Here is a 57234-nt window from a genome sequence, read left to right as displayed (position 1 = left end):
GGGGAGCAGGGGAGCAGGGGAGCAGGGGAGCAGTAAGTTATTCCCCTCTGCCCCTCTGCCCCTCTGCCCCTCTGCCTCTTGTGCCCTATACCCCATTCCCTCTTATAGCTTGCTTCATCTCGCGGACTGCCCTTTCCATACCTACTAATGCTGCCCGACTGATGATGGTATGACCAATGTTCAGTTCTTCCATGCCTGGAAGCGCAGCCACTGGATAGACGTTCCAGTAGGTGAGTCCATGACCAGCGTTGACTCGTAATCCGGCTTGAATTGCTTGTTCACAACCTTTAGCTAATATGGCTAATTCTCGGTGGCGATTTGTTTCATCTTTAGCCTCAGCATATTGTCCGGTGTGCAATTCAATAAACTGCGCCTGTGTCTTGACAGATGCTTCAATTTGTGCTGGTTCGGCATCGATAAATAAACTAACTGGAATGCTAGCGCTTTGCAATTTATCGACGATTTTACCTATTCTAGCAATTTGGAGGGCAATATCTAGTCCGCCTTCTGTTGTCACTTCTTCGCGCTTTTCGGGGACTAAAGTCACGTAATCTGGTTTGATATCGAGAGCGATCGCGAGCATTTCATCTGTAGCGGCCATTTCTAAATTAAGATGCGATCGCACTGTTTGCCGCAATATCCGCACATCCCGATCTTGGATATGTCGCCGATCTTCACGCAGATGCACCGTAATTCCATCTGCACCTGCTAATTCTGCCAGTACCGCCGCCGCTACTGGGTCTGGTTCCACTGTCCGCCGGGCTTGCCGGATAGTGGCGATGTGGTCAATGTTAACGCCAAGTGTAGGCACCCCAAGTTTCTCCCAAATCCACAGTCTTTAGAACTTGATTTTACCGGAAATAGCGGTAGTTTTGCTTAATAAGCTACAGACAGATTACACACGTAAAATGCGATGCCGACAACGGGCTTTTCGGTGTCGCCCAAAAGAAAACTGAGTTAGCAAAAGCTTATCCTTGGGCAAACTACTTTAAATAAGTAGCTGATTTCACAAGAGTTGATGAAGTATGAATACAGCAGTTGAGCCGATGGACAAGCTTTTGAACTATCAAATTAGCGAACAACTTTATGCAGGCTCTAGAACCTTAGTTTACCGTGCTATTCGAGAGGCGGATCGACTTCCGGTTGTGATTAAACTGCTCCAGGAAGAGTATCCTACCTTCAATGAACTGCTGCTGTTCCGTAATCAGTACACTATTGCTAAAAATCTTGACCTACCCGGTATTGTTCGTCCCTACAGCCTGGAACCTTACCGCAACAGCTATGCTTTGGTGATGGAGGATTTTGGTGGCATTTCCCTCAGAGATTGGCTCAATCAAAAAATGGCGAGCAAATATACTTTGACAGAGTTCTTGGATATTGCGATCGCTCTGAGCAATATTCTTGACGGACTCTATCGCCATCGGGTTATCCATAAAGATATTAAGCCTGCTAACATCCTTATCAACCCGGAAACTAAGCAAGTCAAGTTGATTGACTTTAGTATTGCCTCGCTTTTACCTAGAGAAACCCGCGAAATTCACAGTCCCAACGTCTTAGAAGGTACTCTCGCTTACCTTTCGCCCGAACAAACCGGACGGATGAATCGCGGAATTGACTATCGCAGTGATTACTATTCCCTCGGCGCTACCTTCTATGAATTGCTGGCTGGACATCTACCCTTTGAGTCTAACGATCCGATGGAGTTGGTTCACTGTCATATTGCCAAGCAACCAGAGCAATTAGGAGCCAGGAGGGAAGAAGAAATTCCCGAAGCTCTTTGTCAGATTGTGATGAAGTTGATGGCGAAAAATGCTGAAGACCGCTATCAGAGTGCATTAGGGCTGAAATTTGATTTAGAAAAATGTTTGTCTCAATTACACGAAATTGGCTCAATTAAATCTTTTCAATTAGGTGAACGAGATATTTGCGATCGCTTTATCATTCCAGAAAAACTTTACGGTCGCCAAGCTGAAGTTGAAAGCTTGCTGGATGCCTTTGAGAGAGTCAGCCAAGGAAGCAGCGAAATTATGTTGGTAGCAGGCTTCTCTGGTATTGGCAAAACTGCTGTGGTGAACGAAGTCCACAAGCCAATTGTGCGACAACGGGGTTATTTCATTAAAGGTAAATTTGACCAGTTCCAGCGCAACATTCCTTTCTCTGCCTTTGTGCAAGCTTTTCGAGACTTAATCGGGCAACTGCTGAGTGAAACTGACGCCCAATTCGAGCAATGGAAGCGCAAAATTCTTTCTGCTTTGGGTGAGAACGGACAAGTGATGATTGAGGTGATTCCAGAACTGGAAAGTATGATTGGTAAACAGCCTGCTGCGCCAGAACTCTCTGGTAGTGCGGCACAAAATCGCTTCAATTCGCTGTTTTTGAAATTCACTCAAGTCTTCACTGCATCAGAACATCCATTGGCGATCTTTATTGACGATCTGCAATGGGCAGATTCTGCTTCTTTAAAATTAATGCACTTGTTAATGAGCGAAGCTGACATCCGCTATCTACTGTTAATTGGTGCTTATCGAGATAATGAAGTCAACTCAGTACATCCGCTGATGCTGACTTTGGAAGAGATTCAGAAATTAGATGCCACAGTCAATACAATTACCTTATTACCTCTCGATCGGGTTTCTATCAATCATTTGGTTGCAGATACATTGAGTTGCTCTTTAGCTTTAGCCACACCTTTAACAGAATTAGTATTGAGCAAAACTAAAGGGAATCCTTTCTTCAGCACCCAGTTTCTCAAAGTGCTACATCAAGATCAACTAATTACATTTAATTTTAATGGTAGTTATTGGGAATGTGACATTGCTCAGGTGCGATCGCTCGCTCTTACCGATGATGTAGTAGAGTTCATGGCAATTCAACTTCAGAAGTTGTCAATAGAAACTCAAGAAGTTTTGAAGTTAGCAGCTTGTGTAGGAAACCAATTTGATTTAGAGACATTAGCGATCGTCCATGAAAAATCTCAGTTGGAAACAGCCACAAATTTTTGGAAAGCTGTACAAGATGGGTTGATTATTCCCACAAATGAGGTTTATAAGTTCTACCATGATAAGTCTGAATTTATAATTCAGAATTCCGAATTTCAGCAATATAATTCTCCTGAATCTTGCTCTTACAGATTTCTTCATGACCGTGTTCAACAAGCGGCCTATTCTCTTATCCCTGAATCTCAACGAAAAGCTACTCATTTCAAGATTGGGCAATTACTGTTAAACAATACATCACCTGAAGCGCTTGAAACCAGTATTTTTGACATTGTTAATCAGCTAAATGAGGGAATTGACATAATTGATGAACAATCCCAAAGAGATGAACTTGCTCAACTAAATCTAATTGCTGGTAAAAAAGCAAAAGCTTCTACTGCTTATAGAGCAGCCCTAAAATATTTCACTTTAGGCAGAGGATTGTTAATAGAGGAAAGCTGGATAAATAATTATAAAATTACCTTTGAGTTACATCGAGAATCCGCCGAATGTGAATATCTTACTGGCAGCTTTGACCAAGCTGAAAAAATATTTGATATAGCGTTAGCTCAAAGCCAAGATAGGTTTGAACAAGTAGATATTTATAGGATTCAGATGTATCTGAAAATGACTCAGGGTGAAAATATAGCAGCTAGTATTGAAGCTGGGGTAAAAGGTTTGAGCATTATGGGGATGCATCTGCCAGTCACTTCTGAAGAACAGCAAGCAGCGATCGAAACTGAACTTCAAGAATTAAAAGCTAAACTGCAAACGGTTCGTATATCAGATTTATTCGATCTGCCTGAGATGACAGATCGAGATCAAAAGGTTTGTATGGGTATTTTAGCTGATCTTTGGGCAGCAGCTTATATGGGAGGAGATCAATACCTTAGTTGCTTGGCTCCTCCATTAATGATCGGTTTATCGTTGAAATATGGCAATGCAGAAAGCTCTGGTTTTGCTTACTGTTTATATGGGATGAGCCTGGCAAATCAAGGCAATTATCAAACGGCTTATGAGTTCGGTACATTAGCACTAAAGCTTGATCGTCACTTCAATAGTAGCCAATTTATTTTTAAGACTAATAATATCTTTGCACATACCACAAATCCCTACAATCAGCATTTAAAAACGAATTTGTCACTTTCTCAAGAATCATTCCAAATATGTCAAGAAAATGGAAATTTGGTGTTTGGTGTTTGGGCGGTTTCATTTTTGATTTGGGCAATGTTAATTAAGGGCGATCGCCTCTCAGATGTTTACGCGGAAACTGAAAAATATCTGAGTTATGTCCAACAGGTTAATGATGTCAATATGCTGTATGCATTTACTTTACAGAGGCAGTTCTTATTGAATTTGCAAGATATATCTAAAAACACCGATTTATTAGATGATCGCAATAACGAAGATATTCCTTATATCGAAGTGTGGAGACAGAAGAATAACTTTGAACATGGAATTAATTGGTACTGCTTTCTCAAAATCCAGTTATCATACCTTTATGGTCGCTACGCAGATGCTGTGCAAGCAGCAGCAGAAGCTGAAAAAACGCTTGCTTGTAACTCTGGTTTCTTCCCAATTATTCAGTATCATTTCTATTATCCACTCAGCTTGATAGCTCTCTATCCCAATGTGACATTAGAGAAGAAAAAGCAGTATTGGGACATTATTCAAGAGCATCAACAAATTCAGAAAAATTGGGCGAATAGTTGTCCAGACAACTTTCTACATCGATATCTCTTGTTATCTGCCGAAATAGCAAGAATTTCTGGCAAGTATATGGATGCAATCGAATCATACGATCGCGCCATTGCTAAAGCTAAAGAAAATGAATACGTAAACGAAGAAGCTCTCGCCAACGAACTTGCAGCCAAGTTCTATTTAGAATGGGGCAAAGAACGCATTGCTCAAGAGTATTTGATTAATGCTTACTATTGCTACACTCGCTGGGATGCTAAAGCCAAAGTCGATGACTTAGAACAGCGTTATCCACAACTGCTTGCCCCGATTTTACAACAGAAGCGTTCACTACTCACACCCAATGAGACGTTCGCAAATATTGACAGTATTGCTACCTTCCACCCAAGTATTCATAAATCAGTAACCTCTAGCAGCAACACATCAGTAATGCTAGATTTGGCAACAGTTTTAAAAGCCTCTCAGACTCTCTCCAGTGAAATTGAACTTGATAAATTACTTACGAAGCTGCTGCAAGTGGTGATTGAAAATGCTGGGGCAGATAAGTGTGCGTTACTACTACTTAAAGAAGGTAGATTGGTAGTTGAGGCGACTACTCAAGTTGGGCAGCAATCAACGGTGTTACAGTCCATTTTTGTGGAAGATAGTGCAGACGTTCCTCATAGCCTAATTTACGCCGTCAAACGCAGCCTGGAACCTACTGTTATCTTTGATATAGCATTGCATCCGGCGCTAATAGCCGATCCCTATATTATTCGTCAGCAACCCAAAAGCTTGCTGTGTACACCAATTTTTTATCAAGGGAAACTCTTAGGGATTTTATATTTAGAAAACAATCTGATGGCTGGAGCGTTTACTAGCGATCGCGTCGAAATTCTCAATCTATTATGCACTCAAGCTGCAATCTCCCTAGAAAATGCCCGACTTTATCAGCAAGCACAAAATACTCTAGAAAACCTGGGACAGACTGAACAATTTTTGCGGTTAATTATCGAAAATATTCCCCAGTCTGTTTTCTGGAAAGACTGCAATAGTGTTTATTTAGGCTGTAACCATAACTTTACGCAAACTTGGGGTTTAGGAGTGCCAGAAAATGTTATTGGTAAAACAGATTACGACCTTCCCTGGACTAGTGAGCAATCAGATTTTTTTGTAGCGCGCGATCGCCGCATCATTGAGTCTGGGGAAGCGGAACTCAACATTATCGAAACTGTGCAGCAAGCAGATGGAAAACAAAAGTGGTCTAATACAAATAAAATTCCTCTAAAAGATAGAGAAGGAAACGTTTTTGGCATCCTTAGCACATCTGAAGACATCACCGAACGCCAGCAAGCACAACAATTGCTACAACAGCAAAAACAACAATTAGAAGAAGCATTGCAAGAACTCCAAACGATGCAATTGCAATTAGTTCAAGGTGAAAAAATGTCTGCCCTTGGTAATTTGGTAGCAGGTGTTGCCCATGAAATAAACAATCCTGTGGGCTTTATTGCTGGTAATATTGAACCAGCCAAAGATTATGTTAAAGATTTGTTTGGACTAATTAATCTTTATCAACAAAAGTTTCCCAATCCCGATTTAGATATTCAAGACGAAATTGATGCCATCGACTTGAATTATTTACGCGAAGATTTGCCTAAGTTGCTGGACTCGATGAAATTGGGTGTTCACCGTATCCGCAGTATCAGTAACAGTTTGCGAACCTTCTCCAGAGCAGACAAGGATTATAAAGTTCCTTTTGATATTCACGAAGGCATTGACAGCACTATTCTGATTCTCAGACACCGTTTAAAAGCTAATGAAAACCGTCCAGGAATTGAGGTAGTAAAGAATTATGGCAAGCTACCACTAGTGGAATGCTTTGCTGGACAACTTAATCAGGTGTTTATGAACTTGTTAGCAAATGCCATTGATGCACTTGAACAATATAATACAGAACGGAGTTTGGAAGCGATTCTTGCTAACCCCAATTGCATCACCATTCAAACTTGTGTAGGAGACTCAGGTCAGAATATTTTGATTAAGATTGCTGATAATGGCGTGGGGATGTCACCAGAGATCAAACAAAAAGTATTTGACCATTTGTTCACCACCAAACCTGTCGGAAAAGGTACTGGATTAGGATTAGCGATCGCTCGTCAAATTGTGGTAGAAGCACATGGTGGTTCACTCTCTTGCACTTCCGAACTTGGAAAAGGTACAGAGTTTGTCATTGAAATCTCTACTCAACAACAATAATTAGTGCTGAGTGCTAAGTGCTAAGTGCTGAGTAATTTCTACTTTACTCGGCACTTTTCCTTTTTGCTTTTTAAATTTTAGGTTGGAGGAAAGCGACGATGATGCTTAAATTGCGGAAACTCTGGTTGAAAATAAATCCTCGATGGAGTACCAAAATAAACAAAAAATACTACTCATTTAAATGGCGATCGCGAAACTTAGTATTATTATCAATTGTGGTGATTTTATCTATTAGCATTAGCGCCACAGCTATCACTAGTTACAAAATTGTTAAGGGATTGCTGCTCGATAGTCTTAAGGAGCAAGCACTGCTAAAAACACTGCAAGGTGAGGATGATATTGATAACTGGTTAGCCATTCGTAAGACAGAAATTAAGACTTTGGCAAATTCTGCTGTGGTGCGATCGCTAGATTGGTCTGTGATGGAACCTTACTTGCAATCTGAGGTGAAGCGGCTGCAAACGTTTTTGCTCATGGCATTAAGCATACCAGATGGTACATTAATCAATACTCACCAAGATCATCTCAATGTTAAAGACCGAGAATTTTTTCAGCGGAGTATGGCGGGTGAAACAGTAGCAGCCGATCCAATTATTGGACGCACAACTAAACAGTTACAGATTCAAATTAGTACTCCGATTCCTGCCGAAACAGGCATAAAGCCAGCAGGTGTATTAATGGGAGGAATTCCAATTAATCGGGTAGTTGAAGTTATTAGCAATTTACATCAAGGTAAGGGTAGCTATGCCTTTGCCCTGAATTCTCAAGGAGTTCCCATTGCTCATCGCAATACAGAACTAATTGGTACACCCGAAAAAGCTGCCAAGAGTTTCCTCAACTCACGCAATCCCAGATTAGTTGAAATTACTCAAAAAATGGTAGCTAAACGCACAAATATTGAATTGGTTCAACTAAATGGTAAATGGAGCTATGTTGCTTACGCTCCTCTGAGAGAGGCAAATTGGTCAGTAGCGTTAATAGTGCCACAAGAAAATATTGAATCGCCATTACAGGCGTTGAACCTGTTGGCTACAGTTTTGGGAGGATTGCTATTGGTTGGGTTGATTAGTGCATGGCGACAAGTGCAACTATATGAACAGATTCGCGATCGCGCCTTGATTTCTAGCCAGCAGGCGCAACAACTCAGCAAAACCCTGAAAGAATTGCAAAATACCCAAGCTCAACTTATCCACACCGAAAAAATGTCTAGCTTGGGACAACTAGTGGCTGGAGTGGCACACGAAATCAATAATCCTGCCAATTTTATCCATGCCAATCTCAACCATGCAAGCGTTTACAGCCAAGACATCCTCGATTTGCTCAAGCTTTATCAACAAACCTACCCAAATCCTACGCCAGAAATTAGCGATCGCGTCCAAGACCTTGATATTGAGTTTCTAGCAGAAGATTTACCTAAATTAATGGCATCAATGCAAGTGGGAACCAAACGCATTCGTCAGATTGTATTGTCGCTGCGTAATTTTTCACGGCTTGATGAAGCAGAAATGAAATTTGTAGATATTAATGAAGGATTAGACAACACTCTGATGATTCTGAATCATCGCCTGACAGCCACACCTAATCAACCAGAAATTCAGATCGTTAAAAAGTACGGTGATTTACCCTTAGTAGAATGCTATGCAGGGCAACTAAATCAGGTGTTTATGAATGTTCTAGTGAATGCAATTGATGCTGTAGAAGAGTCATTGTTAGTAAACAATGAAGGACAAATTGACATTCAGACTGAACTCACTGATGAAAAACAAGTGATTATTCAGATTTCCGATAATGGTATTGGGATGTCAGAAGAAGTGAAACAACGAGTATTTGACTATATGTTTACTACTAAACCTGTGGGTAAAGGAATCGGATTAGGAATGGCGATCGCTTATCAAATTGTCGTAGATAAACATCGAGGAACTATTAAAGTTGATTCAATCCCAGGATATGGAGCAGAGTTTACCATCCGTATTCCTTTAACAAGTAAAAAGTAAAAATTACTGATAATATCTAAGAGCGCCATCCATTTGTTCACGACTGTAATAGGCAGCTTGGAGATTTTTCACTGAGTTTTAAATCAAAGCTTCTAAAGCCGGAATATCCTTGCCAGAAGCTTTACGAATAATGAGTTGCATTGGGATTATATGTATTTTCCATTACATTGATTTTTTTAGATAATATCTACACTCATGCTCAGGGGCGATATACTTTAAGAAAGCTGATTTGTAAATTCTATCGGCTACATAAATTACTACATCAACTCTCTGAGGTGATATGCTTTTAAAACTGCAACAGATTATTGTTAAAGCTGGGCAACAAATGTTGCTTAAAGATATTAGTTGGCAGCAGTTAGAAAATATTTTAGAAGAAATGGGAGAAAGTCCTGCTGCACGTATTTCTTATAGTCATGGTTGGTTAGAAATTATGGTTCCCCTACCAGAACACGAAAAAGATAAAGAACTGATTGGTGATTTAGTCAAAATTTTGTTAGAAATACTCCAAATTGATTTTGAGCCTTTTGGTTCCACAACACTTAAAAATGAGCGAATGCTGCAAGCAGTAGAACCAGATACCAGTTTTTATATTCAAAATCAAGCTGCTGTAATTGGGAAAAATCGCATTGATTTAAATATAGACCCACCACCAGATTTAGCAATCGAAATTGATATTACTTCTCGGACTCGATTTGAGAATTATGAAATTTTGGGAGTTTCTGAACTTTGGCGATATACACAGCAAGGTTTAGAAATTTATTTGCTAAAAGAAGGTAAGTATATAAAATCTGAATCTAGTCCTAATTTTCCTGATATCCCAATTGTTGAATTAGTCAATGAATATGTTCAGCAGTGTTTAACAATTGGCAGAAGTCAAGCTATGCGTAATTTTCGAGATTGGGTCAAAAATAATTTATAGTTGATGATTTATGAGATAATTAATACTAATTTGAAAAATGATTACAATGAATAAATTAATATAACTACTGCGATCGCATAGCTTCTAGCTTCCAATATTCTGCACTTTCTATGAATTAGGAAGCCTACACCGACCTGATGATACAGTGTAGGTGCTTCAAATAATGTCAGGTTAACTAAAACAAGTCCAAATCTGTTACAGCACCAATACTGCTAGAAGATACCAATTTGGCATATTTCGCCAACACGCCTTTAGTGTAACGCGGAGCCGGAGGTTGCCAGTTGGCACGACGACGGGCCAGTTCTTCTTCAGATATATTCAACTGCAATAAACGAGCGGGTGCATCAATAGTAATACTATCGCCTTCTTCTACAAGCGCGATCGCCCCACCAACTGCCGCTTCTGGAGCAACGTGACCAACCACCATGCCGTAAGTACCGCCAGAAAAACGTCCGTCGGTAATTAATCCCACCGCATCACCCAAACCAGCTCCGATAATTGCCGAAGTGGGAGCCAACATTTCTCGCATTCCAGGGCCACCTTTAGGCCCTTCATAGCGGATTATGAGAATATCACCAGCTTGAATCTTACCAGCCAAAATTGCATCTAAAGAGGCTTCTTCTGATTCAAATACTCGTGCAGGCCCGGTAATTACTGGTTTTTTCACCCCAGTAATTTTGGCAACAGCCCCTTCCGTTGCCAAATTACCTCTGAGGATAGCTAAATGTCCTTGAGGATACATCGGGTTATTCCAAGTCCGAATCACATCTTGATTGGCAGATGGTTCTTCTGGGATATCTGCTAATATCTCTGCAATGGTTTGACCGCTGATGGTGAGGCTATCACCGTGTAATAAATCATGCACAAGTAGCATTTTCATTACTTGCGGAATGCCACCAGCTTTGTGCAAATCTGTAGCGACATATTTACCACTTGGTTTCAAATCACACAAAACGGGAACGCGGGCGCGGATAGTTTCAAAGTCGTCTATGGTTAACTCTACATCAGCGGCGCGAGCGATCGCTAAAAAGTGCAGCACTGCATTGGTGGAACCACCCACGGCCATAATCACAGAGATGGCATTCTCTATAGATTTGCGGGTGATAATTTGACGAGGCAAGATTTGTTTACGAATGGCTTCGACTAACACAAATGCTGATTTTTCCGTGCTGTCGGCTTTTTCGGCATCTTCCGCCGCCATTGTCGAGGAATAGGGCAAACTCATCCCCAGCGCTTCAAATGCTGAAGACATGGTGTTAGCTGTGAACATTCCCCCACAGGAACCAGCACCCGGACAAGCCCGACCTTCAACTTCTAATAATTCTTTTTCGTCTATTTTTCCAGCACTGTATTGACCAACAGCTTCAAAAGAACTGACAACAGTTAAATCGCGTCCGTTGTAATGACCGGGTTTAATTGTGCCACCGTAAACAAAGATAGCCGGGATATTCATCCGGGCCATTGCAATCATTGCTCCTGGCATATTTTTATCACAACCGCCAATCGCCAGCACACCATCCATACTTTGTCCAGTACAGGCGGTTTCAATGGAATCAGCAATCACTTCCCGCGACACTAAGGAATATTTCATCCCTTCAGTTCCCATCGAAATCCCATCGCTAATGGTAATGGTGCCGAACACTTGCGGCATCGCCCCGGCAGTTTTAATACCAACTTCTGCCCTTTGTGCCAGTTGATTGATTCCCATATTACAGGGAGTGATCGTACTATAGCCATTGGCAATACCGACAATGGCTTTGTTGAAATCTTCATCTTTAAAACCAACTGCACGCAGCATAGCTCGATTAGGCGATCGCTGCACTCCTTGCGTCACTACTTGGCTTCTCAAATTCTCCGACATCTTTTTTCCTTCTGTGCCATCATCGCAACTGTTGCGATTGTATTACCTGATGATTTTCTCATGCCTGGGCGGTGCGATCGAATATGAGTAATTCTCTATGTTTCACCGTGTCTTTTGGTCAGCCCTAATTAGAATAAATCTTCATCTAAACGTTTGTGTAAAATAGGGATGATTTTTGTATGTTAGACATCTAGAGTGCCGGAAATAAATACTAGTATAGAATTGCGTAAAAAAACATACCATTTCAAATAGCGCAAGAGCTTGGAATATAATTCTTTTGACTTTTGACTTCTGCTTTGCGGTACTACGGATAGCGATATGGATTTAAATATGAAAAAAAGTCATTGCCCCAAGCTGAGGCTCTGACTTTCCAACGTTTATAGCTTAGTATATTGATATTGATTCCGGTGCAAAGTTGAAGACACTCTAACTTTGCACTAGAGTTATTCTTCAAAATTATATCTGCCTTGAAAATAGTGACTAGGGACTGAGGACTGGGAAAAAGATATTTTCATTCTCTAGTGCCTTCTGCCTTCTCCCAAGGGGAGACGCCAAAAGCGATCTGCCTGCTGCCTTATTTTCAAGGCAGGAATATTAAATTAAAGAATGAGGTCAGTTGACACTACTTGTGGTGATCCTATAAGCCGAATTTGAAACTCAGCCGACCGATCCCCATCAATGCTACCTTCGAGAATACCTCCTGAATAACGGATTTGGCCGGGTGCGGAGAATTGGGCACTCCCAATGAAAGTGAAAGCTTGGTTGCCCCCAATAGTGGAGTTGGCATCGATAGTAAATAGATCAATTCGATCGCCTGCCAAGGTACCATTTCCACGAAAGTCAGCGATTATGTCGCGTGACGAAAGTGGACTATCAGAAATTGAGTTGTACTTGAAAATATCATTACCCGATCCTCCAGTGAGAGTATCCTTTCCACTACCGCCGGTCAGGACATCATTTCCATCACCGCCGATAAGATTATCACTCCCAGTACCGCCAGTGAGGATATCGTTGCCAGTACCCCCATTCAGCCTATCGTTGCCACCACCACCGTTAAGAGTATCGTTACCTGCATTACCAAAGAGGCTATCATTGCCATTACCAGCGTTAAGTAAACTGTTGCCACTACCACCTATAAGGGTACCGTTGCCACCACTAACATTAACGTTATCGGTCTGACCATTATTGCTACTACTGCTACTGCTACTAGAGCTGGCTCTAACACTGCCGCTACCGGAAGAAATTGATATTGAAGTTGCCATTGATGAGTTTCTCCTAAACTTAGAGGCGGAAAAAATTACGTCTTTACTTCCCCATTATAAAACGGCATTGCTGATTAAGAGTATGAATTTGATTTCCTTCAAATGCATAAAGTAAACAATTTCAAACATGGAATTTGGGGATTTTATACTTTCATTCAGTAATGTTGACAAAACTAGGTCAAAAGATCAAGAGTCCGAATATATTCTTGAATAAAGCTGATTGGAACAGGTCTTTAGTATTAAGTTTGAATATTTGAGAATATTTGAGAATATTTAAGAAGTACTAGATGTATTTTATGAGGTTTACATCAATATCTTACAAAAAATCATCTGATGTCCTTGTACCTTATGTTTTCAGTTGTTGCAGTTGGGAAATACTAAGGAATAAGTAGATTTTTTATCTACGTAATTATATAGGCTTTAGAATCTTATTACTGTATTTATAATAACAATACATAGTAGCATCATCCAGCCGACTTTTTTATAAATAGAAAAATGAGTAATTAACTTTTTTATTCTCTGGTCAAAATAAAATCGTAACCCTTTATAGAGATAGAGTTAGTTTTGCATATTGATGTTTGTTTAGCGGTTTCTGTAGTTATATATAACAAATAATTGCCAATAAGTTAAAAGCTTTGTTAGACGAATGACACAAAGAAAAGCCTAAAAATTTATGTAACTTGAATTCGTTCCCAGTCTTAAGACGGGAAATGTATTTCGAGAGGGCTGCTGTCTCTGGTAAAGTCACTGGAGGCAGAGCCTCCCCAGATTGGGACTGTATTTTAACTTAGTGCCATTCTCTTGTTAGACCAGTGCGTAGGCGTAGCCCGCACTTCGACTTGGCTCAGCGACCATCGTAGACATCGCTGCCTTCCTAGCGTTACATTTTGCTATTGTGGCATCATCACAACTGTTGCGATTGCATTAACAGATTTTCTCATGCATACGCGGCACGATCAAACCTTGGCAAGCATTGGTAATTTTCTATTTTTAGATGTGCTTCTGTTAGGTGCAGTTGATATAAGCAACTTTGTTAGTATTTAGATGTTTGACAGGTTAAAGCTTAGTGAATTTTCTCACAGTTGGAGTATGTTTGGGTTTGCACCTAAATTATTCTTCAATATTAGACTTCTTGTATAAATCATAAATAAGAACCCCACTCCTAAGCGCTTGCTCTTAGAAGTAGGGTGTTGAGCGCTTTTGCAAGAGGTTTATTAGATTAGAGGATAATGTCGTTTGCCACTAGTGATGGTGCTCCTGTCAGTCCAATCTCAAACTCAGCTGACAGATCCCCATCTGTGTTAGCTTGAAGAATACCTGCTGAATAACGAACCTGACGGGCTGCTGAGAATGCGGTAGAACCTATAAAAAGGAAGGCTTGGTTGCCCGCTACACTGGAGTTAGCATCAATGTTAGATAGATTGATTTGATCGCCTGTAAAGATACCGTTTCCAGCGAAGTCAGCGATAACATCTCGTGACAAACCAGTAGGGCTATCTGAAACTGAATTGAAATCGAAAATATCGTTGCCAGCACCGCCAGTAAGAGAATCAGTCCCAGCACCGCCAGTGAGGATATCGCCGCCAGCACCCCCATTTAGGGTATCGTTGCCAGCATTACCGTTCAGGATATCACTGCCAGCATTACCGTTCAGGATATCACTGCCAGCATTACCGTTAAGGGTATCGCTGCCAGCATTACCGTTAAGGATATCGCTGCCAGCACCCCCATCTAGACTATCGTCGCCGGCATTGCCGTTAAGGATATCGCTGCCAGCACCCCCATTTAAGATATCGTCGCCGACGTTCCCGTTAAGGATATCGCTGCCAGCACCCCCATTTAGGGCAGGGCGAAAGATTAGTGGGGAACCGTTGATGGTATTGTTGTCATTAAAATTGGTACCGTTGATAATTGCCATTAGTAAGGTTCTCCTGAACTTAGTGGGTAAAAAATAACCTCGTCACTTTCCTATCAGAAAACGGTGTTGCTGATTAAGAGTATGAATTTGGTTTCCCCCAAAGGTGTAAAGGAAACAGTTTTAAATATTGAATTTTGAAATTTCACGCTTTCATTCAGCAACACCAAGAAAACAACGCAAAGAAATAACGAGTGCAAAGAGATAACTCAACCGCACCTGATTGGAACAGGTCTTTGCTGTTAAGTTTGAAGATTTAGCAAGCACTAGATGTATTGATGATCTGGCATCAAAATTATGCCAAGAGTAATCTGATGTCCTTATATCTTTACTAGTTGTAGTAGTAGGCTGCTATGAAACAAGCAAATTTCCTCCTACAGAAGCGCATAGTTTTTATAACGTTCTGATTTTATTCAGAATCACAAGACTATACTATTACTTTCAACCCTAGTTTTTTCTATCTATAAGAAAGAGTGATTAGTGTTATTTTATTCCTCTCACTAAAACAAAATCTGAAACCTTTGTTCAGATAGGGTTGGTTTTGCTTTTTGAGATTTATTTGGTGATTTATTTAGTTATGTATAAGAAATTAATTGCCAATAACTTAAAAACCTTGTTAACCAGTGCGTAGGCGTAGCCCGCACTTCGACTTGGCTCAGTGACCATCGTAGACATCGCTACATCCCTTGCGTTACAATCTGCCTTCTCAAATTCTCTGATATCTTTTTCATTAGGTGGCATCATCGGAACTGTTGCAATTGTATTACCTGATTTTCTGATCTATAGGCGTCGCAATTTAATAACTATAAACTATCAGACAGACAAGCTCAACTTATCTCTAATTAGTGACTATTCAATTATTAAAATTCTGCATTCTGGCTTATTTTAAAGGCAGATAATATTAAATTAAAGGATAATGTCGCTTTCCACTAGTTGTGACGCTCCTGCAAGCCTAATTTCAAACTCAGCCGACAGATCCCCATCATTGCTACCTTGGAGAATACCTCCTGAATAACGGATTTGACTAATTGGAGAGAAGGCGCGACTCCCAATGAAAGTGAAAGATCGTATTGTTGCTATCACCGATGTTAATCGTATTGCTTCCCTTTTCACCAGTAATTGTATCGTCACCAGATCCGGCATTAACCGTGTCCTTCCCCACGGCGGCTTGAATCCTATCGTTGCCAGCTCCGTTTTATAAATCAAAAAAGTGGCATTCATTTATAAGCACTGAATACCACTTTGTATTTATCAAAACTCCTGATGACGGAGATATTTTAACGAGGTAGAGGTATTTCCATAACGGCCACTGCTCCAGCGATCGCACTGGCGCAAAGGGAAGTAATTGCTGTCCCAAATATCCACCACGCAGCATTTGCAACGGTTTTCTTGGTTTCTTCGGCTTGCTTTTTAGCTTGCTCTTGAATCGCTTTCAAGCGTTTTTGAGTTTCTTTCTGGATGCGTTCGGCTCGTTGCAATACGCCATCCCGCGCCGCTTCGATTTGGTTAATAATGCGGTTAGCGTCCGCCTCGGAAATATCTTCACGAGAACTCAATACAGCAACTAAGGTGTCACGATCGAATTGACTGAGGCGATCGCGCAATGCTTCAAATCCAGCTTGGGGATCGTCGAACACTTTCGTGAAGTCTTGCTTAATCCCTTCATAGTCGAGTTCGGAACGATTCAGGGAGTTGAGATAGTTGCGAACTTTGGCAAAAACTCCATCTAGCACTGATTGCACTCTCTGCTGAATCTGTTGGAATTGTTCAACAATCGAGCTGCGAACAGAATCAATTTGATCGACAATTCGGTTAGCTTCCTCTTCTGAGATATCCTCACGTTGGGATAATAGCGCCACAATTGTCGAACGGTCAAATTTCGCGGCGCGATCGCTTAAATTGCCAATTCCAGCACGGGGAGAAGACAGCAACAATTGTAAATCGCGTTTGATTCCTTCAGGGTTGAGTTCTTCTTTGTTGGTATTACGCAGATATTCTTCGAGATTGGCTTCAAAATCTAAAGCTTGTTGAGTGGTACGCTTCGCTAAACGTCGTGGCGCTCTCAGGATATCACCAATGGCATCTTGAGCGCGATCAATAATCTGATTAACCTGCTCTTGGCTCAAGTCGCCGCGTTGACTCACGAGTTTAACCAAAGTTTCTCGATCGACATTAGACAAGCGATCGCGCAGTGCTAAGGCTCCAGCTTGAGGATCGTCGAGTAATTTTTCCAAATCGGCTCTGATACCTTCTGGATTAAGTTCTTCCAAGTTGGTATTGCGGAGATATTCGGCGATCGCTTTTGTAGTTTTTTCGTACTGTTCTTTCGCCTGTTGTGGTACTTGCAAAATACTATCTCGGACTGCTTCGAGCTGATCGAGAGTTTGGTTTATCTGTTCTTCGCTCAAATCTTGACGCTGACTGAGCAATTGTACTAGTGTATCGCGGTCAAATTGCGACAAGCGCGATCGTAATAGGCTGATTCCGGCTTGGGGATCGTCTAGTAAAATTCTAAACTCACGTTTGATAGCTTCAGGATTAAGTTCGTCTTTGTTAGTATTTTGCAGATATTCTTCAACTCTTTGGCGCAGTTCATCGGCTTTCGCTTTTGCTTGCTCTTGCAATTCTCTAGTACGATTCAAGAAATTATCGCGGTTGCGTTCGAGTTGACTAACAATATTATTAGCTTCCTCTTCGCTGATATCTTGACGCTGTTGAAGCAGTTGTACATAAGTATCGCGGTCAAATTGCCCGAAGCGGCTACTTAAATCTTCAAACCCAGTTTCTGGATCTTCCACCAATCTTGAAAAATCTCGTTCAATACCTTCAGGATTGAGTTCTTCTTTACCCGTTGAACGCAGATAATCTTCGATGCGGCTGCGGAAATCTTGCCCTTGTTCTCGTGCTTGGGCCTGTTTGACAGTTTCTAGAACTTCCAGGCGATCGCTTTCCATTTGTTCGGAAATCTCTTTCACCCTGGCTTCACTAAGATCGTCTCGCTGCTTCAGCAAATTAGTGAAAAATTCTTGATTGATTTCTTCCAACTCTCGTCTTACAGTTGTCGGATCTGCATTCACGTCATAGATGACTTCTTTAAATTCATCTACTAACGTAATTCGGTTAAAGTGCCAAGGAAACGAATGTAATATGTAGTCTTCTACATCTGTCTTAATCGTGTTTTCCTGTGATATTGGCAATTTAGCAGATACTTGCTCAGTTGCTTCCTCTCTAAACTTTTGAAGTTGTTCTGTGATTTGCTCGACATCGACATCTTGAACTTTTTCTTTCAACTTTTGCAACTGAGTTGTAATTTTGTTCACATCGATATTAGAAAGGTTTACCCGTTCCATAACTACTGGTGCAGCGGCACTCAAGCCATACCTAATAGCTTGCTTGATTACACCATTGCCATTACCGCCTCCGATTGTAACCAGTTCTTGAAGCCGTTCACCCAATTGCTCAGAATTAAGTTCTTCAGGAGTAGCAGACTTGAGTAAATTAATTACTTGCTCTGTGGGATTTTTGCGATTTAAAGCTTGTTGCCATGCACCTTCAAATTGGTCAGCAATGTTATTGATATCTTCTTTAGATAAATTGCCACTGCTGCTGATTAAATCAACAAATGTTTGGCGGTTAATGTTTTGCAATAGGTCGCTGTTAGCAACAGATTGTAAATCTGTATCTTTAAGCAACTGGTCAAATTGACTCCGAATTTCTTTAATATCCAGCCTTGGGAATTGTAGAGAACCTAAAGAACTTTGAAGCGTATTTCTAATCCCTTCCGAATCAAAACCTGAAGTTAATTCTCGCCGGACTGCGGCTGTAATATCTTCAGCAGTAGAAACTAACTGTTTTTTCGCAGTATTAGCACCGATACCAGCAGTTGCCGTGCCCATCAGAGCTTGAAAACCAGAAGTCACAGTATTAGATATAGAACCAATTAAAGAACCTACTGCTGATGAACCCAACCAAATTACTAGTGAAAAATAGGTAGACCAAATGACTACACCAATAATTGATCCTAAAAATGCGCTTTCGATTAAGCTAAGTTTTACTGCTAAAAAACAAGCAATAAATAACGCGATGCTAACGGTTATTAATGCCCAAGCACCAATCTTAGCTTGACCTTTACGAATTGTCTTACCCAAACCTTCAGACTCATCATCAGAATCTGAGCCAATTTCCCAAGATGAAATTCCGACAGCAACTGAAAAGTTTGTCAATAATAATTGAAAGGCAAATGCCATCAAAACCCCAGCTAGCAGTGCTACCAACAACTTAGGCCCAGAAAAAACAACTGACGCTTCTTCTGGAGTTAGTACTTCTTGGGCTAAAGTTATTGGTTCTAATCCAAAAAGTAGCCGATTCCATCCCAAAATAGTTAAAACACCTTGAAACATAGGATTTCCTCACTTCTATTCAATTAAATATCCATTTATAAAATGGTCTATTTATCAGATTAATTATTATTTATGTAAGCTGGCACTTTCTCAGGTAATAGGTTGAGTTACCAAAAGTCGTATTTAAAAAAGTAAAATAAAGTAAATATTCTTCTCAATTTTTACTGAAATAAAGTAATGTATTGTTTATGATTTATTTAAGGTTTTTTTAAAGAAAATTAGGTTATTTTAGTCAAAACTTTCCTTAAAAGTAAATCTGCTAAAAATGTATCTACCGATATAGCTAGTTTCGACCAGGTGAGTTACAGTAGCCAACGTTAAAAACTAATATTTATCTAGTATCAATTTTTATTAGGATATTTGAAAAAGTTGAATAATTTTTATATAAACTTTAGAAAATAAAATATATTTTCTAGTTGAGATTTAGTTATTAACTTTAGATAAAACCACCTATGTCTAATGATAGAGGTAAAAATTCTTCCAAGCGATTGATGAAAACTAAATAAAAAAATGTATTAATAAAGCTTATTAGGAGCTATGAATTAGTGAATAATTGATTTGGCTGAGGAGAAAGAATAATGGTAGTAGGTCTACATAAACGTGCTGTAGGTGTATTTTCTCATCGTCGAGATGTTGAACATGCTCTACATGAATTAAAAAAAGTCGGCTTTGACATGAATAGAGTTTCTGTCATTACCCAAGATGGAGATAGAGATGATATCGCTGGTGCAGATGTGAGCGATCGCGTAGGCGATCAATCTGACGAAGGTGCTAAAGTTGGAGCAGCTACAGGCGGTGCTTTGGGCGGATTGGCTGGCTTATTAGTCGGTCTTGGCACTTTAGCAATTCCTGGAATCGGGCCAATTATGTTGGCTGGAGCCGCAGCAACTACCCTAGCTACAACTCTCGCTGGCGCTGGTATTGGTGCAGTAGCTGGTAGTTTGCTTGGTGCATTAATTGGTTTAGGAATTCCTGAAGAACGAGCCAAAGTTTACGACGAACGTGTTAAACGAGGACATTATTTAGTCATTCTCGATGGTACAGAGGCAGAAATACTTAGAGCAGAAGCAATTTTAAATCATCAGGGTGTGGAAGAGTTTGGCATTTACGACCACCCAGATGCGACAAATGCAACCACTGGTTATGTGACTCCAACTTCTACTGCTGGTCATAGTGGTGTTGCAAAACGCGCGATCGGGGTATATTCTCATCGTCGAGATGCTGAAGTAGCAATTACAGATTTACGAGATGCAGGTTTTTCCTTGAATCAAGTCTCCATTATTGCCAAAGATGCGAACGGTCATGGGATCGGTGGTGTAGATGTAGACAAAAATGTTGGTAGTGGTAATAAAGCAGATGATGGTGCAAAAACTGGAGCCGCGACAGGTGGTGTTTTAGGCGGCTTGACTGGCTTACTAGTTGGGCTGGGGAGTTTAGCAATTCCAGGAATTGGGCCCGTGATTGCCGGTGGCGCAGTTGCAACAGCTTTGGCGACGACATTAGCTGGTGGTGCGATCGGTGCAGCAGCTGGTAGTATCGTTGGCGCACTCGTTGGCTTAGGAATTCCCGAAGACAAGGCACGAGTATATAGCGATCGCTTCCAAAGAGGCGACTACTTAGTAATTATTGATGGCACGGAAGCTGAAATCCGCCAAGCTGAAGCGATTCTCAAACATCGAGGTATTGAAGAATTTGCAATCTATGATGCCACTGAAATCAGTGAACATCGCCCAGGTTCCGACCGGGTAACGCATCATGACGCAGCAGTAGTCGATCCCATTCGCCCCAATTACTCAACAGAGCCTCATAGAAACGATCCTGCTGTAGTTATTGTTGATCGTCGTGATGAAGTACTTTAACCTAAAGTAATTTTCACTCACATCAATTAGACAAAATTGCAGGAGCAATAATTTGAAAACTTTGCTCCTGACTAAAAAACCTTGCTCTTCACTTTTGCCGAAAGTATCAACAAATTTCACTTTCTGATTCAGATTTAAACCAATGAAAAAACTAACCCCCTTCGTAATTAGTTGCCTTTTAGTTTTTGGTGTTGCTGCTTGTGATAACGCTTCTAAAACAAGTGAATCTGCACCCAATAATCCTAATGAGGCTCCCCAAGCACCGAGTGCAAAAACTACAGAAGCTTCCCAAAAAGACGCACAAAGTGAAGTTCGTAGAAGACAACTCAATGAGGATATTCGCGCCCGCGAACAGCGTAATAATGTCACTGGTGGGGATACAAAAAGAGATCCAAGTGACTTAGCAAGTCAAGTTCGCTCCAAGTTAGAGGCTAATATCCCCAAAGGTCAGCTAACAGTTAATGCCGCCGACGGTGGTGTTGTAACTGTCGCCGGAACTGTCACTAATCAGCAAGAGTTAGGTAAAATTGAAAGATTAGCTAAGGAAATTAAAGGTGTTAACAGTGTAGTTGTAAAAGCAACTGTTTCCACAGTAACTAACTAAAGCAGTTAACAACATCAAGTGAGTAGGTAGGCGTAAAGAGATGTAAAGACATTTAAATGCTCCTGCTCGGTCTTAGTGGTCAGTAATAAGTTTAACTGACCACTAATAATTGACAACTGACAACCTTAATAACTATATTTATTGATGCTCAGTTCAGTTATACAAAGTCTTGTAGTTACCAAACATAAAAACTATGGAAACCGAACAACAGCAACGTGAATCCATCAATGCTTCCTTATCACAAGGTACGCTAGCACTTGAAGGTACTGATACTGCAAACTTGCCAAAGTTACCGCCAGCACCTGAACCTGAATCTCAATGGCAGCAAATTAGCAGGCAAATTTCTCAATTTTTAGAGCAACTGCCGCAATACTTAAGTGACTTTTTTCGGGACTATAAGCAGCCTTTAATAACCGTTGCTTTAATTTTGGCAGCGATTGTTACAGTTAGAATAGTACTAACGGTACTAGCTGCAATCAATGATATTCCCCTACTCTCACCACTTTTTGAGTTAGTTGGAATTAGTTACACCAGTTGGTTTGTTTTCCGTTATTTACTGAAGGCTTCAACTCGCCAAGAATTAGCCGATGAAATTCAATCACTGAAAAACCAATTCGTGGGTGAGTAAATTTACTAAGCATTAAACTAGGATTTACACGGGCAAATAGAATTCACAGCTACACATACTCACGTCTGTCTCTACGGGCTGGGGACAGCCTTGTATAGTTGCAGATTCTAATTGCCCTTTTAATTTTAAGTTGACTTTAATAAAATCCTTATTTTACCAACAAATGTAAAATAACGGTATTTAATCGAATTTTATTTTAGTCTTTTGGATACATCAAAAGATAGAGAACATAACATTATTTTAATTTTAAGTCACTTCTCAAGATAGTAGGCCAGCGATAAAAAACAGCCTAATCTAGTTTTTGTAAGTTATTTAATACATTCTTTAACGAGGACATAAATTATGGCTAATGAAGCAGTTAAGAGAGATACAGATTCATCCGATAGAGCGGAAGTCGATACATACGATCGCGGCATTATCCCTGCTGAAACCGCCGCTAGAATGGAAAGAGAAGGAGATCGTTACAAAACCCGCCCCACAGAAGAACGGGAAGCAGATGCACCTACCGATGATCAAACCGATTCAGGAAGTGTCCGCACCACTGATGGCTATACCGTGGACAAAGAAGGTTTGTTAAATAACTATGCAGTTGAACCAGAAATGTACTACGAAGAACCCGGTGATGCGCGCCAGCAAGCGGCAGAAGATACGGAAGAACGTATTGAAGAACTTGGAGAAATTAATCAGGACGAGGAAGGCAAGTTGACAGATAAGGGTGATAGGCGCGGTAGAGGCCCAGGAGTAGTTTAATTAACAACTTCCTCTTGCTGGGTGCAATTACACGTAAAAAGGCTAAATAGGTGGTTTCTAGAGACGCAATTATTGCGTCTCTAATTTTATGGGCGAATAAAGCCCAACCTGACATATCAGAATTTTTTAGCTTTTGATACATTGGGCTTGTAATAACTTGTGGTAGCCCATGTTAGAAGAAAAGCCCTTAGTTATCACTAAAGAAGATGATTTATTCCCGCTATTCCCACGTTTACCAATTCTCACAAGTCTTGAAGCAGGTTGGCACGGTGCTTCATTTGGATATATGTGTCAACCTGCTTATGAATTTCCTGAAGTTTGCACTCCCTTGTGGCACTCTCTTGTCATTTTCACTCATGGAGCGCGGGTAATTCACGCTGAACGGAAAATGGATGGACGCAAGCGCCATGACGCTGTAGTTGGAGGGGATATTATGATTACTCCCGTTAACGTCGGGCATCAGGCGACTTGGGATGCTGAAGGGGACTTTATTTTACTTGCTATTGAACCACAGATTTTTGCTTGTGCAGTTGACGAAACAACAGATGCTAAACAGATTCAGCTTTTGCCGCACTTTGCCACACCCGATCCCCTAATTTATCAAATAGGGCTAGCACTAAAAGGCATTTTGGAAAGTGATCCTCTAGGGAGCCGTCTTTACGCAGAGACGATGGTAAATGCCTTATCAGTACATCTGATGCAACACTATTGCACGCGCAAACCGATATTAAAAACATATAAAAATGGTTTACCACGTCGTCAATTACAGCAAGTTATAGACTACATTCACGAACATCTTGACCAAAATTTAGGTTTAGCAGAGTTGGCGGCGTTACTACCAATGAGTTCCCATTATTTTTCCCAGCTTTTCAAACAATCTACGGGGATGACTCCTCATAAATATATAATTTACTGTCGCGTGAAACGTGCCCAGGAACTATTACTGAAGGGGAAAATGACAATAGCTGAAATTGCAAATTCAGTTGGTTTTACTAGCCAAAGCCATCTAAATTTTCACTGTAAGCGACTAACGGGTGTAACTCCTAAAGCTATTCAACAAAGATAGGATAAATCTGCAAAAAATCGGACGATTTTGCAAGACTCTAGCCCGTAAATTCTCTAAAATTTTCAAAAACAGTATCTTGTTCCGAAATATTAGAGATTAGGGAAACTTTTTACTTATGGGCAGAATTGAAACCAAGACTGAGCCAATGGTGATTAACTTTGGCCCCCATCATCCTTCTATGCATGGGTGCTTTCGGATTGTTGTCACCTTGGATGGCGAAGATGTGATGGACTGTGAACCTGTCATCGGCTACCTGCACCGAGGTATGGAAAAAATTGCTGAAAACCGTACCAATATTATGTATGTACCTTACGTGAGCCGATGGGATTACTATGGCGGGATGTTTAATGAAGCTGTGACGGTGAATGCTGTCGAGAAACTGGCAAATGTTTCTATCCCCAAACGTGCTAGCTATATTCGGGTAATCATGCTGGAGTTAGCCAGAATTGTCAACCATTTGCTGTGGTTGGGGCCTTTTGTGGGAGACACTGGCGCACAAACTCCCATATTTTACACTTTGCGCGATCGCGAAATGATTCTCGATTTATTTGAAGCTGCTACAGGCTACCGAATGGTCAACAATAATTATTTTCGCATCGGCGGTGTTGCTGTTGACCTTCCTTACGGCTGGGTGGATAAATGCGAAGAATTTTGTAACTACTTTGCACCAAAGATTGATGAGTATGAAAGACTAATTACCAATAATCCCATTTTTCGCCGACGAGTTGAGGGTGTAGGTGTTTTAAGTCGCGAAGATGCGATTAATTGGGGAATTTCTGGCCCGATGCTACGCGCTTCTGGGGTAAAGTGGGATTTACGAAAGGTTGACCACTACGAATGCTACGACGATTTTAACTGGGAAATACAATGGAATACAGCAGGAGATTGTTTTGCCAGGTATATCGTCAGAATTGGAGAAATGCGTGAGTCAGTCAAGATTATTCAACAAGCACTGAAGGGATTACCTGGTGGTGCATACGAAAATTTAGAAGCTCAACGTATGGTAGCAGGTTATAAATCTGAGTGGAACGGGTTTGATTACCAATTCATTGCCAAAAAAGTTGCACCCACATTTAAAATTCCTCAAGGTGAAAATTATGTCCGTGTAGAGTCAGGAAGAGGAGAATTAGGAGTCTATATTATTGGAGACGATCGCATTTTTCCTTGGCGTTGGAAAATTCGTCCAGCCGATTTCAATAATTTACAAGTTTTACCTCAGTTAATCAAAGGTCAAAAAGTAGCAGATATTTTCGTCATCTTGGGAAGTATTGATGTTGTGATGGGATCGGTAGATCGGTGAGTGGGGAGTGGGGAGTGGGGAGCAGGGGAGCAGGGGAGCAGGGGAGACAAGGGGAGAAGTAGTAAGTCTTTCCTCTCTGCCCCTTTTGCCCAATGCCCATTCCTTAAATGATTAGTGGTTCAAGTTCACGATTATGCCATTGCCGCTGATACCATTCGGTAACTAAAGGACGAACAATAAACTTGGGCTGTTTATCGCCTTTAACGTCAATACGTAAACCTGAATAAGGTCGCCGTTTCTGAGAACCTTGACCGTCGCGACCGATGAAAAGGTGCGATCGCGCTACTAATCTATTTTCATTCCCAAAAGTCTCCATTAAATCTGCTCCCTCTATTCGCTGGCGTCGCAAACTAAACCCGCTACCGCCACAAACAATCCAGTGGATATGAGAATCAGCGTGTCCCGTATCCATCGTTTCTAGGTGTTCCAAGCAGTGTGCGTGACCGTTTATTACCAAATCCACCAAAGGACGACCCTGATTTAAGGAACCGATTTCTTTAGCTACCGCATCCAGCACGTTACGCAAGCGATCGCGAACGATTAGAGTTTGTGCTTGTTGCCACTTCGTCGCCTCAGTTACATAAGGAGGATGATGGAAATAAATTATCCTTCCCCGAACTTCAGAATTATTCCAAGATTCAATTAATCTGTGCTTGAGCCAATCGAGTTGTTCAGTGTCAGTCAGTGTTGTTTTATTAGTAGCTAGTTGCTTGTCAATATCAACAATAATTTCTTCAATTTGTGACAGCTTGGCATGGAAGTCGTCTAATTGATCGGCTTCATTAGGGTTTTCCGGGCGAAGTTTGGCTGAGGTTTCAATAATTTGCTGCTTTTCTTGCTCTAAATCTTCACGGCGTTTTTCTAAGAGTTTGCGATCGGCATCACCTTTTCTTGTTTTCGGCAGCGGTGGTGGATCGTTGAATGTATTAGAATCCAAAGCAAAGAAATCAATACCGCCATAACGAAAAGTGTAATAGCGATTGGGAAGGCGGGTAAAGTGCCCAGGTTGATATGAAAGACAACGACCTGTATCTGTCTTGGCTGTATAATACTGATCTAAGTGACTGGCTAACTCTCCTGGAAGCTGAAACGCCTGAAGATAGTCGAGAAATGCCTTTGCGTAAGCGTCACCGCATCCTGAGCCATGCAAGCCTACATCTAGGTCTAACCGCGATCGCAACAGGTGACGAATGGGTAATGTTGTTAGAGATGCCAAGGTCAATAAAATCGGTAAGTTATAGTAATCGTGATTTCCCGGCACAGGTAAAATAGGCAGCTTAAAAACCATCTGGTCATAAGCAATCCGTTTGCGATGCTCTGTGCCAGAGATAAACTCTCGGTAAGGCTCAATAAAGTTTTGCTGGTAATATTCACTCGATCCTACTAAATAGATCACATCCCCCGTATGCAGCATAAACCGGGATTCGTTGTGATGGGGCAGCATAAGTTCAGCCACTTGTCGCTGAGGATTGTGTCCCCGGTGCCTGCCGGAACCACTATCACCTATGACTAAAAATGAGAACTCAGAATTGTCTGTTTGACCATCTTCCAAAACCAGCCGAGTTTGGTCGATATCCCGTTCCACAATTAACGGATCTTGCCACCGCACCCGCTGATTCATTTTCCGAATTTTCTTAGCGATCGCTGGATCAGATACAAGTTTCAATGCAACCTACTCCTGAGTTTTCAATTGAAGGGGAGCAGGAGAATGAGGGCAGGGGAGCAGGGGAGCAGAGGAAGTTGCAGTAAATTTTTCCCCTCTGCCCCTCTGCCCCTCTGCACCTCTGCCTCTTATGCCCCATACCCATACCCTCATTCTTCTGCTGTGTCTTTTATCTCAATAGTCAGATTAGGGAGTCCCTCTAGTTTTTCGGTCGGCTCAACTTCTTCTACTAATGGCACAAAAATTATTAAGCCTGCTGGTACACACTTAATTTCTACAGGTGTTGTGCCGACTATTTCACCATCTAGAACAACTTTTTGTGGTGGCTCAGTGGTAATTTTAAATTGTTTCGCTCGCAGGAAACCAATATCATCTCGTTCAACGGCGTTACCTGTGGAAGCCGTTTGAAATAGATGAAATGTGGCAGCGATCGCTCCTGCCCTGTTAGCTGGAGCTACAATCGTTAAATCTAGTAACCCATCATCATAAATCAGACCTGCTGGGCCTTGAGCCAAAACAGAAGTGGGAGGTGCGGCGTTTGCTACTGTTACCGCACAGGCACTAGTTTTAATTATCCTATCTTCAGTTTCAATTTCAACATCAAAGTTATGTAAGCTTCTTAATTGCTGGATTCCTGCCAAAACATAGGCCATCATCCCAAAGCGATTCTTGGCGTCTCGGTCTGCCAATTCTACAGTGTCAGCTTCAAAGCCAATACCTGCCAAAAGTACCATTGGGCGATCGTTGCAATAGGCTACATCTACATGGGTGGTTGCTCCCTGCAAAATTGTTTGACACGCACCTGCGATCGTGTCAGGAATTCCTAAAGCTGTGGCAAAAGCGTTCGCTGTCCCTCTGGAAATGATCCCAAATGGGATATCAGTTCCCACTAAAGCCGCCGCCGCTATTGAGAGAGTACCATCTCCCCCAGAAGCAATGATTGCATCTACTCCTCGCTCTACAGCTTGATATGCCAGTTGGTCGGCATCGATTTCTTCAGTTGTAAAATAAATATCTAGATCGATCTCTGGCTCTAATATTGCCCGAATTTCTGCTAGCTCTGTCTCTGGGTCGCCCTGACCCGCAACAGGATTGAAGATCAGACAGGCGGAACGATTCATAACGTATAATAACTAAGCTTGGATAACTAATGAAGATAACAAATTATTCTTAGCATTCCTGGAAATTTTCAACTTCCCTTTTGGGGCTGAGTTTTTTAGATATATTGAATTGACCAAGTTCAGTGCGATGTGTGATCGCATCATACACCAAGAAAAGGCAAGAATCTTTAAAACCTTCCCAATGAAGTCTATTTTTAGTCGTTTGCTTCAAAAGACTCACTCAACTACAAAGGTATTTGGTTAGTCGGTAGAAAAATTTAAAGCCATCATCAGAATTGTATATAGACAGGTTTTAGGAAATTCCTATATTATGGGAAGTGAGCAAATTACTGTTCTTGAGTCGTAGTTTCAGCAAAGTGAAATCAGCGATCGCAAGTTTATCTGTTTAGTAGCGAAATTTGAGTTGTATCGTTGCCTATTTTTAGGAGTTGCCATTGTTATCGGGCAATTTGATTGAACTTTAAGCATCTTTTAAGTTGCGCTCCCATCAATGCGTAAATCCAGCTAACATCTCTATGAATCAGACAAGTTGCTTAAGCAATTTATTAAAGGTAGACAAAGTTCCACTATAGGCTACCAGTAGAATATCTCAGTTAATCTTGAGGGTTTGTAGTAAGCACTTTAGTGCTTAGAAAATAAGGACTGAAGTCCTTACTACGAACTTAAATTTGACATACTACTAGTCAGTTTTGCTGCAATTACAAATCAAATGGCTAATAACTGGGGATACGGGAGACAAAAGCAAAATTAAATGCCTTTCAGGAATGCTGAGTTGGGAATCTTCAGAACTCAGTACTGACTCAACGCCTCGCTAACGGAACTGTTTTGCCTCATACATAATTCCCAATCCCTGCAAATTTATAGCTCTAATATGCCTATTCCTTTGTTAAGCTATTCCCCCTCATCTCGAAATCATCGTGTATCTGGATATGAGATTCTTGGCGACGAGCAACCTAGAATTTATACAGCTGAATATCTGCAATTATCACTAGAAATGGATGCCTTGATTAAGGCAGCCTATCGCCAGATTTTCCACGAACAACAGATGCTAGATAGCAACCGCCAAATCTGTCTAGAATCCCAACTGAGAACTGGTCAAATTACAGTCAGGGATTTCATTCGAGGATTAGCAATATCTGATGCATTTCGGCGACTCAATTACGAAAGCAACAACAATTACCGCTTTGTGCAGATATGCGTACAGCGCTTATTGGGTCGTGAGGTTTACAATGAACGCGAAAAACTAGCCTGGTCGATTGTGCTAGCTAGTAAAGGACTGCACAGGTTTATCGACGATTTGGTGGATAGTGAGGAGTATATGAGTAACTTTGGTTACAATACAGTCCCCTATCAACGGCGACGGATTTTACAAGGACGCTCTCTAGGGGAATTACCATTTGCCAGAATGGCTCGTTATGGCGAAGATTATCGCGATAAATTGCCGCTTCCCATAACGAAAAAGCAGGTTGAGCCTTTTAATTTACAGACCTTCTTACGCAGTTCTGACAGAGATGTGGTGTTATTGCTATTAGCTTCGACACTGGCACTGATTGTCTTGTTTAGTTTACTGACTACATTTGGTTATTTCCCAAAATTTGGTGGGTACTAGCTGAAACTTGAGGGTGTTGCGATCGCTCATAATGGCGATCGCAACACCCTCAATGCATAAAAATTCTATTATTTGAGATTTTATAAACAAGCTTTTGGTAAAGAATTGTAATCCAAAATCCCAAATCTAAAACCCAAAATTCGCATGAGTCCCTGACTACGGTAGTCTAGATGAGAGTGAATTTATCGCCTCCTTTGATATATTGTTTTATGACTTCAGTTGTTTCTAGTCCCCCACGCACTATTCGGATCGGTTCACGTAAAAGCCAACTTGCTCTGGTTCAGACCTACTGGGTACAAGAGCAACTCAAGAATTGCTTTCCTGACATCACTTTTGAAGTCCACACCATGTCTACCCAAGGCGATAAAATCTTGGATGTAGCATTAGCTAAGATTGGCGATAAAGGACTTTTTACTAAAGAACTTGAACTCGGAATGATCAATCAAGAGATTGACTTTGCAGTTCATTCTCTCAAGGATCTGCCAACTCACTTACCAGAAGGGTTAACGTTAGCAGCAATCACTGAACGAGAAAACCCAGCCGATGCATTAGTGGTGCATGAAAAGCACAAAGATAAACAAATCGATACGTTGCCAGAAGGTGCGGTAATTGGTACATCTTCTCTACGGCGGTTAGCACAGTTACGCCACCATTTCCCTCACTTTAACTTTAAGGATGTACGGGGAAACTTGATTACACGATTGGCAAAACTGGATGCAGGCGAATACGATGCTTTGATTTTGGCAGCAGCAGGATTAGAGAGATTGGGAATGGGCGATCGCGTTCATCAAATTTTACCGAAAGAAATCTCCCTCCACGCGGTTGGACAAGGAGCTTTGGGTATAGAATGCCGTGCTGATGATAGTGAAGTGCTATCTCTACTCAAAGCAATTGAACATGCCGAAACACGCGATCGCTGTCTCGCTGAACGATCTTTTCTCCGTTCTCTAGAAGGTGGATGTCAAGTACCTATCGGTGTAAATACAGAAATATCTGGTGAGAATTTGACCTTAACCGGGATAGTCGCCAGTGTAGATGGTCAAAAGTTCGTTAAAGATACCGTCACCGGACTTGCCAATAACGCCGAAGCACTAGGCACAGAACTAGCAGAACTGTTGCGACAACAGGGAGCGCAAGAAATTTTATCAGAAATTTTTGCGGTGATTCAGCGCGGTTCCTAAGTAATTGGGCAAGCCAATGTGATTAGATAAGAATTGATCGCCGTTGCACTAAAGATGTGCCAGACGCGACAAGTCGCGTTGGTCGGGATTTGAGAAAGTTAATTTGACAATATAGACTCAGGGAAGCAAAAATTACCATGCGGATTCTATTTGTTGCAGCAGAAGCAGCACCCGTTGCGAAAGTAGGAGGAATGGGTGATGTTGTCGGGGCATTACCCAAAGTCCTGAGAGAAATGGGGCATGATGTGCGGATATTCTTGCCTTACTACGGCTTCCTGCCAGACAAAATGGAAATTCCCCAAGAACCGATCTGGTGGGGAGATGCCATGTTCCAGCACTTCGCAGTATACGAAAGTGTTCTACCTGGCACTGATGTTCCCTTGTACTTATTTGGACATCCCTCTTTCATGCCGCGCCGCATCTATTCTGGAGATGATGAAGATTGGCGGTTCACATTGTTTGCTAATGGTGCAGCCGAGTTTGCCTGGAATTACTGGAAGCCAGAAATTATCCATTGCCACGATTGGCACACAGGAATGATTCCGGTGTGGATGCACCAAGATCCTGATATCACTACAGTGTTTACCATCCATAACCTGGCTTATCAAGGGCCATGGCGTTGGTATTTAGAGAAAATTACTTGGTGTCCCTGGTATATGCAAGGACACAACACAATGGCGGCGGCGGTACAATTTGCCAACAAGGTAAATACAGTTTCGCCCACCTATGCGGAGCAAATCAAGACACCTACTTACGGTGAAACATTAGAAGGGTTGCTGTCTTTTATTAGCGGTAAATTATCTGGAATTATCAACGGTATTGATACCGAAGTTTATAACCCAGAAAATGACAAATACATTGAGCAAACCTTTAGTACTGATACTTTAGATAAACGCAAAGCCAATAAAATTGCTTTGCAACAAGAATTAGGATTAGAAGTCAACTCCAAAGCCTTTTTTGTTGGGATTGTTACCCGATTAGTGGAACAAAAAGGCATTGATTTGATATTGCAAATCCTTGATCGCTTCCTATCTTATACAGATGCGCAGTTTGTACTGTTAGGGACAGGCGATCGCAACTATGAAACTCAGATGTGGCAATTAGCATCCCGCTTCCCCGGACGCATGGCCACTTATCTACTGTATAACGATGCCCTGTCTCGCCGCATCTACGCTGGTACTGATGCTTTCTTGATGCCTAGTCGTTTTGAACCATGCGGTATTAGCCAAATGATGGCTTTGCGCTACGGTTCTGTACCCATTGTCCGCCGTACTGGTGGATTAGTGGACACCGTAACCCATCATGATCCTGAAAATGCTATCGGTACCGGTTATTGCTTTGATCGCTATGAACCCCTAGACCTTTTCACTTGTATGATCCGAGCTTGGGAAGGCTTCCGTTTCAAACCGCAATGGCAAGAACTACAAAAACGGGGTATGAGTCAAGATTTTAGTTGGTATCAATCTGCTAAGGAGTACGTAAAGTTGTACAGGTCAATTTTCGGTTTGCCAGAAGAAGAGGAGACACCAGAACCAAAGTTAGTTTTAAACGAAGCAGTCACCACTAGTAAGTAAAAGGGCAGTTAGAAACCGCGTCTACATAGGCAAAACCCACGGAGGTGGGTTTCAAACCTCAATTTTTCCTTAGTCCCCAGAGGTGGTCACTAACCCTGTCGTACCACTTACCTACGACACGCTGTGTGAACGTGGAAGCAAGCTACGCGCAGCGTCTCGTAGAGAAGTGCTGACTACCCTGCGGGAAGCCGCAAAGCGTCTATGTTTGCATAGCCGCGACTTCCACTCATATCATGTCCGGCTAATTAGTTATAATTCCCTTTCTCTATGCAGAAAGCCCAAAAACCCATCCCCTCTGCCCCTCTGCCCCTCCGCTCCTCTGCGGTCTTAATGATAAGTCTTTAACCGGACATGATATCACCAGCGCTATTAGTTACTCGTCGCTTTCGCCCTAATTAACCAGTCACGATCGCCAGTGCAAATTTCCCGACCGGAGGAGTCTCCTAAACGATCTAGCGCTAATAAACAAGCGTATTTCAAATCCCAAATCGGTGTATTCAGGCAAACTTTGATTTCAGGAATTGCTCGTGAATCACCCAATTCACCAAGAGCGATCGCACACGCCGCACGAGATTTCTGAAACTGAGGTTCGCGGTTGTGCAGATTTTCTATTAATAAATCGTAGGCGGGTGCATATTTTAGCCAACCGAAAAGTTTCATCACATGATAATGAGCGCCATAGTCGTTATATGCTTTGTCAGCATAAGTTACTAGAAGTGCTTGGGGTGCTTCTTGTGGATAGATATCCAGTAAGGTTTTTGTCGCTAAATAGCAACGTCCAAAATCGGTTTCGTAGAGTTCGTTAATTACAAAATCTAGAACAGGGGTAGCATCATACTCATGTACTAGATCGAGATCGTTGGGATGATCGTAGAGTACTTGCTCTAAGTAAGGTTGAATTTCTGTAAAGGTAATTTCACCACTGGGAACCCCTGCATCCAAAAGCATCCGCAATGCTCGCAACCGAAACACTAGAGATACAGGACAACGGGCAATTTCTGGGATGGCTTTGTAGTAGCGGGAATCAATCAGGTCTTGAATGCAACCGCGCCGTGCATTGACACTAGAACTTTGTAGTAGCGCTATCACTTCACTAATTTGGGAATAGTCACCTGTGAAGCGACAAACTGTAGCGATCGCCGCACTACGGGTAGGTTCATCCTCAGATAAAGTAAATTTTCGCACACGTTCCAGAGACGGTTGATAGTCTGCGTTAGCTAGAGTGTGAATAATGACTCGATAGATTTGACCTGGTTTATCAAGCAGTTGTGCCACCTCTTCGAGAATTTCTGGCTCTCTAGTGCCAATTTCCCCAATTGCCCACACGGTATTTTCAACAGTATAAATATCATCATCTTGAAGGCACTGCCGAATTACAGGTAAAGCTGATTGTGCCTGCAATCGCCCCAGACTTTCTACAGCTTTGCGTCGAACAATGCGGTGGTCTAACTCATCAGGGTTACTAGTCTCAATCGCCCGCACCAAAGCCGCGATCGATTGTTGAGTGGGGAAGTTAATTAAATGGGAAACAGCAATATATTTATCAGAAGCGTCTTCGAGTTGTTCTAATGGGGTATCAATAATTGCGATCGCTTCTTCTTCTGTTAGCCCAAACATTTTAAAAAAACGTTTATCCATTGATCTGTAAATGGCTCTTGGATAATTGCTTTGAAGTCACTTTTACTATCGTACTAGGGACTGGGTACTAGTTATTGGGCATTGGAAAATAGCGGTAAATTATATTTGAGGATTAAACGACCAAAAAGAGCGGAGCATTGCCCTCAAAAAAGCTGTATAAAAAGCTATTCATCTTCATTTTTTGATGGTCTTCACTCTCGCGCTGTTGCAATACGGTTCGGATAAGCATTTTGAACTCAGAATTACCTTTGGGGAAAAGGTTAAAGGTTAAGGGTTAAAAGTTTTTTCCCCCTTTCCCTTTCCCCTTTAACCGAACCGTATTGCGCGCTGTTGGGTGTTCCACTCCAAAACAATACGCTTTAGCATTTCAGCCTGCGTACAGTGATGTACAGCAGCGTGCTGAAAATACTTATCAGAAATGTAGTTGGGTTAGACTTTTGAAGATTTACATCAAAAAGCTTTACCAGTGGTAACGCGATCTGAGAAGATCGAAATACATACATTTGTCAGCTATTAGTTAGTTGCTTCTCTTTAGAGAATAACCAAATACAAAGATTCTTTGGAAGACTGACTACACATCATTCATATAAACACGCATTTAGGAAACAAAACTTATGGATGAAACCTCAGAACTCACAACAACCAATAACGTCACTGCTCAAGATGTAGCAGAAGTGATTGCAGAACTTGAGCAATATCGGGAACGTCTAGTTCAAGAAACTACGGAAACGGCAAAACGGGCTAAGTTGATGAGAGTAAGCGTTATGGCAAAACTAGAGCCTGAACTTGCCAAGATTGATTCTGCCCTTCAGGAACTCCGTAATCAGCAGGCTGCCTTGAGTGGAAGCAACTAATCATTTGTCTTAATAATTTAGCTAGAGATTATATGCTAAACTCCGAAACTCAATCCGGTGCAGATTCGTTAAATCTGTCCCATGCAGAAACTGATGCTTTATTTGCAGTAGTGAGCGAGCAATTAAGCTTAAACACCTTCAACTCAGATGACCAAGAACTACTAAAGCAAATGGTTGAGAGTATGGCGGACTCACGAGGCATGGTTAGGTTGAGTTTTGCAGAGGCTTTGGGGAAAATCGGCAAACCAGCCACCCCTTTATTGATGGAAGCTGTAGCAAATCACCCAAACCCAGTTGTGCGGAGAGCCAGTGCTAAAACCTTGACACTGATTGCTGACCCGATCGCAGTTCCAACTTTGGTTAATGCCCTGTTAAATGATGAAGATATGGTGGTCAAAACCTCGTCAGTGGGGGGGCTTGCCAAAATAGGTGAAGCAGCTGTGCCAGCGTTGCTGAAAATCTTAGCATCAACCGAGTATCCAGAAAGTGCTAAAGGTCATGCAGTATGGGCGTTGGGATTTATTGGGGCAGAAGCGAAAGAGCATTTATATCGAGAGATTAACTCCGACTCTGCTGAAGTTCGGGCTGCGGTAGTAGGTGCGATCGCTAAAATTGCTCAAGAAGGCACTCAAGAAGGAGCATTTAATATTTTAATTAATGCCCTCAACGATCCATCTGAAATTGTCCGGTGTGAAGCAGCAGCTGCTTTGGGTAGCCTGACTTATCGATCGGCAATTCCTAGCCTTGTTGAATTACTACGTCATCCCGATTGGGAAACTCGAAAAGCAGCCGCTTTAGCATTGATGAAAATTGGTGATGGTGCTGTTTTAGAACCCCTGCAAGCCGCATTAACTGAGGAAGAAGAAGCGGGGGTTCAGGCAGTGATGAAGTTGGCGATTTCTCAAATTGAGAGGCAGTTAGAGGAAGAAGCTTGGGAATAAGCCGATCGACATTTCCAATTTGAGCGCATAATTAGCGATCGCTACTCTTTGTTATATTCCGTTATATTTAATCACTTGATCTAATCGGGGTAAAGCGCTCACTGCTGACTCTCGAATATACGGATCAACAGATTCATCATTTGTCAATGCCGTCAGCACTTCCACCCCGCGGATATCACCCATTGAACCGAGTGCATTGACGATCGCTACAGCCACCGCAACATTATCTATTGTTTTCAGAGCTTCAGTCAAAATTTCAAAGGCAGGAGAACCAATCTCACCCAGTGCCATTACAGATGCAATATAAACAACTGGATTTGGGTCATTCAGCGCTGTTTGCAATCCCTGTAAGCCCTCATTCGGGAAGGGAACATCAGGATGATTAGCAGCAACCTGTGCTAGAGCTTTAGCACAACTACCCCGAATGGTTGCATTATCACTCTTTACTAATGACTCTACCAGTAGCGGTACAGCATCTGTACCAATAGCACCCAGTGCTTTTACCGCAGCTCGACGATAAGTGACATCTTCTTCATCTAAAATACCCATCAGCCGAGGAATGGTATTTTCATCACGGACATTAGCCAGTTCCCACATGGCTCGTTCCCGCAAGTTGGGATTGGGGTGTTTTAACTGTGCAAATAAAGAATCTATTGTCATAAAAGAAAATTTCCCTATTTAAATCCCCCAAGTTCAATCATTAATTACTAGTTACGAATTAATAACAACTTAGGGACTCTTGGTCAATCACCCAACCTGATACAGGCAAAGCAACAGACTGAGAGTCCCTGAGTTTTAGAGTATGACGATCGCTCGTCTACGTCTAGTCAATCCCTATTACTATGAAAGGGAGTTGATTACGTAGTCGAGGAGATTGCGGAACTCAACCAACGCTTGAGGAGAGAAGTCGCGAGGAGCGCAAGCGCGATCACGAGTATGAGTCAACGCGGTAACATAAGGAGCGGTGGGCAGATTCAAAGAGCGATAAACTTCGCGAGCACCTGCAATACCCCACTCATCTAGAGGTCCAGTACCACCCACAACTAAGCTGTAGTTGATCAAGCGTAAGTAGTGCTTGATGTCGCGCAGGCACTTGTCTTTTTTAACTTGAGTATCGCCAGCTTCACCTTCTTGGCTCAGGTAAGGATATTTCTTGAAGGCAGCATCATAACCTTCCTTAGCTACGGCATCGATACCAGAAGCTAGCTTTTCAGCAGCTTCTAGACGAGCTGTAGCACGCTGAATGCTACCTTGAACGGATTCTAGATCGGAGGTGGTTGGAAAACGACCTGCTGCATCAGCAGATCCAATAACTGTAGTGATAACTGATTTCATTGCTTTTTATACTCCAGATTAGATTTGATCGAGTTTTAATTTCAGTTTGCTTGGCTAATAGCCTTTAGCCATGAGCGATTAGCTCAAAGCAGAAATAACGCGATCGAAGTAACTAGCAGCTTCAGCAGCTAGAGCAGAGCAGTCGCCTTGAACAACTTCTTGTTTGCGGAATTTTTTACCAGCGTTAGCTTCAGTGTTGGTGTTGGTGATGTGAGCGACACTGATAGCCTTCAGGATTTGGAAAGCCCGTACAGAAGAGCCAGTGGGTACGCCCAAAGCTGTGTAGGTTTCTTTCAAACCGTTCAAAGCACGATCATCCAATACGGAAGAATCGCCAGCCAACAGCGCATAAGTTACATAGCGCAGAACGATTTCAGCATCACGCAAACAAGCAGCCATCCGACGAGTGGGGTACAAGTTACCACCAGATTGAATCAAACCTGTGTTTTCACAAGCAATTCCAGCAATGGCATCAGAAACCGCGCAGCTAGCGTTGCTGGCGATCGCATTCACTGCATCAAGGCGCTTGTTGCCTTCAGCGATGAAAGACTTCAGGGCTGCCAAGTCAGCACCACCGATAGGAGCGGTTTTGGCATCAGCCGCAATTACAGCTCTGGAAAAAGCATCAAGAACCATGAGTTCTCCTTAATATTCACAAATGGCGGATATTATTTTTGGCGTGTTCTCGATCAGGTTAACTGCGAGTAGCCAAACAAAAACATAGGGGATCAATAGTACCCTAGTCTTTACTATGAGAGACAAAGTAATAATCTGTAATATTTACCTATAATTGGCTGTCCCAATCAAAAAATCAAAATTTAGCCGAAATTGGGCAAAAAATTAAGACTTACGCATTTTCATGGAACTCTGCCATTGCGTAAGTCTTAAGGAAAAAATTTTGTTTTTTACTGTATCAAGCTTGTTTTAGAAGATGTTTGACCAAATTATCTTTCACCATCATCTGCCGTAAAACTTCTAGTAAAAATTCTTGAGCCTCTTGTTGACTCAAATTTTTTACTTGGTCTTTCAAATTTTGTAAGCGAAACTGTTGTTCTAAAGTTAATTCAACTGGAAAGTCCATCATTCACTCCTGTGATTGACTGCATCGAAAGGTATTTTGTTGTTAGTTGAAGACGATCACTTTCTATTAGTCTAGCACTTAGATATTAAAATGTCTACATTGTCAAGCTATAAGAAATTAGAGTCATAAAAGTTTACAATTGCATAACAACACCTCTACATATCCCTTTTTAGGGTGTTTATTGAAGCTGGCCGCTAATCGCTGTAATGTTTAGAATGTTTATATACCAACTACTCTAAAAAGAAAGAACTCGTAAAACATCATCCGCAGGAGCAATAAGTAGGAGTCAGAAGATTGATAGACGCAATGGAATTTTTTCAGCTAAGTGCTGGTAAGTGGCGATCGCAACGTGCAACTCATCATCTGGCGTTCAAGCGCTCAGAGACAGGAGAATCGGATATACAGGTAGAAACTCTCGATGCCGATCATCCCGAAATCATTGAACTGTGCCGATATCATGAGATTGACCCCAGCCTTTCAGTCGGTGGCTCGCGCGTGCGTTGGCTAGGGACAATGGCTTGGGATCGAGAGGACGAGGAGAATCATCAGGGAAAAACCATATTTGCGATCGTGCCTGATAGCGATAATCCAAGGCAAGGCAAATTACTCCGCGAAAGAGGCTACGCCGAAATAGTGCCTGTAGTCGGTCTTTTTCACATGGATGATGAAGATGGACTGGTGTTGACAACCGAATACGAAACAATGAGTTCCATTGAGCGGTTTTGGTTCGCCAGCCCAAATATGCGAATGCGAACCAGTACAGTTAAGCGGTTTGGCGGCTTCAGCACGGCATCATTTTGTACAGAAACACGCATTGAAACTTCTGTTGAGGTTTCCAGTTCAGAAGAAGTAACAGAAAAACTTGAGACGGATGTTCTAGAAAAAAGACAGTTTTATTCAGTTTTGGGCTGGTGAACCATCTCAAGCAGAGCGATGCTTTTACTCGCGGGCAAGATTATCTGCGTCTGGTACAGGGACTCGCCCTAGAACCGGGTATGGTGGATGTATTTGATAACCTGCGCGATCGCATTCCCATTTGCACTTGGATCGGCGAAAATATTAACGCCGTAAACGCTCAGATCAACGCCTATCTGGAAGTTTGTCATCAGTGCTTTCATCCCCAAGAGCGTCGCCAAATCCAAATTTTTGCAGTCCCCATAGCTCAATCCTTCGGCATAGATGGGCTATGTAACATTCTCACAAACCCAATTACTATTCTGGTTGATGTTGGTCGAGTTGCACCTAGAGATTGGTTTGGTGTAGTCGTCCATGAATACGCTCATGCCCATCTAGGAGAGTTTGGTCACAATGAGCAGTTTGCTAACATTCTATCTCATCTATGCTTAGGACTGGGATTGGAACCACCCTACTGGGAGGCAGGAATGGAAGCAACTTTGCGTAGCTGGCCTTACTGTAAATCAACCATAGATCCCCTGGAATTTTGGATAGGTCGTCGTTGAGTCGCTGAGGGAAGCAGAAGGCAGGGGAGCAGGGGAGCAGGGAGATGAGGGAGATGAGGGAGATGAGGGGACAAAGGGATAAACAAAACTCTTAACTCTTAACTCCTAACTCCTAACTCCTAACTCAGCACTCAGCACTCAGCACTCAGCACTCCTAACGCCCAATGCCCCATTAATTTCTTTTGCTAAATGTTAAAAATTATTGCTTCAGTTCAAAAAGGTGAAACTGAATCTCCTAATCTAAAATATGTGAATAAATTTTTTTAGTCATTTACGTAGTCATTAAGCTGGAAGTCTGATTACCTATTTATTGATTAGCTAATGGGTTGAATCCAGCAGACTAATCATTTATCCTACGAATACTTAAAATTCCTCTTAGTTAAGTTTCGTGAAATTTTATCAGAATCTGAAGTTCTGATACAACTACTCCCTTAATATGTGATTAAAAGTTGTTAACTTTAATTAAGAACATGGAGGCTTTAGAGTGCCACTTCCTCTGTTAGAATATGAACCTTCAAGTCAAAATCAGCGTGTAGCTGGATACGAAGTACCTGGTGATGAACAACCCAGGATTTTCACTACAGACAATATACTTTCTCCGTCAGATTTAGGCGATCTGATTGAAGCAGCATATCGTCAAATTTTCTTTTATGCCTTTGCTGCCGATCGCGAAACATATTTAGAGTCTCAACTCCGTAATGGACAAATTACAGTACGGGACTTTATTCGTGGATTGGTGCTTTCCAATACCTTTAAGAAAAGCTTCTACGACCTCAACAATAATTATCGCTTTGTTGAGCAAGTAATTCAGCGGGTTCTAGGACGCGATCCATACAACGAGCGGGAAAAAATCGCCTGGTCAATTGTAGTCGCTACAAAGGGTATTGTAGGCTTTATTGATGAAGTACTCAACACTGAAGAGTACCTGAGCAATTTTGGATACTCCACAGTGCCTTATCAGCGCCGTCGGATACTGCCATCTCAATCTCAGGGTGAGTTGCCATTCAACATCAAATCTCCGCGATACGAAGATTATCACCGTGCCAAATTGGGTTTCCCTCAAATCATTTGGCAGGTCGAAGTACGCAGATTCCTTCCACAAGAGCAAAAGCCCAAGGCTGGCGATCCAGCTTTATTCTTGGCTTTGGCACAAAGTATCAATGCAACTGGCAATGCTCCACAACGGATCTCGCCATACAACATCGATATCGAAAAGTCTGTACCTTATCGCCAACTGTCAGGAATTAAATAACGATTTTTAGTCGGTGGCTGGCTAGTACATCCATTTGATCGTTTTATAGCGTGCATAAGTCTTGGGTTATGTAGGAGTTTTATTTAGATATAACTAAATGAAACAGACTCTATCCCATGTCTAATGCACGCTAGTTGTTAATTGGGATTGGGCGTTAGGAGTGCTGAGTGCTGTTAGCGGTAGCGGGGCGTTTAGCCCGTGCTGAGTGCTGAGTTAGGAGTTATGCTTGAGGTGTTTAAAATTGGGTAGTTTCAGGGGTGGATTAGGTTAAAGTGCCGTTCGTCTTTTTAGTATCTCTAAAAGTTTTGTAAAGTGGGCGGGAGGAGTAGCTGTCACCTCAATCAACTCCTCAGATATAGGATGCTGCAATTTTAGTCGCCAAGCGTGTAGTGCTTGACCAGGCAAATTTACTCCCACTGAATGACCAGAACTATAAACTGGGTCGCCGACAATGGGATGACCGATTTTGCTGCTGTGGACACGAATTTGATGGGTGCGTCCAGTTTCTAATTGAAAGTGAATTAAGGTGAAGTTACCAAGGCGTTCTAATACTTTCCAGTGAGTGACGGCGACTCGTCCGCCTTGTTCAACAGGCATAACAGCCATTTTTTTGCGGTCTTGGGGATGGCGACCAATAGGCAAGTCTATAGTGCCACTTTCAGTTTTTGGCGCACCGTAAACTATGCCCAAGTATTCTCGTCGTGCAGTTTTTGCTTTGAGTTGTGCTTGTAGATGATGATGGGCAATATCTGTTTTAGCGATCGCGATCGCTCCTGTAGTATCCTTATCCAATCGATGGACGATTCCTGGACGTTGGACTCCGCCAATTCCTGGTAAATTAGGACAGTGAGCCAGGAGGGCATTTACCAAAGTACCATCTGGATGGCCGGGCGCAGGATGGACAACTAAACCTGCGGGTTTGTTAAGAATAAGTAACTGGTCGTCTTCGTAAAGGATATCTAAGGGGATATCTTCTGCTTGCAGTTCTAAAGGTTGAACCTCTGGTATTTTGAGAGTGATGCGATCGCCTACCTTGACATTGATCTTCTTAGATGTGCAAACTTGATCGTTAAGTTGGACATTACCCTGTTCGATTAACTGTTGGATGCGGGAACGGGATAAGTCTGGTAATTCTTGGGAAAGGTAACGGTCAAGGCGATCGCCTTTGGTGTTGACGCAGTGTATTGTACTCTTAAGGGGAAGCAAGCTAGGTAAAGCATCCTCAAGTGGAGTTGACAAGCGTTCGCCCTTGGCGTTGGCAAAGCCATTGCTATTTTCTTGGATTTGTAAATTAAATTCGGTCACAATTGCTCTAGATTAATTCCCGTTCTTTAAGTAAAGCGTGAAATGCTTTAAATGGGTTCTCGTCTTTCCTCCTCAACATCCTTGGTGTTCGTGCAGCGTGTCGCAGACAAGCCTCTCATACAGAAGCCTCTCGCAGCGATGGCAGTTCCTTATTCTAAATCTATAACTTCTTGCGGCAACTCAAATAAACCATCTTCCCCAGCTTCAAAATCAATTATCTGATACACTGCATCAATATTTAACTCACCATAAATGTGAGGAAATAATTCCCCTATTTCAGCAGGTTCATAGCGAATTTCAGCTTGAACTTTTTCAGAATCAATAAAAAGTAGTACCAATTCTTTTTGATGAGCAAAAAATCTCTTTGCAACCTTGAGTACTTGCGTTGATTTTGAACAATGTATAAAACCTTGACTGTCTAACGAATCAGCACGATATGTACCAAGATTTTTTGCTTGTTCCCATTGTTGGCGTTTGGTAATATGGAGAATGGTGTTCATAGAAAATTTCGGGATGACTGCGGATTGTAATATTTTCAGAAAATCTTTTAGATTTGTAAAGTCTTTAATTACTTTGGTAGCACCTACATTTTTTAATTTAGTATCACCTATTCCAATAAAAGCAATACTCAGTTTATAGGCTGCTTTTGCATCCCAAACACCATCGCCTACAAAAACAATTTTCCGAAAATTTTCAACTTGATGAACATTTTTGGCTTTGATAATAGCTGTTTTAATAATATCTTCTCGTGAAAGTGCATCATTAGCTGAAGCCAACGGTATGCCTTCTATTGGTAAGTTAGCTTTTTGAAGTTTTAATTTAGCAGACTCACCCCAACCACCAGTTGCGATCGCAACACACCAATTAGGGTCTAGCTGTAATTTAGCTAATATATTTGCAGAACCAGGAATTTCGCTGAATAAATCTTGTTTGTTAATAAATGCTTCCTGGAGGAGGCTAACAAAACGTGCTTTAAGTCTTACTAACTCTTCATTTGAAGGAAGACGTTTTAATTTTTCAAGAAAAATTAGCTGGGTAATTCCAGAATCTGTGGTGTACGCGTATTCAGTCCAATTTGTATTTATACCAAAAATACCAAATTCCAGCGCGAAAGCACGTACAAAACAATTTTCATCAATTTTGTTGGTATTTGTTAGTGTACCATCAATATCAAAAACGACTAATTGCATACAAGCGATCGCTCTAAAAAATTATTTTTTAAAATATCACACCCAGATGCTCAATACGTAACACAATCTACTTAAAGTTTACTTTATAAATTGTCTGTCAGAATCGAGTTAATCAATGTGAGCGCTTCCAATTATTTTTGCTTATTCCTATTGTTCGCGTTTAGTAATGTAAAAAATAGTATTCATGTTGCTTGTATCATTTTACGAATATCATCTAAAGGTGATTCTGATTCAGAGGCTTCATCAGGGCAAAATTCAAAACACAATTTATATTTATTTGTGGTGATATTTGATATTTCTATTTGAATTTTCAATTTTCCTTTATGCCAGCCTTTACCGCTAATTTTAAGGATCTGACAATCTACAATCAAATTAAATCTAATTTCATCTATTTTGAGTTTCTGTTGACTTACAGATATTTTCTTAAAAAATTCATAAATTGAAGTGTTAGCCTTTTGAATAGAGTAATCATAAGCACCATGACTTTCCCACTTTCTGCAAATCTCTTCCCGAACTAATTCCTTTAATCTGCTGACTTTAAAAGTGTCTTTCTGCAAAAGTACAACATCATCGTCACAGTCTAGAGTAATGAATTTATTATTCATATCAATGTAGTCAATTCAGAGTGGACAATAATAGCTTGATAATTTAAGCTCACTCCCAGCTTATTCTACAATTTTGCTTACATCAAGTTAGTGAAAATACCCAAGCTAGTGTAAAAAATAATCTGAACATCATTAAGCGATGCGCAACAATATTCCTAAATAAATTGCGAACAAAAAGCTCCCAGAATTATTCAATAATTTGGCGATCAGAGACTCTGGATGTTTGCAAAATTATGCCCAGACACGGAGCTTTATTTTACGCTTTTGCGTAAGGTTATCGTTCTATAAATTAGGTGGAATACAAACATCTGGCGCACACAAACTAGGAAATTGCAGTGTTGTCACCTCAAAAGTATCCAAATCTACGCAACGAATAGCATGGTTATTAGTATCAGCAATATATAAATGTGAACTCCAAGCACTCAATCCCGAAGGTTCAAAAAACCGAGTGTTCTTACCCTGGCCATTTTGTAAACCAGCAGAACCATCTCCCAAAACTGTTTGACAATTTCCACTGAGGCTAACTAATTTAATTTTATGGTTATAAGTATCTGCCACCCACAAAAAATTCTGAGCAAATTCAACTCCTAAACAGTGTTGTAAACGGACATCTTCACCTTGTCCATCTACATCACCAAAACCAAATAAACCACCACTACCACAAACAGTTCTTACTTGATACGGTTCGGCAATCCCAACACCACGAATTGAACTAACTTCACTGTCAGCAATATATAATTCTTGCCCATTATTAGTAATACCACTAGGTTGAGCAAAAGCAGATTCAGTAAGTGAACCATCAATACACGCTTCTGCACCAGTACCAGCATAAGTTTTGATGATGCCAGTTTCTAAATCCATTTGCCAAATTTGATGCGGCCCAGCCATTGCAATAAACAAGGTATTTCCCACTTTCACTAAATCCCAAGGGGAATTTAGCGCGGTTTCTAAACCAGCACCGCCATGAGGATGGATATTACGACTTTGTTCACCAGTTCCCGCAATAGTTTCAACTACTTGGCGCTTGAAATCAACTCGCCGCAGCGCATGATTTTCTGTATCAGCAACGTAAAGAATGTGATTTTCGGCATCATAAGCCATTCCTTGCGGTGCAAAAAATTGCGCTTCGTTAAAAGCACCATCAGTTAAGCCAGATTTTCCAGTCCCAATTAACTGTAAAATTTCTCCATCAAAGCTACTTATAACCAGGCGGTGATGTCCAGAGTCAGCGATAAACAAACCTGCTTGAGTAGCTAAAACTTTACCAGGAAAAGCTAAGGGTGTGATTAATGGTTGACGCTGTTTTTCTAAAGTCAAGCTGATTTCTTGAAAATTAATTGTGCCTTTGTCTTGGTGCTGCTGAATTAATTTTTGAATCAACTCGTCTAAAGTATCACGGTTTCCTTCTCCAGAAATCTGGCCGATCACGTAACCTTCTGGATCAATAATTATTAACGTAGGCCAAGCACGCACAGCATACTCTTCCCAAATCCGAAAACCGCTGTCAACTACAACAGGATGTTCAATGTCATAGCGCAGAATAGCTTGGCGGATGTTTTCTGTTTCTTTTTCGTTGTCAAATTTGGCGGAGTGAACGCCGATAATGGTAAGGCTATCTTTATATTTGTGTTCTAAATATTTTAGATATGGCAGAATATGCAGACAATTGATACAGCAGTATGTCCAAAAGTCTAAAATTATGGCTCTACCTTTGAGTTGTTTGAGAGACAAAGGTTTATCTGTGTTGAGCCAAGAGTAATTTGGCGGTAATTCTGGCGCTCTGACACGAGGAATCATGAACCTATCCCACTATTTTAAAAATCCCTCTTTTTTTTGTAAATGTGCTTAAAAACCTTGATTTTTCGTTTTCGGTTTTCAATAAGTTTAAGCTTTTTAGCACAAATATTACTTAGTGGGATAGATTCATACTAATTTGTAATTTGTAATTAATATCATGTTCAGGTAATTTAGTTATGATTCCCCCAGCCCTTAATCCATTAAAAACTTGGTTGCCACGGCTACCTCTGATCTGATATCGCTTATGCTAAATATAGATATTTCACAATCAAAAAGTTGCAATGGCATACCATTAACTGTACCGGAATATCCAGATACAGCAATATATTGATCGGATTAAGCAACGTAGGTTATCTGTTGGTATTCGTTGCCCATACAGGAACATTAAAACCTGTATAAATTACCAAGTTTCCATCATCTTGAACTTGGAGACGACAACTAGAACCACGCCCATTTGTATTACTTGCCCACACAGGGGTTCCACTATAGTTATAACTGACTAAATTGCAGTCAGTTTGCATGATAGTGTAGTAAACTGCTACGTTGTAAGTGTTCGATGCCCATAGAGGAGTGTTGTAATCATAAAGAACAAAGTTTCCATCAGATTGCTGTATAGCTTTATATCGCCCATTCCCTGAAATCAAGTATTGATTTTGATTGGCGAATAAGTATTCACCTGCATAAAGGATAGATGTACCAGCACCCGCTAGAGCCTTGTTTTGTTGAATAAGCAATGTAGCTTGTGATGAAATTGCAAATGCTGTTGTTAAACCTAGAATTTTTGAGAGTTTAGATAATTTCACAAACCTACCTCCAATAAAGTTCTGTTTTTTATAGACAGTGCTGAGGTTTGATAAGTAGTGCAAAATTAAATATAAAGGTTTTCGACCTGGTGAGGTACGTTTTTAAAGCTGCTTATTTTGCTAGAAAAGATTTAGGTGTACCTCAGTTGCTCAGGAAACACTATATACAATTTGTCATTGTAAATAAAGCCAAGCAAAACGAAGCAATTCGCTTGCAGTTTAGAATTCTTTCTCTATCAGAGAGCTACCGCGAACCCTACATTTCATTTCGCTGACAATGACATAAATAATTTAATTTTGCGTAACCACTTAGGAGTAAAGTCAGCTTTGATTAACACCAAATTATACTAACATCGAACTATACTGTTAATTGCTATTTAATAAATAAACTGTTAAAAAGTTTACAATTTGAAAAGACTTAACAAACTAACTACTACGAAGTTATTAGCCTGGGTGCAACTAGCCAAAACCCAAGCTGAACGAGGACAAGTTGCCGATCGCATTCCGCTATTAGCTAAAGCTAATTCTGCTTGGTTTGCAGTTCATATCTGCTGTGAATCGGGGAAAACCATCAGCTTTGGGGATACAGCTTCTATTTTCCCGCTAATGAGCGTGATTAAGACATTTTCTCTACTTTATCTGCTAGAACATCTAGGAGCAGAAAAGGTTTTCGGTTGGGTTGGGGTTGAACCATCAGATGCACCCTTCAATTCTTTAGAACAATTAATTAGCGATCGCGGTCATCCCCGTAACCCGATGATTAATAGTGGGGCAATTACTTTGTCTGAGAAGTTACCAGGAAAGGACGCTAATCATCGCACTCTCTTATTGTGTCAATGGCTTAACCAATTAGCAGGTTGCCAACTAAGTGTTGATGAGGAAATGCTGGCTTCAGTGCGACTAACCCGTTCAACAGCTAATGAAGCGATCGCTAATTATCTCGCCCAAGCCGGTTATATAAAAAATATTGAAACAGCACTTGATACTTATGAACAAATATGCTGTTTATCTGGGCGAGTTGAAGATTTAGCCCTGTTAGGAAAACTCCTAGCTTGTGAAAATAGCTATTTATCCTCACAAAACCGCCGGATTGTAAATGCTGTAATGTCAACTTGTGGACTATACGAAGTTTCTGCCGAGTTTGCAGTCAGAATTGGTTTACCGATGAAATCAGGGATTGGTGGTGGACTTGTAGCAATAGTACCAGGAGAGGGAGCGATCGCTTGTTATAGTCCAGCTTTGGATCGAGTAGGAAATCCGGTAGCAGGGCTTGTCTTCATTGAGGCTTTAGCACAACAGTTGCAGTTGAGCATTTTTGGCTAAATCCTGCTTTTGAATGGGCAGAGAAATGATAAATTCCGTACCACTACCCACCTCAGATTTACAGATTAGTTGTCCTCCATGTTTTTCCACAACAATCTGATGACTAATCGAAAGTCCCATCCCAGTGCCAACGCCTGTTGGCTTGGTGGTAAAGAACATCTCAAAAATTTTCTCTTGAGTATCAGGGGCAATACCAGAACCGTTATCAGCAATACGGATAACTACCCAGTTTTTTTCTTGAAGTTCGGTAGCGATCATAATTTGTGGGTTGTCTTGAGTATTGTGCTGTTCGTCCAAAGCATCAAGTGCATTGTTGATAATGTTCATAAACACCTGGTAAAGCGAGCTAGAAAAACCTTCAATGTTAGGAATATCACCGTAGCAGCGCTCAACCGTAACACCTTTTTTAATCCGGTTATTCAGGATGAGTAACGTACTATCAATACATTCATGCAAATTAACTGCATGGGCTTCTGCTTCATCTAGACGAGAGAAGTTTTTCAAACTCAGGACAATTTGCAGGACGCGATCAGCGCCGAACTTCATCGACTGCAAAACTTTAGGTAAATCTTCTTCCACAAATTCTGCATCAATTTCGGTAGCGTGGTCTTGTACCGCTAGAGGTGGACTAGGTATTTCTTGGCGATAGGTTTGTAACAATGCTAATAAATCTTCTACATGCTGAATAGCATGATCTAAATTGCCATAGATAAAATTTACCGGATTATTAATTTCGTGGGCAATGCCAGCTACCATTCGTCCTAAACTAGACATTTTCTCACTTTGAAGCAATTGCGCTTCTTGCATTTGCTGCTGACGAAAGGCGGCTGCTTGCTCTTCTTCCAGTAAGCATTTAACCCTGTGCAAAACTTGGTTAAATGCAGTAGCAAGTATGCCAATTTCATCTGTAGTTATGACGGGTGCTTGCAGATCAAAGTTAGATTCTTTAGTGACTCGCTGCGCGACATTTGTCAACACTTCGACAGGATGGGTAATAGTTCGACTCGTCAAAAAAGCTAAAAGAGTAGCAATTACTGCTGACAACAGAATGCTAGCAACAATAATTTGAATCCGTATTTGTGCTACTGTCTTGAACGTCATCGTTGCTGCTTGTAATTCTTGATAAGAAGCATTGATCACAGTAACTAGTTCATCGGAGATACCATCAAACTCAATTGCTAACTCACTATTAGTAAACTTCAACAGTCTTTGTTGTGCGATCGCAATTTTATTCTCAGTTAGAGGAGATAAATCAAGTTGTTGAGATACTTCCTCAAGTTGCTGGACATAAGTGTGTGTTATAACTTCATAAGTTTTTAGAAGCAGGGGAATATTCTCAGTGTGCTTTTGGTTTGCATAACCGACAGTTTTTATATATGTTTGGAGTTCCAACCAAATCTGCTTAATCTCAGGTGCATGTGTATTAGTAATGTGGGCATATTCCTCTTTGTAAAGCTCTAGATTTCCCACTAAGGGAATGAGCTGCTGCTGGTGCGTCCGGGTTTGCAGGACACTTGTCTGGAGGCGATAGAGCAAATTGAGTTCCTTAAAAGCATTTTGTTGCTGCTGCAACGCCTCTTGGTGATAGCGATCCCCTAAAACTAACCCAATTGTGGTTCCGACAATTCCCACACCCACAGCCAGACTGTAGCCAAATTTAATTTTGTTGCCAATACTCAGACCATTGGTAATTTTTGAGAACCATCCCTTTTGGTTCGATTTTACGAAGGCGATATCACCGCAAACTGATGGAAAATCTGAATCTGGAGTTTGGAAAGCCATATTAATCTTAAGTAAGCAATAAGAGTCAATGCTTACTTAGAGTTCCCCAGTTATTCAGTAAAAGCAAAATTTTGAAATTTTCTAACGCATATTGCTGAGTCCGATAACGCAGAAGAAAAGTGATTTATTTAACTTCTCTGCTGCCTCTACTAGTCTTCTTTTTTATGGCTGTTGCACTTATTTTTCGGGTAATTCAGCAGACGGAGGTGTTGGCGTTACCTCTGGCTGTGGTTTTAGGGTTGGTGTAATAATTTCTGGTGCTGGAGACTCAATAATCTCTGGCAGCGTGGATGGCAAACTAGGAGATGGGGTAACTGTTACTTGGGGAGTAGGTGTCTTAGCCGTTCGACGGTTAAAAAATCCACCAAATCTAGATTTTGTTGGCTGAGGTGTTACTTTTTCGGATAACGGCGTTGATTCAGGAGTTGGCGTTACCTCTGGCTGTGGTTCTGGTGTTGGCGTAATAATTTCTGGTGCTGGAGACTCAATAATCTCTGGCAGTGTCGGTGGCAAACTAGGAGATGGTGCAACAGGTGCTTCTGGTGTAGGAACTTTACCAGCCCTACGGTTAAAAAATCCACCAAATTTAGGTTTTGTTGGCTGAGGCGTTACTTTTTCGGGTAACGGCGTTGATTCAGGAGTTGGTGTTACCTCTGGCTGTGGTTCTGGTGACGTTGGGGACAAGCTGGGAGATGGTGCAGCCGTTGGAACTTCTAAGTTTGGTTTTTCTGGCTGTGTTTTGGATTGTTCTGGAATTTCAGTTTCAGGAATAGGCTGTTTTTCTACTTTCGGTTGTGTTTGGGGTGTTTTTTCAACGGGCGGTGTAGGTGTGGGTTTAGGTGCAAGTTTATAATTCGGGTCTACAATACCGCGTACATCATCTGCTGTCAGTTCTCCTCTGACGATTCTCGACAGAGTGTCCCTACCATTTAGCTGATAGTCAATCAATCTAACTGTGGTATTGAAAGCATTTTTTACAGGATTTCCCTGGTTATCGAGAAATTCTAGCTTTACCCAGTTTTTCCCTGGACGGAAGCCTTTAAGGTAAACTGCTTGCCAGCGATCAAAAATAAAGCTTTCACCATTAATAGTGGAGCGGATGCGCCAATCACTGAACTCGTCATTGGGGTTTTCCTTACCAACAAGGTGCAGAGGAGCGTTAGTGAGGTAAAAGTCCAGTAAGATTGGTTCTGCCCCGTAGCTACTTTGAGGACGGCTGTAAGTTAGCAGAGGTAATTTAGAATCTGGGGTGTTGTCGTCGGTTTTGGTGAAGACGTGAAATGTTGTTTGGGTATAAGCGCCTTCATTCTTAAAGCTTTCATGCCAAGGACGAGAGGCAAATACACGCAGGGTATGACTACCTGGAGATAAGTCTGGCAAAACTAAGGGCTGATTCAGGTCGTAAACAGGTATATAAGGTTGATTATCCAGAATTACGTGTAAATGTGGCCCTAGTTGTAATTGTGGGTCTTTAAATATTGGTAGATCCTTAACCTGAAAACTGGCTGTAACTTTGTTGTCTTGAAGAACTTCATCAAATCTTGGAGTAAGAATTGTCACTTGTGGCTGATAGACTTCCAAAATTGGACGCAGTTCTTGAATAACAGATGGAGGGGAAACTTCCGAAAATTGCTTTGAAATTTGAGAAATCTGTGGGGAGTTTTCTCTATAGCCAGTAGATACTTCTTGGCTGTCGGCTTTCTCGCCGCAACTGGTCAAGCTTAATACCAGCACCAATATCATTACCCACCTGAGAATCGGGAACCTCTGAGGGAGGAGCTTTTCTAACACCCTTTTCTGCCACGAGTTCATGCGTTGCACCCAGTGATAGTCTTCGACAATTGACAGATTATTTTGGCTCAAACTGTCCATCTGGAACTATAGCCCAAAAGGTGAAATCTGCCTCACATCCTATAAGTTTTCCTTTGTATCTCATAAAATTTTAAAATAAGTCATATTCCTTACAGCGTTTTACTTGCAAAAATTGAAATATGACATAAATATTCATGAGTAATCGCAGTAAAAGCTGGGACATCGGCTACATACAGTCACACCCAGTCACACCATAAATTTTACGAATTGTTATTGTTTGTAAATTAAATAGCTAAACTATTGACTTTTGCACAAAAAGTTTGGAGTTAAAAGCCAGTTAAGGCATGAATTTCAGCAATATTTGAGCAAGTTTGAATTATTGTTAAAATATCTCCAACAATGTACAAGTGAAGACTTTATAATTCAACGAGAAACAACAATCCACATAGGTCTTCATCGCGGCTTCAGCAAAATGGAATTTGCGGTAATGGTTAACTTTGTGGTATTCATGATTCCTCATTCCTTATCAAGAGAGGAGGTCGAATGACAATAAGTCCTCCGGAGCGAGAGGAAAAAAAGGCAAGAGTAATCGTCGACAATGACCCAGTTCCAACCTCATTCGAAAGATGGGCGCAACCTGGACACTTTGACAGAACCTTAGCCAGAGGTCCCAAAACCACCACATGGATTTGGAACCTGCACGCACTCGCCCATGATTTTGATACACATACAAGCGATTTAGAAGACATCTCCCGCAAGATATTCTCAGCCCACTTCGGCCACTTGGCTGTAGTGACCATCTGGTTGAGCGGGATGATTTTCCACGGCGCAAAGTTTTCTAACTACGAAGCTTGGTTAAGCGACCCGTTGAACGTTAGACCCAGTGCTCAAGTAGTTTGGCCCATTGTGGGACAAGACATTTTAAACGGTGATGTTGGCGGTGGTTTCCACGGTATTCAAATCACCTCCGGTTTGTTCCAAGTATGGCGTGGCTGGGGTATCACAAACTCCTTCCAGCTTTACGTGACTGCGATCGGTGGATTGGTATTAGCAGGCTTATTCTTATTTGCAGGCTGGTTCCATTACCACAAACGCGCTCCCAAACTGGAATGGTTCCAGAATGTGGAATCGATGCTGAATCACCACTTGCAAGTACTGCTAGGTTGTGGTTCCTTGGGATGGGCAGGTCACTTAATCCACGTGTCCGCACCGACCAACAAGCTTTTGGATGCAGGCGTTGCTCTCAAAGACATACCCCTGCCCCACGAGTTCATCTTGAACAAAGACTTGTTGACCGAACTGTACCCTGGCTTTGCAGCTGGTTTAGCACCTTTCTTCACCTTGAACTGGGGTCAGTATGCTGACTTCCTTACCTTCAAGGGCGGTCTGAACCCGGTTACAGGCGGCTTGTGGTTGACTGATATTTCTCATCACCACTTAGCGATCGCAGTTCTCTTTATCGTTGCTGGACATCAGTACCGTACCAACTGGGGTATTGGTCACAGCATTAAAGAGATCCTGGAAAACCACAAAGGTCCTTTCACCGGTGAAGGTCACAAAGGTCTCTACGAAAACCTGACCTCATCCTGGCACGCTCAGTTGGCTACTAACCTGGCCTTCTTGGGTTCGCTGACCATCATCATCGCGCATCACATGTACGCGATGCCCCCCTATCCATATTTGGCAACTGATTATGCTACACAGTTGTGCATTTTCACCCACCACATGTGGATTGGTGCATTCCTTATAGTCGGCGGTGCGGCTCACGCTGCCATCTTCATGGTGCGGGATTACGATCCAGTTGTGAATCAAAACAACTTGCTGGATCGGGTGCTTCGTCACCGTGATGCGATTATTTCTCACCTTAACTGGGTGTGTATCTTCCTCGGCTTCCATAGCTTTGGGCTTTACATCCACAACGATACAATGCGTGCTTTGGGGCGTCCCCAAGACATGTTCTCTGATAATGCAATTCAGTTGCAGCCAGTTTTTGCCCAGTGGGTACAAAATATCCACACCCTAGCTCCTGGTGGCACTGCTCCCAATGCGCTAGAACCCGTTAGCTATGCTTTCGGCGGTGGGATTTTGGCTGTAGGCGGTAAAGTTGCGATGATGCCCATTGCTTTGGGTACGGCGGACTTCTTAATCCACCATATTCACGCATTCCAAATCCACGTTACTGTCCTAATTCTGCTCAAAGGTGTACTGTTTGCCCGTAGCTCTCGTCTGATTCCAGACAAAGCAAACCTGGGCTTCCGCTTCCCCTGCGATGGTCCTGGTCGTGGTGGTACCTGTCAAGTGTCTGGTTGGGACCATGTGTTCCTCGGACTTTTCTGGATGTACAACACAATATCCATTGCAATTTTCCACTTCAGCTGGAAGATGCAATCAGATGTCTGGGGAACCGTAGATGCAGATGGGGCTGTGACTCATATCACTGGTGGTAACTTTGCCCAAAGCGCCATCACCATCAACGGTTGGTTGCGAGACTTCTTGTGGGCGCAAGCTACGCAAGTCATCAATTCCTATGGCAGTGCGCTATCTGCTTATGGACTCATGTTCTTAGGCGCTCACTTTGTTTGGGCATTCAGCTTGATGTTCCTGTTCAGTGGTCGCGGCTACTGGCAAGAACTAATTGAGTCCATTGTTTGGGCGCATAACAAACTGAAGGTAGCACCAGCAATTCAGCCTCGCGCTTTGAGTATTATTCAGGGTCGGGCTGTAGGGGTAGCTCACTACCTCTTAGGAGGAATTGCCACAACTTGGGCGTTCTTCCATGCACACATCCTTTCAGTAGGGTAGCAATCAGTTATTGAGTGCTGAGTGATGAGTGCTGAGTGCTGAGTGTTGAAAAAATACTCCAAACTCAGTACTCAAAACTCAAAACTCAGGACTCTAGACGCTGGTATTTGATGGCTAAAGGTCAGAGGATTTATTAAACCTATGGCGACAAAATTTCCGAAATTTAGCCAGGATCTCGCACAGGACCCGACGACTCGTCGGATATGGTATGCGATCGCTACAGGCAACGATTTTGAAACCCATGATGGCATAACAGAGGAAAATCTTTACCAAAAGATTTTCGCTACTCACTTCGGTCACTTGGCAATCATCTTCCTGTGGGCATCCAGCCTCCTGTTCCACGTGGCCTGGCAAGGTAACTTTGAACAGTGGATTAAAGATCCCCTTCACATCCGTCCCATCGCTCATGCGATTTGGGACCCCCACTTTGGTAAACCAGCGATCGAAGCTTTTACCCAAGCTGGCGCTAGTAATCCCGTAAACATTACCTATTCTGGTATCTACCACTGGTGGTATACCATCGGGATGCGGACGAACAGCGAACTATACAACGGTTCAGTATTCCTATTGCTGTTAGCAGCTGTACTGTTGTTTGCTGGTTGGCTGCACTTGCAACCCAAGTACCGTCCTAGCTTGGCATGGTTTAAGAGCGCTGAACATCGCCTAAACCACCATTTAGCAGGTTTGTTTGGTGTTAGTTCTTTGGCTTGGGCTGGTCACTTAATTCACGTTGCTATCCCCGAAGCTCGCGGACAGCACGTAGGTTGGGATAACTTCCTCAACACACCACCCCACCCAGCAGGTTTGACACCTTTCTTCACCGGTAACTGGGGCGTTTACGCTCAAAACCCTGACACTCCTGGGCATATATTCAGCACATCTCAAGGTGCAGGTACTGCAATTCTGACTTTCTTGGGTGGTTTTCATCCCCAGACAGAAGCTTTGTGGCTGACTGATATAGCTCATCACCACTTGGCGATCGCAGTTATCTTTATAGTTGCCGGACACCAGTACCGGACTAACTTCGGAATTGGTCACAGCATCAAAGAAATGCTGAACTCCAAATCCGGTTTAGTACCTGGTAGCAAAAGTGAAGGTCAGTTCAACCTACCTCACCAAGGATTGTACGACACCTATAACAATTCACTGCACTTCCAGTTGGGTATTCACCTAGCTGCTCTAGGAACCATCACCTCTTTGGTGGCACAGCACATGTACGCCATGCCTCCTTATGCATTTATTGCTAAGGACTACACAACTCAGGCAGCGCTGTACACGCACCATCAATACATTGCTGGTTTCCTGATACTTGGTGCTTTTGCTCACGGAGCTATATTCTGGGTGCGTGATTACGATCCAGAACAAAACAAGGGCAACGTCCTTGAGCGCGTGTTGAAGCACAAAGAAGCGATTATCTCCCACCTTAGCTGGGTATCCCTTTTCTTAGGCTTCCACACCCTCAGCTTGTACGTCCACAACGATGTAGTGGTTGCTTTCGGTACTCCTGAAAAGCAAATCCTGATTGAGCCAGTGTTTGCCCAGTTCGTCCAAGCTGCTAACGGTAAAGTACTCTACGGTTTAGATGCCTTGTTATCTAACCCAGATAGTATTGCTTACACAGCATGGCCCAACTACGCTAACGTTTGGTTGCCAGGCTGGTTAGATGCCATCAATGCTGGTACTAACTCCCTGTTCTTGACAATTGGCCCTGGCGACTTCTTGGTACACCATGCGATCGCTTTAGGTCTGCACACCACCACCTTGATCTTGGTCAAAGGTGCTTTGGATGCCCGTGGTTCTAAGCTGATGCCCGATAAAAAGGACTTCGGTTATGCCTTCCCTTGTGACGGCCCAGGTCGTGGCGGTACTTGCGACATCTCAGGTTGGGATTCCTTCTACCTTGCTGCGTTCTGGATGCTCAATACCCTTGGTTGGGTTACGTTCTACTGGCATTGGAAGCATCTAGGTATTTGGCAAGGCAACGTAGCTCAGTTCAATGAGAACTCTACATATCTCATGGGCTGGTTCCGCGATTACCTCTGGGCTAACTCTGCTCAGTTGATTAACGGTTACAACCCTTACGGCGTGAATAACCTGTCTGTCTGGGCTTGGATGTTCCTGTTTGGACACCTAGTTTGGGCTACTGGCTTCATGTTCTTAATCTCCTGGAGAGGTTACTGGCAAGAGTTGATTGAAACCCTAGTTTGGGCACACGAACGTACTCCTCTAGCTAACTTAGTTCGCTGGAAAGACAAGCCCGTGGCTCTGTCTATCGTTCAAGGTCGTGTAGTTGGTCTAGCTCACTTCACTGTCGGCTACATCGTAACTTACGCCGCATTCTTGATTGCTTCTACTGCTGGTAAGTTCGGTTAATTCCGCTGCTAGTTCCGCTGCTAGTTTTGTAGGTAAGTAATAAAAATCCCCTGCCGCAAGGTGGGGGATTTTTTTGGGTTTTGGGTGGGAAAAATAGAGAAAGGGGCGGGCAAGATGCCATTGGTGTCAACTTAAGCCGAAAACTATATCAGACAGGCGTTTTGCAAATCCCTCACACCCTTATCCCCTAACCCCTTCCCCCTTGGGGGAAGCAGGGCTGTTTCATTCCCTAAAAGTCCTTAATTTACAAGCGTATCAGTCAAA

At 42.0% G+C, this 57234-nt stretch carries 40 protein-coding genes and 2 pseudogenes; 20 read left to right on the top strand and 22 right to left on the bottom strand.

What is annotated here, in order from left to right; all coding sequences use genetic code 11:
• Window positions 1-85: 85 nt before the first annotated feature.
• Window positions 86-811, bottom strand: coding sequence for a pyridoxine 5'-phosphate synthase (locus RMY27_RS25360; RefSeq protein ID WP_322667637.1), 726 nt, complete (start codon window positions 809-811; stop codon window positions 86-88).
• Window positions 812-1025: 214 nt separating this feature from the next.
• Between RMY27_RS25360 and RMY27_RS25355 the strand changes: the two genes are divergently transcribed.
• The 3 genes from RMY27_RS25355 (at window position 1026) to RMY27_RS25345 (ending at window position 9824) form a co-directional block, all read left to right on the top strand.
• The gene (locus tag RMY27_RS25355; RefSeq protein WP_322667636.1) at window positions 1026-6911 is read left to right on the top strand and encodes an AAA family ATPase; all 5886 of its coding nucleotides are present in this window, start codon (window positions 1026-1028) and stop codon (window positions 6909-6911) included.
• Between the two features lie 98 nt (window positions 6912-7009).
• The gene (locus tag RMY27_RS25350; RefSeq protein ID WP_322667635.1) at window positions 7010-8905 is read left to right on the top strand and encodes a sensor histidine kinase; all 1896 of its coding nucleotides are present in this window, start codon (window positions 7010-7012) and stop codon (window positions 8903-8905) included.
• 280 nt (window positions 8906-9185) lie between these two features.
• Window positions 9186-9824 (top strand): Uma2 family endonuclease, encoded by a 639-nt coding sequence (locus RMY27_RS25345; protein ID WP_322667634.1) that lies wholly within the window; start codon window positions 9186-9188, stop codon window positions 9822-9824.
• Between the two features lie 175 nt (window positions 9825-9999).
• Here RMY27_RS25345 and ilvD read toward each other — a convergent pair whose 3' ends face one another.
• The 6 genes and pseudogenes from ilvD to RMY27_RS25320 all read right to left on the bottom strand — a co-directional run bounded on the left by ilvD (window position 10000) and on the right by RMY27_RS25320 (window position 19262).
• The gene (gene ilvD / locus RMY27_RS25340; protein WP_322667633.1) at window positions 10000-11685 is read right to left on the bottom strand and encodes a dihydroxy-acid dehydratase; all 1686 of its coding nucleotides are present in this window, start codon (window positions 11683-11685) and stop codon (window positions 10000-10002) included.
• Window positions 11686-12284: 599 nt separating this feature from the next.
• Window positions 12285-12947 (bottom strand): calcium-binding protein, encoded by a 663-nt coding sequence (locus RMY27_RS25335; RefSeq protein ID WP_322667632.1) that lies wholly within the window; start codon window positions 12945-12947, stop codon window positions 12285-12287.
• A 1219-nt stretch (window positions 12948-14166) separates the two neighbouring features.
• The gene (locus tag RMY27_RS25330; protein WP_322667631.1) at window positions 14167-14865 is read right to left on the bottom strand and encodes a hypothetical protein; all 699 of its coding nucleotides are present in this window, start codon (window positions 14863-14865) and stop codon (window positions 14167-14169) included.
• A 903-nt stretch (window positions 14866-15768) separates the two neighbouring features.
• On the bottom strand, window positions 15769-15945 hold the full coding sequence (locus RMY27_RS25325; protein WP_322667630.1) for a hypothetical protein: 177 nt from the start codon (window positions 15943-15945) through the stop codon (window positions 15769-15771).
• Window positions 15887-16042 (bottom strand): annotated as a pseudogene (locus RMY27_RS35610) (hypothetical protein); the annotation flags it as partial. The pseudogene RMY27_RS35610 and the gene RMY27_RS25325, both read right to left, overlap by 59 nt.
• A gap of 97 nt (window positions 16043-16139) precedes the next feature.
• Window positions 16140-19262 carry an MFS transporter gene (locus RMY27_RS25320; protein WP_322667629.1) on the bottom strand — a complete coding sequence of 1041 codons (3123 nt, stop codon included), beginning with the start codon at window positions 19260-19262 and terminating at the stop codon, window positions 16140-16142.
• Window positions 19263-19840: 578 nt separating this feature from the next.
• On the opposite strand from RMY27_RS25320, the gene RMY27_RS25315 reads away from it, so the two are divergent.
• From RMY27_RS25315 to RMY27_RS25290, 6 genes are all read left to right on the top strand, one after another.
• Complete coding sequence (locus RMY27_RS25315; protein WP_322667628.1) at window positions 19841-21121, top strand: histidine kinase; 1281 nt, start codon at window positions 19841-19843, stop codon at window positions 21119-21121.
• Window positions 21122-21263: 142 nt separating this feature from the next.
• Window positions 21264-21725 (top strand): BON domain-containing protein, encoded by a 462-nt coding sequence (locus RMY27_RS25310; RefSeq protein ID WP_322667627.1) that lies wholly within the window; start codon window positions 21264-21266, stop codon window positions 21723-21725.
• A gap of 193 nt (window positions 21726-21918) precedes the next feature.
• A complete protein-coding gene (locus RMY27_RS25305) occupies window positions 21919-22353 on the top strand; it encodes a CAAD domain-containing protein (protein WP_322667626.1) in 435 nt (144 codons plus the stop codon).
• Window positions 22354-22695: 342 nt separating this feature from the next.
• On the top strand, window positions 22696-23103 hold the full coding sequence (locus RMY27_RS25300) for a hypothetical protein (RefSeq protein ID WP_322667625.1): 408 nt from the start codon (window positions 22696-22698) through the stop codon (window positions 23101-23103).
• A gap of 169 nt (window positions 23104-23272) precedes the next feature.
• Window positions 23273-24169: an AraC family transcriptional regulator gene (locus RMY27_RS25295; protein WP_322667624.1), complete on the top strand. Its 897-nt coding sequence runs from the start codon at window positions 23273-23275 to the stop codon at window positions 24167-24169.
• A gap of 115 nt (window positions 24170-24284) precedes the next feature.
• Window positions 24285-25469, top strand: a complete 1185-nt coding sequence (locus tag RMY27_RS25290; RefSeq protein WP_322667623.1) for an NAD(P)H-quinone oxidoreductase subunit H — start codon at window positions 24285-24287, stop codon at window positions 25467-25469.
• A 103-nt stretch (window positions 25470-25572) separates the two neighbouring features.
• Here RMY27_RS25290 and RMY27_RS25285 read toward each other — a convergent pair whose 3' ends face one another.
• Both RMY27_RS25285 and RMY27_RS25280 read right to left on the bottom strand, forming a co-directional pair.
• Window positions 25573-27135 (bottom strand): metallophosphoesterase, encoded by a 1563-nt coding sequence (locus RMY27_RS25285; RefSeq protein WP_322667622.1) that lies wholly within the window; start codon window positions 27133-27135, stop codon window positions 25573-25575.
• Between the two features lie 146 nt (window positions 27136-27281).
• The gene (locus RMY27_RS25280; protein WP_322667621.1) at window positions 27282-28253 is read right to left on the bottom strand and encodes a YegS/Rv2252/BmrU family lipid kinase; all 972 of its coding nucleotides are present in this window, start codon (window positions 28251-28253) and stop codon (window positions 27282-27284) included.
• 871 nt (window positions 28254-29124) lie between these two features.
• On the opposite strand from RMY27_RS25280, the gene RMY27_RS25275 reads away from it, so the two are divergent.
• The 3 genes from RMY27_RS25275 (at window position 29125) to glgA (ending at window position 32617) form a co-directional block, all read left to right on the top strand.
• The gene (locus tag RMY27_RS25275; RefSeq protein WP_322667620.1) at window positions 29125-29862 is read left to right on the top strand and encodes a phycobilisome rod-core linker polypeptide; all 738 of its coding nucleotides are present in this window, start codon (window positions 29125-29127) and stop codon (window positions 29860-29862) included.
• Between the two features lie 209 nt (window positions 29863-30071).
• Entirely contained in the window at window positions 30072-31043 is a 972-nt protein-coding gene (hemC, locus tag RMY27_RS25270) for a hydroxymethylbilane synthase (RefSeq protein ID WP_322667619.1), read from the top strand.
• A 137-nt stretch (window positions 31044-31180) separates the two neighbouring features.
• Entirely contained in the window at window positions 31181-32617 is a 1437-nt protein-coding gene (gene glgA, locus RMY27_RS25265) for a glycogen synthase GlgA (RefSeq protein WP_322667618.1), read from the top strand.
• Between the two features lie 369 nt (window positions 32618-32986).
• Here the strand turns inward: glgA and RMY27_RS25260 are convergent, their stop codons facing one another.
• On the bottom strand, window positions 32987-34255 hold the full coding sequence (locus tag RMY27_RS25260; RefSeq protein ID WP_322667617.1) for a HEAT repeat domain-containing protein: 1269 nt from the start codon (window positions 34253-34255) through the stop codon (window positions 32987-32989).
• A 614-nt stretch (window positions 34256-34869) separates the two neighbouring features.
• On the opposite strand from RMY27_RS25260, the gene RMY27_RS25255 reads away from it, so the two are divergent.
• A complete protein-coding gene (locus RMY27_RS25255; RefSeq protein WP_322667616.1) occupies window positions 34870-35109 on the top strand; it encodes a hypothetical protein in 240 nt (79 codons plus the stop codon).
• A 32-nt stretch (window positions 35110-35141) separates the two neighbouring features.
• Window positions 35142-36050 (top strand): HEAT repeat domain-containing protein, encoded by a 909-nt coding sequence (locus RMY27_RS25250; RefSeq protein ID WP_322667615.1) that lies wholly within the window; start codon window positions 35142-35144, stop codon window positions 36048-36050.
• Between the two features lie 51 nt (window positions 36051-36101).
• On the opposite strand, the gene RMY27_RS25245 is transcribed toward RMY27_RS25250, so the two are convergent.
• From RMY27_RS25245 to RMY27_RS25230, 4 genes are all read right to left on the bottom strand, one after another.
• A complete protein-coding gene (locus tag RMY27_RS25245) occupies window positions 36102-36710 on the bottom strand; it encodes a HEAT repeat domain-containing protein (RefSeq protein WP_322667614.1) in 609 nt (202 codons plus the stop codon).
• A gap of 180 nt (window positions 36711-36890) precedes the next feature.
• Window positions 36891-37385, bottom strand: a complete 495-nt coding sequence (locus RMY27_RS25240; RefSeq protein WP_099099555.1) for a bleomycin hydrolase — start codon at window positions 37383-37385, stop codon at window positions 36891-36893.
• Between the two features lie 78 nt (window positions 37386-37463).
• On the bottom strand, window positions 37464-38021 hold the full coding sequence (locus RMY27_RS25235; RefSeq protein WP_322667613.1) for a bleomycin hydrolase: 558 nt from the start codon (window positions 38019-38021) through the stop codon (window positions 37464-37466).
• A gap of 277 nt (window positions 38022-38298) precedes the next feature.
• On the bottom strand, window positions 38299-38469 hold the full coding sequence (locus RMY27_RS25230) for an NblA/ycf18 family protein (RefSeq protein ID WP_242060871.1): 171 nt from the start codon (window positions 38467-38469) through the stop codon (window positions 38299-38301).
• A 303-nt stretch (window positions 38470-38772) separates the two neighbouring features.
• Between RMY27_RS25230 and RMY27_RS25225 the strand changes: the two genes are divergently transcribed.
• The 3 genes from RMY27_RS25225 to RMY27_RS25215 all read left to right on the top strand — a co-directional run bounded on the left by RMY27_RS25225 (window position 38773) and on the right by RMY27_RS25215 (window position 41178).
• Entirely contained in the window at window positions 38773-39381 is a 609-nt protein-coding gene (locus RMY27_RS25225; RefSeq protein WP_416211633.1) for a phycobiliprotein lyase, read from the top strand.
• Entirely contained in the window at window positions 39378-39926 is a 549-nt protein-coding gene (locus RMY27_RS25220; RefSeq protein WP_322667612.1) for a hypothetical protein, read from the top strand. The genes RMY27_RS25225 and RMY27_RS25220 overlap by 4 nt, the downstream gene beginning before the upstream one ends.
• 484 nt (window positions 39927-40410) lie before the next feature.
• The gene (locus RMY27_RS25215) at window positions 40411-41178 is read left to right on the top strand and encodes a phycobilisome rod-core linker polypeptide (protein ID WP_322667611.1); all 768 of its coding nucleotides are present in this window, start codon (window positions 40411-40413) and stop codon (window positions 41176-41178) included.
• 267 nt (window positions 41179-41445) lie between these two features.
• Here the strand turns inward: RMY27_RS25215 and RMY27_RS25210 are convergent, their stop codons facing one another.
• The 6 genes and pseudogenes from RMY27_RS25210 to RMY27_RS25185 all read right to left on the bottom strand — a co-directional run bounded on the left by RMY27_RS25210 (window position 41446) and on the right by RMY27_RS25185 (window position 46878).
• A complete protein-coding gene (locus tag RMY27_RS25210) occupies window positions 41446-42363 on the bottom strand; it encodes an RluA family pseudouridine synthase (RefSeq protein ID WP_322667640.1) in 918 nt (305 codons plus the stop codon).
• Window positions 42364-42632: 269 nt separating this feature from the next.
• Window positions 42633-42983: a DUF952 domain-containing protein gene (locus RMY27_RS25205; protein ID WP_322667639.1), complete on the bottom strand. Its 351-nt coding sequence runs from the start codon at window positions 42981-42983 to the stop codon at window positions 42633-42635.
• Window positions 42984-43103: 120 nt separating this feature from the next.
• A pseudogene (locus tag RMY27_RS25200) lies at window positions 43104-43673 on the bottom strand (HAD family hydrolase); the annotation flags it as partial.
• A 182-nt stretch (window positions 43674-43855) separates the two neighbouring features.
• Complete coding sequence (locus RMY27_RS25195) at window positions 43856-44278, bottom strand: KGK domain-containing protein (RefSeq protein ID WP_322667610.1); 423 nt, start codon at window positions 44276-44278, stop codon at window positions 43856-43858.
• A gap of 282 nt (window positions 44279-44560) precedes the next feature.
• On the bottom strand, window positions 44561-46075 hold the full coding sequence (locus RMY27_RS25190) for a thioredoxin-like domain-containing protein (RefSeq protein ID WP_322667609.1): 1515 nt from the start codon (window positions 46073-46075) through the stop codon (window positions 44561-44563).
• Between the two features lie 350 nt (window positions 46076-46425).
• Window positions 46426-46878, bottom strand: a complete 453-nt coding sequence (locus RMY27_RS25185; protein WP_322667608.1) for a hypothetical protein — start codon at window positions 46876-46878, stop codon at window positions 46426-46428.
• A gap of 408 nt (window positions 46879-47286) precedes the next feature.
• Between RMY27_RS25185 and glsA the strand changes: the two genes are divergently transcribed.
• Window positions 47287-48201 carry a glutaminase A gene (glsA, locus tag RMY27_RS25180; protein WP_322667607.1) on the top strand — a complete coding sequence of 305 codons (915 nt, stop codon included), beginning with the start codon at window positions 47287-47289 and terminating at the stop codon, window positions 48199-48201.
• Here the strand turns inward: glsA and RMY27_RS25175 are convergent.
• Window positions 48166-49983 (bottom strand): ATP-binding protein, encoded by a 1818-nt coding sequence (locus RMY27_RS25175; protein ID WP_322667606.1) that lies wholly within the window; start codon window positions 49981-49983, stop codon window positions 48166-48168. The two genes, glsA and RMY27_RS25175, sit on opposite strands and share 36 nt — an antisense overlap.
• A gap of 177 nt (window positions 49984-50160) precedes the next feature.
• Window positions 50161-51795, bottom strand: coding sequence for a hypothetical protein (locus RMY27_RS25170; RefSeq protein WP_322667638.1), 1635 nt, complete (start codon window positions 51793-51795; stop codon window positions 50161-50163).
• Between the two features lie 543 nt (window positions 51796-52338).
• On the opposite strand from RMY27_RS25170, the gene psaA reads away from it, so the two are divergent.
• Together psaA and psaB are read left to right on the top strand one after the other, a co-directional pair.
• Window positions 52339-54597 carry a photosystem I core protein PsaA gene (gene psaA, locus RMY27_RS25165; RefSeq protein ID WP_322667605.1) on the top strand — a complete coding sequence of 753 codons (2259 nt, stop codon included), beginning with the start codon at window positions 52339-52341 and terminating at the stop codon, window positions 54595-54597.
• A 141-nt stretch (window positions 54598-54738) separates the two neighbouring features.
• On the top strand, window positions 54739-56970 hold the full coding sequence (gene psaB / locus RMY27_RS25160) for a photosystem I core protein PsaB (protein WP_322667604.1): 2232 nt from the start codon (window positions 54739-54741) through the stop codon (window positions 56968-56970).
• The last annotated feature ends 264 nt before the right edge of the window (window positions 56971-57234 follow it).

The organism is Nostoc sp. DedQUE09 (assembly GCF_034530915.1).
Lineage (GTDB): Bacteria > Cyanobacteriota > Cyanobacteriia > Cyanobacteriales > Nostocaceae > Nostoc.
This window is presented reverse-complemented; position numbering and strand designations above follow the sequence as displayed.

Excerpts from the sequence above, each read along its gene's own strand:
- RMY27_RS25355 (WP_322667636.1), top strand. The coding sequence starts at position 1,026 with ATGAATACAGCAGTTGAGCCGATGGACAAGCTTTTGAACTATCAAATT.
- RMY27_RS25350 (WP_322667635.1), top strand. The coding sequence starts at position 7,010 with ATGATGCTTAAATTGCGGAAACTCTGGTTGAAAATAAATCCTCGATGG.
- RMY27_RS25345 (WP_322667634.1), top strand. The coding sequence starts at position 9,186 with ATGCTTTTAAAACTGCAACAGATTATTGTTAAAGCTGGGCAACAAATG.
- ilvD (WP_322667633.1), bottom strand. The coding sequence starts at position 11,685 with ATGTCGGAGAATTTGAGAAGCCAAGTAGTGACGCAAGGAGTGCAGCGA.
- RMY27_RS25335 (WP_322667632.1), bottom strand. The coding sequence starts at position 12,947 with ATGGCAACTTCAATATCAATTTCTTCCGGTAGCGGCAGTGTTAGAGCC.
- RMY27_RS25330 (WP_322667631.1), bottom strand. The coding sequence starts at position 14,865 with ATGGCAATTATCAACGGTACCAATTTTAATGACAACAATACCATCAAC.
- RMY27_RS25320 (WP_322667629.1), bottom strand. The coding sequence starts at position 19,262 with ATGTTTCAAGGTGTTTTAACTATTTTGGGATGGAATCGGCTACTTTTT.
- RMY27_RS25315 (WP_322667628.1), top strand. The coding sequence starts at position 19,841 with ATGGTAGTAGGTCTACATAAACGTGCTGTAGGTGTATTTTCTCATCGT.
- RMY27_RS25310 (WP_322667627.1), top strand. The coding sequence starts at position 21,264 with ATGAAAAAACTAACCCCCTTCGTAATTAGTTGCCTTTTAGTTTTTGGT.
- RMY27_RS25305 (WP_322667626.1), top strand. The coding sequence starts at position 21,919 with ATGGAAACCGAACAACAGCAACGTGAATCCATCAATGCTTCCTTATCA.
- RMY27_RS25300 (WP_322667625.1), top strand. The coding sequence starts at position 22,696 with ATGGCTAATGAAGCAGTTAAGAGAGATACAGATTCATCCGATAGAGCG.
- RMY27_RS25295 (WP_322667624.1), top strand. The coding sequence starts at position 23,273 with ATGTTAGAAGAAAAGCCCTTAGTTATCACTAAAGAAGATGATTTATTC.
- RMY27_RS25290 (WP_322667623.1), top strand. The coding sequence starts at position 24,285 with ATGGGCAGAATTGAAACCAAGACTGAGCCAATGGTGATTAACTTTGGC.
- RMY27_RS25280 (WP_322667621.1), bottom strand. The coding sequence starts at position 28,253 with ATGAATCGTTCCGCCTGTCTGATCTTCAATCCTGTTGCGGGTCAGGGC.
- RMY27_RS25275 (WP_322667620.1), top strand. The coding sequence starts at position 29,125 with ATGCCTATTCCTTTGTTAAGCTATTCCCCCTCATCTCGAAATCATCGT.
- hemC (WP_322667619.1), top strand. The coding sequence starts at position 30,072 with ATGACTTCAGTTGTTTCTAGTCCCCCACGCACTATTCGGATCGGTTCA.
- glgA (WP_322667618.1), top strand. The coding sequence starts at position 31,181 with ATGCGGATTCTATTTGTTGCAGCAGAAGCAGCACCCGTTGCGAAAGTA.
- RMY27_RS25260 (WP_322667617.1), bottom strand. The coding sequence starts at position 34,255 with ATGGATAAACGTTTTTTTAAAATGTTTGGGCTAACAGAAGAAGAAGCG.
- RMY27_RS25255 (WP_322667616.1), top strand. The coding sequence starts at position 34,870 with ATGGATGAAACCTCAGAACTCACAACAACCAATAACGTCACTGCTCAA.
- RMY27_RS25250 (WP_322667615.1), top strand. The coding sequence starts at position 35,142 with ATGCTAAACTCCGAAACTCAATCCGGTGCAGATTCGTTAAATCTGTCC.
- RMY27_RS25245 (WP_322667614.1), bottom strand. The coding sequence starts at position 36,710 with ATGACAATAGATTCTTTATTTGCACAGTTAAAACACCCCAATCCCAAC.
- RMY27_RS25240 (WP_099099555.1), bottom strand. The coding sequence starts at position 37,385 with ATGAAATCAGTTATCACTACAGTTATTGGATCTGCTGATGCAGCAGGT.
- RMY27_RS25235 (WP_322667613.1), bottom strand. The coding sequence starts at position 38,021 with ATGGTTCTTGATGCTTTTTCCAGAGCTGTAATTGCGGCTGATGCCAAA.
- RMY27_RS25230 (WP_242060871.1), bottom strand. The coding sequence starts at position 38,469 with ATGATGGACTTTCCAGTTGAATTAACTTTAGAACAACAGTTTCGCTTA.
- RMY27_RS25225 (WP_416211633.1), top strand. The coding sequence starts at position 38,773 with ATGGAATTTTTTCAGCTAAGTGCTGGTAAGTGGCGATCGCAACGTGCA.
- RMY27_RS25205 (WP_322667639.1), bottom strand. The coding sequence starts at position 42,983 with ATGAACACCATTCTCCATATTACCAAACGCCAACAATGGGAACAAGCA.
- RMY27_RS25195 (WP_322667610.1), bottom strand. The coding sequence starts at position 44,278 with ATGAATAATAAATTCATTACTCTAGACTGTGACGATGATGTTGTACTT.
- RMY27_RS25190 (WP_322667609.1), bottom strand. The coding sequence starts at position 46,075 with ATGATTCCTCGTGTCAGAGCGCCAGAATTACCGCCAAATTACTCTTGG.
- RMY27_RS25175 (WP_322667606.1), bottom strand. The coding sequence starts at position 49,983 with ATGGCTTTCCAAACTCCAGATTCAGATTTTCCATCAGTTTGCGGTGAT.
- RMY27_RS25170 (WP_322667638.1), bottom strand. The coding sequence starts at position 51,795 with ATGAACTCGTGGCAGAAAAGGGTGTTAGAAAAGCTCCTCCCTCAGAGG.
- psaA (WP_322667605.1), top strand. The coding sequence starts at position 52,339 with ATGACAATAAGTCCTCCGGAGCGAGAGGAAAAAAAGGCAAGAGTAATC.
- psaB (WP_322667604.1), top strand. The coding sequence starts at position 54,739 with ATGGCGACAAAATTTCCGAAATTTAGCCAGGATCTCGCACAGGACCCG.